Origin of the sequence: Streptococcus infantis, assembly GCF_000960085.1 — a bacterium.
Lineage (GTDB): Bacteria > Bacillota > Bacilli > Lactobacillales > Streptococcaceae > Streptococcus > Streptococcus infantis_C.
In genome coordinates this window covers 173,014-226,881 of the sequence record NZ_JYGT01000008.1, presented here as the reverse complement: position 1 = coordinate 226,881, position 53,868 = coordinate 173,014, and the positions used below count along the sequence as shown (strand labels likewise).

Here is a 53,868-nt window from a genome sequence, read left to right as displayed (position 1 = left end):
CTTCAATTCCTAATTAATCAATGAACTTAATACTAGGTCTCGAAAAGAATTATGCTTCCTCTTTTTGTCTGAGTTCAAAGAGGTCTTCTACTTTCAGATTAAAAACTTGAGCAATTTTAAGAGCCATTTCCAGCGAAGGATTGTAACGGTTATTTTCCAAGTGAAGAATTGTCTCGCGTCGCATGCCGATGAGGTCGGCTAACTCCTGCTGGGTCATGCCTGTGGACTCACGAACAGATTTGAGATTAGTAATAATATTGCTTTCTTTGGACATACTTATCCTCTCCGTTCCAAGATAAGATAGACAACCGCAAAGATGAAAATCAAGGCAGCTATGCTAATAAAGATCTGGCCCATGTAAAGAGTGAGAGACCCCATATACCCAATGATAACTGCTAGAATCATCAGTGCGCCTAGTATAAAAACAAACATTAAGCTTGCTGCCTTTGCTAAATTAGCATAAAAGCGTTCGTCCGGAGTTTCCTTGACATTTTTCAAACAGAAAAAACCAAATACAATCACTTCAATAACGAGGCCAATTCCCAAAATCCATTCTTTAATACCAGAACTTTCGCTTGGGGTCGAAACCCAAATCCCTACTGTATAAATAATGCATGCTGCAAATAAAAGTACCGTGTAAAGTTTAGCAGACAAGTCAAAAATAGTCTTCCCCTTACCTTTCTGAATCTTATGAGGCCGTGGTTTCATATGTAGCCAGCTCCAAATAGCTACAATCTGACCTAACACTGAAATACCAACAATAACTAACTTGGGTCCCCAACTAAGATTAGAACCAAATAAAACAATAAAATCAATAAAGAGAGCTACGGCAATCATTGCAATGAGGCCACGCATTTTTTGACTTTTTTTCATGATAGACTCCTTTTTGTGTTATAAATATATAACACTTAAATTTATGTTATAAATATATCACACTTAAATTTAGAAAGCAAAAATTTATGTGTCAATGTGGCAATTATTTGAAAAATTTTTTTAATTTAAGACCTCGCTAGTCAAACAACTAAAGAATTCTTTGAAGCAATGCATCGGATTTGGTTTGGATAGTTTCGTTAATAGCATTTGATGATAAAGAACTTTTGGAAAATCTAGATACTGTATGAAACTCTACTTTTTTATTAGGCTGTTATAAAGTCTGTCAGAATAAGCTTTGTAGGTGTAGAAGCTAATTTTTACAGAAGTGAAGTAAGCATTCAATACGAATCAATACATAAGAAAAACGCTGATTTCAAGCGTTTTTTCTTTTTTCCAATTTCAATACATTTCACTATATTTCAGTCCAAACTCTACCTTTTTTAGATAAATATATCATCTGGATATTGAAGTTAAGCCCTGCTATCATTTCGATGGCAGGGCTTTTTAATGTTTGGTACACTACCTTCTTATCTATGTTTTGATGGAGCTGAAGTTGACATCTACAAAGTTTAATGTTAGAATACATTCAAAAATATATTTGAATAAGGTGTTTTATGATTCAAAATATTGTTACTTCAATAATCCTGTATTCTGGGACAGCCGTAGACTTACTTATTATCCTAATGTTATTTTTTGCCAAAAGAAAAAGCAGAAAGGACATCATTAACATCTATTTAGGACAATTTCTAGGCTCTGTTAGTCTAATATTGCTAAGTTTACTTTTTGCATTTGTCTTAAATTATATTCCTAGTAAAGAGATTTTAGGTTTGCTCGGTTTGATTCCAATTTTCCTAGGACTCAAAGTTTTGCTTTTAGGAGATTCTGATGGAGAAGCTATTGCAAAAGATGGTTTGCGCAAAGATGATAAAAACCTGATTTTTCTAGTCGCTATGATTACTTTTGCAAGTTGTGGCGCTGACAATATTGGTGTTTTTGTCCCATATTTTATTACCTTAAATTTAGCGAATTTGATAGTGGCTTTACTTACCTTTCTAGTCATGATTTATCTCTTGGTTTTTTCTGCCCAAAAATTGGCACAAGTCCCTTCTGTTGGAGAAACTTTGGAGAAATATAGCAGATGGTTTATTGCCGTTGTTTATTTAGGATTGGGGATGTATATCTTGATTGAAAACAACAGCTTTGACATGCTATGGGCTGTGTTCGGCTAGGAGAAAAAATTATGAAAAAAGATAGTATCTGTCAAGTGGATGTTATAAATCAACAAAATGTTACAACCGCAACGAACTACCTTGAAAAGGAAAAAGTCCAAAAATCACTTCGCATTTTATCAAAATTTACCGATAATAAACAAATAAATATCATCTTTTATCTCCTTGCCGTCGAAGAACTCTGTGTCTGCGATATAGCCTGTTTATTAAATCTCAGTATGGCATCTGCCTCCCACCATCTTCGTAAACTAGCCAATCAAAACATCTTGGACACTAGAAGAGAGGGGAAAATTATATATTATTTTATAAAGGATGAGGAAATCAGAGATTTTTTTAATCAACTAGGATAACAACTATTTTTACTACTTTTCCATGATTATAGGGAGATTATATATGAAATTTTTTGATGAAAATTACTCACAAGAAATACCTACTCGTATCAAATGTTTAAGAAAAAAGTATAATTTAAGGCAAAGCGACCTAGGTAATGCAGGTCAAGTTAGCCAAGTTGAAAAGGAAGAAATCTGAAAGAAAATGTATCTTTGATAGTAGTTATTTATTGTGAAATATGATATATTTATTGATTAGATGGATGAATATTTCTAAAGTTAAATAAAATATGACAGATACATGCTTTTTAGTGTATCTTGTTTGTACTCAAAATATGAAGTGATTAACCAATATTTAAGATTAATAAATATTATACGATGAGATAGAATGCTACAAAATGAAAGGTGATGTAATCTGATGAAGAAAGATAGATTAATTGCATTGACAGATGCGGTTCTAGCAATTATAATGACTATCCTAATCTTAGAATTAGAAAAACCAACGACACCAAGTCTTCAAGCTTTTTGGGATTTACAGCAAAATTTCTTTGCTTATTTTCTTTCCTTTTTCTGGTTAGGATCGTTATGGATGGCACTAAACACACTATGGGAAAAGGTTGAGAAAATTTCCCCACAAATTGTTTGGTGGAATTTGTTTCTTTTATTTTTTGTTTCATTTATGCCCTATGCTACTTGAATCGTTAGTAGTCATTTCATGAACCATACGGCACAGCTCTTTTATGGACTGATCGTTATTGTTTCAACGGTAGCAAACTGGTTTTTACATAAAGTAATTGATAAACCCAATATAGATCAGAAAGAATTACTTGAAGCTACCGCACAATATAGAAAGTTATTGATACCTGACCTAATAATTAAAGGAGTGGGATTGATTCTATCCTTGATTCTCTATCCTCCGATTATGATGTATAGTGTTTTAATTGCGGCATTTTACATCATAACTTTAAAAACACTATCTGAAAAAAGAGTGAATAACTAAAAAACGGTGACCAAAGTTAGGTGCATTATTTTAATGATTACAGACCTAAACTATTCCCCTATTTAGAATCTATTAATTCATATTTTATAAATTAATTAGTAGATATCGTTCTTAAAATCCTTGATATTTCGCTGTTTTTAGTCCAACTGAAATGCATACTTTCCAAACCAGATTTTAAGAAAGCTCGTAAAGCTAGGTAGTTCTCTAAACGTTAAGAACTAGCTATAATACAGCATTTACAACACTTCATGGTTCACACCATGGGGTGTTTTTGACAAAATTCACACCATTTAATTGAAAGTTATTCAAATTAGATGAAAATTTGTTTGCTGAAAAAGTGGGGAAACATTGATTTTAAGTGAATTTTGAAACATATTCGAATGGGAGTTTTTAAAATCATGTTTCGGTTGTAAAAGTGCCAAACTGGACTCTCCATAGGAGGGTGATATCATCTGCTATTAGATTGTCTTCTAGTAGTTTCATTTTGCGTTTTGGGACAGGTTTAGGGCCTTCCATATCAAGATTAGGAAAGATATAGGGCTTGACAGGGTAGTCTTTATAGACAGTATCAAAAGTAGTATTCATAAATTTTTTCTTCTAATTTATCCCTATTAGTCTAATAAATTTCTAAAAAATTTAAAAATTTTTAACTCTGTCAAGTTTTTTTCTTGACACCTCTCGAAAATCTGTTATAATAGAACATGTGCTAAATAGCTTAGCTATTTCACCGAAATAAAAAATAAAAGAAAAGAGATATTAAAAATGGCAGTAAAAATCCGTTTGACTCGTATGGGTTCTAAGAAAAAACCTTTCTACCGTATTAACGTAGCAGATTCACGTTCACCACGTGACGGACGTTTCATCGAAACAGTTGGAACATACAACCCACTTGTTGAAGAAAACCAAGTAACTTTGAAAGAAGACCGTATTTTGGCATGGTTGGCTGATGGAGCTCAACCTTCAGATACAGTTCGCAACATCCTTTCAAAAGAAGGCGTATTGAAGAAATTCCACGATTCTAAATTCTCAAAATAAGTTTAAAGTAGGTTGACAGATGGATACGATTGAAAATCTCATTATTGCAATTGTGAAACCTTTGATTTCACAACCAGATGCCTTAACTATCAAGATTGAAGATACACCAGAATTTTTGGAATATCACTTGGATCTTGACCAGAGCGATGTGGGTCGTGTAATCGGTCGTAAGGGTCGCACTATTTCTGCGATAAGAACGATTGTCTACTCTGTCCCAACTGAAGACAAAAAAGTAAGAATCGTTATTGATGAAAAATAAGAAAAGCGGGACACGGTCTCGCTTTTTTTGCAAGAAAATCCATGAATGTTCTTCATAATTAAAGAATCGTTATCCCTTTCTCCAACTTGTGAAAATCCCTGTAACATGATAAAATAAAGGGAGAAATAGATACAGGAGACAAGATGAACTACTTTAATGTTGGGAAAATCGTCAATACGCAGGGGCTACAGGGTGAGATGCGTGTCTTGTCAGTGACCGATTTTGCTGAAGAACGCTTTAAAAAAGGGGCAGAGCTTGCCTTATTTGATGAAAAAGATCAATTTGTGCGTACAGTGGTCATTGCAAGCCACCGTAAACAAAAAAACTTCGATATCATCAAGTTTAAAGATATGTACCATATCAATGATATCGAAAAATATAAGGGTTACAGTCTGAAGGTTGCTGAGGAGAATCTCAATGACCTCGATGAAGGTGAGTTTTACTACCACGAGATTATCGGTTTAGAAGTCTATGAGGGAGATAACTTGATTGGAACTATCAAGGAAATCCTTCAGCCAGGCGCCAATGATGTCTGGGTAGTCAAACGAAAAGGCAAACGAGACCTACTCTTACCTTATATCCCGCCTGTTGTTCTCAATATAGATATTCCTAATAACCGTGTGGATGTTGAACTCTTAGAAGGGTTAGACGATGAAGATTGATATTTTAACTCTTTTTCCAGAAATGTTCACACCCTTAGAACATTCCATCGTTGGCAAGGCTCGTGAAAAAGGACTCTTAGATATCCACTATCATAATTTTCGTGACTACGCTGAAAAGGCCCGTCATGTGGATGATGAACCTTACGGAGGTGGTCAAGGGATGCTCCTTCGAGCGCAACCGATTTTTGACGCCTTTGATGCGATTGAAAAAAAGAACCCGCGCGTGATTCTCTTAGACCCTGCTGGGAAGCAGTTTGACCAATCTTATGCTGAAGATTTGGCGCAAGAAGAAGAGCTTATCTTTATCTGTGGTCACTACGAAGGCTATGATGAGCGTATTAAGACCTTGGTAACCGATGAGATATCTCTTGGAGATTATGTCTTGACTGGTGGAGAACTAGCAGCGATGACCATGATTGATGCGACGGTGCGCTTGATTCCAGAAGTTATTGGGAAGGAAGCAAGTCACCAAGATGATAGCTTTTCATCAGGACTCTTGGAATATCCTCAGTACACAAGACCTTACGATTATCGTGGAATGCTAGTTCCAGATGTTCTCATGAGTGGACACCATGAAAACATACGTCAATGGCGACTCTATGAGAGTCTCAAGAAAACCTACCAACGTAGACCTGATTTGCTGGAAGAGTATAAACTAACAGCAGAAGAAGAGAAAATGTTAGCAGAAATTAAAGAAAATAACAATTAAAAGGAGAAAACTATGCAAGTAATTAAACGTGATGGACAAGTCGCTGATTTTGATCCAGATAAAATCTACCAAGCTATCCTTAAGGCGGCTCAGACAGTCTATGTTTTGACTGACGATTTGCGCCAAAATCTAGCTCAAGTTACTAAAAAAGTTGTGTTGGATTTGGAAGAAGCAAAAGTAGAACGTGCGACTATCAGTATGATTCAATCAATGGTTGAACACCGCTTACTTGGTGCGGGATACATTACAATCGCAGAACATTATATCTCTTATCGTTTGCAACGTGATTTGGAGAGAAGTGGTTATGGCGACCACATCGCTGTTCACCTTCATTTTGAACAAATTCGCTAAGATAAAAAGAGTGAGATGATAGAAGCATCTCACTCTTTCTTAAATCTTCTTTTTTGGGCCGTTTGGATAGTAGAAGGAACGAAAGTTACTCTTCGAATATCCGACACTCGAATAATACGGCTAACATTTTTTGCGAAATTTTTAACGATAATTTGTTGGCGGTCAGTATCATACTTGATAATATCGCCTGTAAAACTTGACTCAGCAAAAATGATGTGTACAGCTGTTTTTTTAACTAAGGCTTCTTCAAGTCTAGCAATTAGGGGATCGCTTTTTTCAGGAATGGAATCTTCATGTCCATTAATAAAATCATGGACTTTTTGCAAAGCCTGTTTTAAAAAATCTTTCATTCCGGCCTCCCTTCTTTACATCATTATATAAAAATTTTATGAAATCTACAAGATTTTTCGAATAATCAATTGAGAACAAAAAGGAGAAAAACATGGCAGAATTTACATTTGAAATTGAAGAACACTTGCTTACTCTATCTGAAAATGAAAAAGGATGGACCAAAGAAATCAATCGTGTCAGCTTTAATGGTGCACCAGCGAAGTTTGACATTCGTAGCTGGAGTCCTGACCACACCAAGATGGGGAAAGGAATTACCCTCTCAAATGAAGAATTTCAAATCATGGTGGATGCTTTTAAGAATCAATAAACTTTCATACAAGATTAATTAAAAAGAGGCTAGGGAAATTCCCGGCCTCTTTTATTTGCTTGAAAAATAAGCTTGTGTACGAAGACGTTGGAGTAGTGGTCGGCTGATGAAGCTAATGGCTACAATTTTGGCAAGATCAGGTATGATAAAGGGAATAACACCTACAGCCAGTGCTTTATCAAAAGGCATTCCAGCTAAGAAGTGGAGACTGAGAATACCACCGACAAAAACAAGTGAATCTCCCAAGAGATTAGCTAGGAAAATACGTACAACACCACTATTTGTGTGAGTTAGGTAGGAAGCAATCCCTGCATAGACTAGGTCAAACCAAAGATAACCCGCGCTTGGACCAACCAGAACATGAAAACCAGCTCCACCACTAGCAAAGACTGGTAGTCCAATAGCACCTAGTAAGAGGTAAAGTCCAACAGAGAGAACAGCTTCCCTTGGTCTAAAAACAGTAGCAATGAGACCAATAGCAAAGTTTTGCAGAGTAAATGGAACAGGTCCAATTGGAATGCTAATATGGGCTAATACTGCAATCAGAGCGGCCCCAATAGCAGGAATAGCATAGATGTGTGCTTTTTTCATAATAGTTAACCTCTTTTATAATTTATAGTAACTATTATACTGGAAGAGATATAAATGTCAACCTATTTTAAAAACAAAGGTTACAAACTTGTAACGGCCGATTGAGATAAAAAAAGAGACCAAGGGGTCTCTCTTTTCTTTTAACGCATCGTAACAAACTCTTCTGAACCAGTTGGATGGATAGCGACGGTAGCATCAAAGTCAGCTTTTGTAGCTCCCATTTTGATAGCAACTGCAAAACCTTGAATCATTTCGTCAACACCGTAGCCGATACCATGAAGACCAACTACCTTTTCATCGTCACCTGCTGTAACTAGCTTGAAGCGAGCTTCTTGACGGTGACTAGTCACTGATGAATACATAGAAGCAAATTTTGAAGTATAGACTTTGATGTTTTCTTGTCCATACTCTTTGATAGCTTCTTCCTCAGTCAGACCGACAGTTCCGATAGCTGGATGTGAAAAGACAACAGTTGGAATGGTTGTATAATCCATTTTAGCATTGGTTTTGCCATTGAATAGTCTTTCTGAGAGAGTACGACCAGCTTTGATAGCGACAGGTGTTAGTTCTTTTTCGCCTGTAACATCTCCAAGAGCATAGATACCGTCAACGACGGTGTTTTGGTATTCATCAACTTTGATGAAACCACGTTCATTGAGGGTAACACCTGCTTTTTCAAGTTGAAGTCCTTCAACGTTTGGACGGCGACCAGTTGCCCAGATAACTTGACTGGCAGTATGAGTGCTGCCATCTTCGAAATGAATGGTAATACCTTGTTCAGTTTCTTCAAGTTTAGCAGGGACTTTGTGAGTGTGGAGGTTTAGTCCTGTATTTTCCATTTCTTGAACCAAGCTCTCAACAATATAGCTATCAAATCCACGTAGCGGACGTTCACGACGTACGAAAAGATCAGTCTTTACACCAAGTGTATGGAGTACACCAGCTAATTCTACAGCAATGTAACCAGCACCTAGAATAGCTACCGATTCAGGTAACTCTTCCCAGGCGAAGATATCATCTGAGCTACCACCTAGTTCAGCACCAGGAATAGCAGGGATATGAGGATGAGCTCCAGTCGCAATTACAATATGCTTAGCACGGATCAATTCGCCATTAACGCTGACTGTATGAGCATCAACGAACTCAGCACGTCCTTCAATCAAATCAACCCCGTTGCGCTTGAAGCTTCCATCGTAAGACGAGCGAGCACGGTCAATATAAGCTTCACGATTCTTACGAAGTGTTGTGTAATCAAATTCGTTGTCAGTGCTTGTGAAACCATAGTCAGGTCCATATTTGTGGATACTCTCTGCAATTTGTGCTCCATACCACATGATTTTCTTAGGAACGCACCCTATATTGACACAAGTTCCTCCTAATTTCTTTTCCTCAATAACTGCGGCTTTAGCACCATGTTCGCCAGCACGATTCATGGTAGCAATACCTCCGCTACCTCCACCGATGGCGATAATATCATATTCTCTCATTGAAAGCTCCTTTAGTTGTTTTCTAGTCATATTCTATCTTTTTTTGAAAGTCAATGCAAAAATCTGCTACGCTTAAATTTCTTAAGAAAATGCTTGCAAAAATAAAAAAGAAGTTGTATTATATAACTAACACAACAATAAAAGATTTAGCAAATGTTTTTGGATAGTTAGAAATAAATTGTCCATTTTTAAGATATGTGCTATAATCTTAATATATGCAATTAAAAAGGAGTATTGATATGAAAAGAAAGTCAAAAGCCAAGAAATGGCCTTTATTTACAGCTATCGGTGTTGCATCAGTTCTTGTAGTGGGAGCGGCTGCCGTTCTTCTATTAAGACAACCAAATCAAGCTGCAACAAAAGATGAAACTGCAAAGATTACTCTTGCAAAAGAGGGTTCAGTAGCTTCATCAGTTCTCTTATCCGGTACTGTGACGGCTCAGAATGAACAATATGTTTATTATGATGCTAGTAAGGGTGACTTGGATGAGGTCTTGGTTTCTGTAGGAGATAAGGTCAGCGAGGGGCAGGCACTAGTCAAGTATAGTAGTACAGAAGCCCAGGCTGCCTATGATGCTGCAAGCCGTGCTGTAGCTAAAGCTGACCGTCATATCAATGAATTAAACGATTCACGTAATACCGCCGCAGCAACACCAAGTATTCCTCAAGCAGGTCTAGAAGGAGCAACTGGACAAGCACCAGCTCAGTCATCCGGTTCTGCCACAGCTGCTATTGATTCTCAAATCAGCGATGCACGTGATGTGCGTGCAGATGCAGAAGCGCAACTCGAAAAAGCTCAAGCCCAATTGAATTCTGCTACTGTATTGAGTACTGTAGAGGGAACAGTTGTTGAAGTGAATCGTAATGTTTCAAAATCTCCAACAGGAAATAGTCAAGTTTTGGTTCATATCGTAAGTAACGATAACTTGCAGGTCAAGGGAGAGCTTTCTGAGTACAATCTTGCAAACCTTTCTGTTGGCCAAGAAGTCACCTTTACTTCTAAGGTCTATCCAGATAAAACTTGGAATGGTAAGATTAGCTATATTTCAAATTATCCAAAAAATAATAGTGAAGCAAGTAGTAGCTTAGCTGGTTCCAACACTGGTTCTAAATACCCATATACAGTCGATGTAACTAGCGAAATTGGTGATTTGAAACAGGGCTTTACAGTCAGTGTCGAAGTGAAAAGCACTAGCAAAGCATTGCTTGTACCGATTACCAGCATTGTGATGGAAGAAGATAAAAACTACGTTTGGATTCTTGACGAAAATCAAAAGGCCAAAAAAGTTGAAGTTGGATTGGGCAATGCAGATGCAGAAAACCAAGAAATTACATCTGGTCTGACAGATGGAGCAAAAGTCATCAGTAATCCGACAGCTTCCTTGCAAGAAGGAAAAGAGGTGAAGACTGATGAAGCAACTAATTAGCCTCAAAAATATCTGCCGTAGCTATCGTAATGGTGACCAAGAACTTCAAGTTCTTAAAAACATTAACCTAGAAGTTCATGAGGGAGAATTCGTGGCTATCATGGGACCATCTGGTTCTGGTAAGTCTACCCTCATGAATACCATTGGTATGCTAGATACACCTACAAGTGGTCAGTATTTTCTAGACGGAAAAGAAGTAGCTGGTTTGGGAGAAAAACAATTAGCAAAGGTTCGAAATCAAGAAATCGGCTTTGTCTTTCAACAATTCTTTCTCTTGTCCAAGCTCAATGCTCTTCAAAACGTAGAATTGCCCTTGATTTATGCTGGAGTTTCAGCTTCAAAACGTCGCAAATTAGCGGAAGAGTATCTGGAAAAGGTTGAACTGACCGAGCGTAGCCATCATTTACCTTCGGAGTTGTCAGGTGGTCAGAAGCAAAGGGTTGCCATTGCGCGTGCTCTAGTCAACAATCCTTCAATCATTCTAGCAGACGAACCGACTGGGGCACTTGATACCAAAACAGGAAATCAAATCATGCAACTCTTGGTTGAATTAAATAAAGAAGGAAAAACCATTATCATGGTTACGCATGAGCCTGAAATTGCTGCCTATGCGAAACGTCAAATCGTCATCCGAGATGGTGTCATTTCGTCTGATAGTGGCTTAGTAGAAAAGGAGGAAAACTAAGATGCAGAATCTGAAATTTGCCTTTTCATCCATTATGGCCCACAAGATGCGGTCCTTCTTGACCATGATCGGGATTATCATCGGTGTATCCTCCGTTGTCGTGATTATGGCCTTAGGGGACTCCATGTCTCGTCAGGTCAATAAAAATATGACCAAGTCCCAGAAAGATATCCATGTCTTTTTCTCACCTACAAAGAGTAAGGACGGTTCCTTTACACAAAGACAATCTGCATTGACCTTGTCTGGTGGTCAAGAAGAAAATTTTGTTGAACCACCAAAACCTCAAGAAGCATGGGTCAAGGAAGCTGCTAAGCTCAAGGGAGTGGATAGCTACTATGTGACCAACTCAGCCAATGTGACCTTGACATATAAGGATAAAAAGGTCGAACACGCTAACATGACGGGTGGGAATATCACCTATATGGATGCGGTCGAAAATGAAATCATTGCAGGTCGTGGCCTTAGAGCGCAAGATTATAAGGATTTCGCAAGTGTGATTATCCTAGATGAAGAACTAGCCGATAGCCTTTTTGGTTCCGCACAGGATGCCCTCAATCAGATTATTGAAGTAAACGAAATTAGTTACCGTGTTATCGGTGTTTATGCAAGTAAAGAAGCTAAGGCTGCAAAAGCCTTTGGAGTCGGAGGACTACCAATTACGACCAATATTTCTCTTGCAGCTAATTTTAACACAGATGAGATTTCAAATATTGTCTTCCGTGTCAATGATACTAGCTTAACCCAGACTTTGGGACCAGAGTTGGCAAGAAGAATGACAGAGATTGCAGGTCTTCAACAAGGGGAATATCAAGTTGCAGATGCGTCTGCTGCCTTCCAAGAAGTTCAACAACTCTTTGGCTTCATAACAACGATTATTAGTGCCATTGCGGGGATTTCCCTTTTTGTTGGTGGTACTGGTGTTATGAACATCATGCTTGTTTCGGTGACAGAGCGTACTCGCGAGATTGGTCTACGAAAAGCACTGGGAGCTACACGGGCTAATATTCTGGTTCAATTTTTGATTGAATCCATGATTTTAACCTTGTTAGGAGGGTTCATCGGTCTTGTGCTGGCTGCAGGAGTGACCATGCTTGCGGGTGTCCTTCTTCAAAACATGATTGCAGGAATCGAAGTTGGCGTATCCATTCCAATTGCTCTCTTTAGTTTAGCTGTCTCAGCTGGCATCGGTATGATATTTGGTGTTCTACCAGCCAATAAAGCTTCTAAACTAGATCCTATTGAAGCCCTTCGATATGAATAAAATAAACAACAGGAAAAACAAGATGGACACTTGTCTATCTTGTTTTTTGTATGGATTTCCATTTCGAAAATCACTAAAAATATGATATAATGAAGTGTTAGAAAAACAGGTTTCATTAGCCTGGAAAGGAAATATTATGTCTGAAAAGAATTTTTATATTACAACACCGATTTACTATCCATCTGGTAAACTTCATATCGGTTCTGCCTACACAACTATCGCATGTGATGTCCTAGCTCGCTACAAACGACTCATGGACTACGATGTCTTTTATCTGACAGGTCTTGATGAGCATGGTCAGAAGATTCAACAAAAAGCTGAAGAAGCTGGTATCACGCCTCAAGCCTATGTTGACGGCATGGCAGTTGGAGTCAAAGAACTCTGGAAATTGCTTGATATCTCATACGATAAATTTATCCGTACAACTGATGACTACCATGAAAAAGTAGTAGCTCAAGTCTTTGAACGCTTGCTTGCTCAAGATGATATTTACTTGGGTGAATACTCTGGTTGGTATTCAGTCTCAGACGAGGAATTCTTTACAGAAAGTCAGCTTGCGGAAGTTTTCCGTGATGAAGCTGGAAATGTAACGGGAGGTATCGCTCCATCAGGTCACGAGGTGGAATGGGTTTCAGAAGAGTCTTACTTCCTTCGCCTCAGCAAGTACCAAGATCGTTTGGTCGAATTTTTCAAATCACATCCTGACTTCATCACTCCAGATGGTCGTCTCAATGAAATGTTGAAAAACTTTATCGAGCCAGGTTTGGAAGATTTAGCGGTATCACGTACAACCTTTACATGGGGGGTGCCAGTCCCATCAAATCCAAAACACGTTGTCTATGTTTGGATTGATGCCCTTCTCAACTATGCGACTGCTCTTGGTTATGGTCAAGAGGATCATGCTAACTACGATAAATTCTGGAATGGAACAGTCTTCCATATGGTCGGAAAAGACATCCTTCGTTTCCACTCAATCTACTGGCCAATCCTTCTCATGATGTTGGATATGAAATTGCCTGATCGCTTGATTGCCCATGGTTGGTTTGTCATGAAAGACGGCAAGATGTCTAAGTCTAAAGGGAATGTTGTTTACCCTGAAATGTTAGTAGAACGTTATGGACTAGATCCACTTCGTTACTACCTCATGCGTAGCCTTCCAGTCGGTTCAGACGGAACCTTCACTCCAGAAGACTATGTAGGACGTATCAACTATGAATTGGCAAATGACCTTGGTAACCTCCTCAACCGTACGGTTTCTATGATTAACAAGTACTTTGATGGTCAAATCCCTGCCTACGTAGAAGGTGTGACAGACTTTGACAATGCACTTGCTCAAGTTGCAGAACAATCAATCGCTGACTACCACACCTATATGGAAGCAGTTGACTATCCACGTGCGCTTGAAGCAGTTTGGACTCTTATCTCACGTACCAACAAGTATATCGATGAGACAGCTCCTTGGGTACTGGCTAAGGACGAAGCGCACCGTGACCAATTGGCAAGTGTGATGAGCCACTTGGCAGCTAGCCTTCGTGTCGTAGCTCACTTGATTGAGCCATTTATGATGGAAACCAGTCGTGCAGTCTTGACTCAACTTGGACTCGCAGAAGTTTCTAGCCTTGAAAACTTGAGCTTGGCTGATTTACCTGCAGGTGTAACGGTAGTTGCCAAAGGAACACCTATTTTCCCACGTCTCGATATGGAAGAAGAAATCGCCTATATCAAAGAACAAATGGAAGGTAACAAGCCAGCCGTCGAAAAAGAATGGAATCCAGATGAAGTTGAACTCAAACTGAACAAGGAAGAAATTAAGTTTGAAGACTTTGACAAGGTTGAAATCCGTGTTGCTGAAGTCAAAGAAGTTTCTAAAGTGGAAGGTTCTGATAAGTTGCTTCAATTCCGCTTGGATGCTGGTGATGGTGAAGATCGTCAAATCCTCTCAGGAATTGCAAAATACTATCCAAACGAACAAGAATTGGTCGGCAAGAAAGTTCAAATCGTTGCTAACCTTAAACCACGTAAAATGATGAAAAAATATGTCAGCCAAGGGATGATTCTCTCAGCTGAACATGATGGCAAATTAACCCTTCTCACAGTTGATCCAGCTGTACCAAACGGAAGTGTGATTGGATAAGATTTAAAAGGACCAGTTTGAACTGGTTCTTTTCTTTTGTGAGGTGTCTGTTGATAAAAGAGTCATTCTGTTTTATAATGAAGAAAACGGAGGAAAAAACCATGAAATACATCCCATTTGGACAAGAGAAAAGAGAACTATCAGAAATTGTCCTCGGCATGATGCGAATCAGTGACAAATCGGTTAAAGAAGTGGAGGAGCTGGTTGAAACAGCCTTATCTGTCGGAATCAATGCTTTTGACCTAGCAGATATCTACGGTGGAGGTCGTTGCGAGGAATTACTAGGTCAGGTGTTAAAACATCGTCCAGATTTGCGAGAAAAGATGTGGATCCAGTCCAAGTGTGGTATTCGCATAGAAGAATTTACCTATTTTGATTTTTCAAAAGATTATATTTTGGACTCAGTAGATGGAATTCTACAGAGATTGCAGGTTGACTATTTAGATAGCTTGCTTCTCCATCGTCCGGACGCCCTAATGGAAGCAGACCAAGTGGCAGAGGCCTTTGAAATCCTGCACAAGTCTGGTAAAGTTCGAGACTTTGGTGTGTCCAATCAAAATCCTATGATGATAGAGTTGCTGAAGAAAGAAGTCAAACAGCCATTAACGATCAATCAGTTACAACTAAGTGCAGCTTTTACGCCTGGTTTTGACGCTGGTTTCCATGTCAATATGGAAGGTGACAAGGCAGCTGTGCGTGATGGTAGCATCTTTGAATACTGTAAACTAAATGACATGGTCATTCAGGCTTGGTCAGTCTTGCAGTTTGGCTATTTTAAGGGTAATTTTGTTGGCAAAGAGCAATTTCAAGATCTAAATGAGGTTCTAAATCGATTAGCTTTAAAATACGGTGTGAGCCCATCAGCCATTGCTATCGCTTGGGTGTTACGCTATCCAGCAAAGATGCAGGCAGTAGTAGGAACAACCAAACCCAAACACTTGCTAGAAGCAAGCCAAGCAAGTAACCTGACTCTAACACGAAAAGAATGGTATGAAATTTACCTAGCAGCAGGGAATGATTTACCTTAGAAATTAAAACGAAATCCACTCAAGAGCGAGATTCTACTTGCTCTTTTTGTTTGAAAAAAAATTTATATAATTGTTTGAAAATACAAACTATAAATGATAAAATGGTATAAAATAACAATATAATAAATATTTCGATAAAATAGGAGAATATAGAATGAAAAGAATAGTTTTGACTTCTGTTGTTTTTCTCTCGTTGCTGACATCAGTTGGTTGCTCGAAACATAAGGAAGATGCAAAAGTAACTGAACCTGTAACGACTGAACAGACCACGCAGGATAATACAAAATTGTACAAGGAAGCTGGTTTACTTACTTTTAGAAACGAAAAGCAGCTGGAACTTGGAGAACTTGATTCCAAATCTCGTGCAACCTATGCTCATATTCAATTCAAAGATAGTGATGAACCTAAAGAAAAGAGAGAAGCTAAATTAACCTTTGATCCAGTTGGATGGCATAACTATAAATTTTACTATGGTGATGGTACAAAAGAAGCTTGGCTGATGAATCGTGGTCATTTAGTTGGTTATCAATTTAGTGGACTTAATGATGAAGGTCGCAATTTAGTCCCTATGACAGCCTGGTTAAATACAGGTGCCTTTACTGGAACGGATGACAAAAATCAAAGTAGCATGCTCTATTATGAAAATGGACTTGATTCATGGCTTGCAAATCATCCAAACTATTACCTTGACTATAAGGTGACAGCAGTCTATAAGGATAATGAATTGATTCCGAGACAAATTATCTTACAGTACGTAGGAATTGATCAGGATGGTAAGTTACTTGAGATTAAATTAGGTAGCAGTAAGGAAAAAATTGATAAGTATTCCGTAACCCATGTTACCTTAGATAATGTTTCAGAAAATGCTGAAATAAATTATGCGGATGGTACTGCAAAAAATACGGTCAAATCAGCTGAAGAACGTGCTGCTGAAGTTAAAGCAGCCGAGGAAAAGGCTAAGAAAGAGGCTGAAGAAAAAGAAGCACAAGAAAAAGCAAAAAAAGAGGCTGAAGAGAAGGCTAAAGAAGAACAGACACAGCAGGAAACTGAAGCACCAGCACCTGCGGAGGAGTCACAAAGCAGTAATTCAGGTGGTTACTTTAGAGATAGAAAAGGAAGATGGCATCGACCAAATGGGAAGTATGCTTCTAAAAAGGAAATCAAAGAAGCTGGATTGCAATGGTGATGGTTTTTCAAGCTATATAAATCAGAATAATCACAGTCAAAAAGCCGTTGGAAAACGGTTTTTTGTTATAATTAAATTAAGATTCATAGATAACAAAGGAGAAAAACATGACATTTGAAGAAATTTTGCCTGGACTAAAGGCTAAGAAAAAATATGTACGTACTGGTTGGGGTGGAGCTGAGAACTATGTCCAGCTCTTTGATACCATTGAACAAAATGGTATCGCCCTTGAAGTGACACCCTATTTCCTCATCAACGTAACTGGTGAAGGGGAAGGTTTTTCTATGTGGAGCCCAACTCCTTGTGATGTCCTAGCGGCAGACTGGGTGGAAGTCCATGACTAGACGTGTATTGATTACGGGAGTAAGTTCAGGGATTGGTCTGGCACAAGCTCGTCTATTTTTAGAAAAAGGTTATCAGGTTTTCGGAGTGGATCAGGGTGAAAAGCCTGCCTTACAAGGCGACTTTCACTTTCTACAACGTGATTTAACGCTTGACTTGGAACCAATTTTTGACTGGTGCCCTCAAGTTGATATTCTGTGTAATACTGCCGGAATTTTGGATGACTACAAACCTTTACTAGAACAATCAGCCCAAGAAATTCAAGAGATTTTTGAAATCAACTATGTGACTCCAGTTGAGCTGACTCGACATTATTTGACACAAATGCTGGAGAATAAGAAGGGAATCATCATTAATATGTGTTCCATTGCTTCAAGTTTAGCTGGTGGAGGAGGCCACGCCTATACCTCGTCCAAACATGCCTTGGCAGGCTTTACCAAGCAGTTGGCTTTAGACTATGCTGAAGCTGGTATTCAAGTCTTTGGCATCGCGCCGGGAGCTGTCAAAACAGGCATGACCGCAGCGGACTTTGAACCAGGTGGCTTAGCAGACTGGGTAGCCAGTGAGACGCCCATCAAGCGCTGGATAGAGCCAGAAGAAGTGGCGGAAGTCAGCCTCTTTTTGGCCTGTGGGAAGGCGTCTGCCATGCAAGGACAGATCCTGACTATTGATGGTGGGTGGTCTTTGAAGTAGCATAGTTGGTATTCTGTGAATATGTGGAGGTAAACTATGAAAAGAGATGAGTTTGGATTTGTCTTGCCCAATCTCTACTATCAGTTTTTAACGGAGTGGGAAGAGATTGACCCCTATGAAATTGGAGATTCAGGCATCTGTTTGTATGCTAAGGAGGATCTTCAAGAGCGTAATGAGACTTATCAGATTGAGGAAGTAGAGCCAGATTACTTTATGATTGGACAGGAAGGAGATTTGGCTTACTTTATTAAGAAAAATGCAGATGATTGCATTTATGAAAATGACTTGGGTGCCTTAGGCTCTTTAGAAATGAAAAAAGTTGCTAAGAACGTCTATGAATTTATTGACAAGGTCTTGGAAGAAGAATTGTAGAAACTTGAAGGGAGTAATCATGTTTAGGATGCTTGATGAAGATTCACCGATTTCAAAAGAAGATCTTTTACAATTTGAGGAGATTCTTGGAAAGAAATTGCCAAAAACTATGATGGACTTTTATGTCAAGTACAATGGTGGCCAGCCCCAAGTAAGGGGCGTCCACGATGACCGTCACCTCTTTCCTTTTAATTCCTTTGATTCACTGGAGGAGATGAGGAAGTTTCTTACCTGGTTTGACGATGAGGTGGTTCCTGCGGGATTTAAGGCGGCAGACCTTCTTCATTTCGCCTATGATCCTGGTTCTGGCAACTATGCTCTTTCTCTAAGGGCAGAGGATTATGGCAAGGTTTATTTCTATGTCTTAGAAGAAACAGCTGAGATCTACGGTCAATGGGCTTCTTTTGAGGAATTTTTGAACTCTTTTGTTGAAGAGTGAGATTAAAAAGGAGAAGGGATGCGAAAATACCAAGAACTTTCACTAGAGCAGATAATTGAGCAGGTGCGCGTAGATCAATTAGTATCAGATGATTTTTGCCTCTATGGCAAGGAGGATGGAGAACTGGCACTAGCTAGGCTCTATTGGGTATCTGATTATCCGGATGTCGTGGAAGACTGTGATGTCTACCCGACGGATGTAGCAGAGCAAGATCTGCAACTAGTCTACTATGGAGAGCAGTTGATTGATGTTCTTGCAGCCGCACTTGAGGAAAAACCGAATGCAAGTCACCAAGACTTGGTCGATGCTTTAAATTATTATCAGCAGCATGATAGCTTTATGCCATTTGATGATTAGCTAGTCAGATTTGAGAACTAGCATCCGAAAGGAGGAAAGATAGTGATGAGAGAATATAAATTTGATATCCATAACGAGATATATGTGGCAATTCCAGAGGAAAAGGAAAAGGTCTGCCTTGCTTTAAGTGATTCTTTAGAGGTTATCAATGAGGAGTTGACTCCGTCTTATAAAGTAAAACTCGATAATCAACTGGATCAATCATCAGTATGGTATCCAAAAGCTTTGGAAAAAATTCAGGAGGAATTTCCAGAACTAGCGCACGCCAGACTCCTATCCATTTTTATTTTGTCTGAACAAAGGGATATAGACCTAATTTTTGGTTTGGAATTTGGACTAAGAGAGGACTCGGAGCATGGTAGAGGACTTAAATTCTCCCTCAATAGTTTTGAAATTTTAGAATATGGTATAGGCGAAGTCGCTTATTACTAGGTGTAGTCGATAACAAGAGAAGCACTAGAAGATGGAGCAGGATATGGTTGAGAAAGAATGGCGTTTTTATTCATCAGAGGATGATAGGGAGTGGGTGATTTTATCAGAACGTGACAGAGCTGAAACAAAAGAGGATATCCACTCTGTTAATCAGAAAGAATCCGTCATGCGAATGTATCGAAGACCGGGGGACTTTATCTCAGTGTCTTTGCTGTCTGCTTCTTATGAGATAGACGATGTAACAGGGAAACTTGGACAAGAGCGAGATTTCTATTTAAAAATTGAATGCCTGCAAGATGGATGGGCCAGTATTAGTTCTCAAGTCTATAAAAAAGAGGAAGCAGTAACCTTAGCAAGCCTCTTTATGGGACTCAGAAAAGATGCGGCTATCAAGCTTTGGAAGTTAAAAAAATTGGGTGAAAAGAATCTAGGAGATCGGATAGAAAAATGACAGTTACTATTGATGAATTAGTGAAGGAGCTTGGTTTTTGTGTGGTGCCTACAGAGGAGAAACCATTTAGTCTGGATGATGTCCGTTTCAACCTTTTGGCATATTTAGAGGATTATTCTAAAATGGGATTTTCTTTTTTCAAAGTAGCTACTGATCTAGTAAAACTAAGGAAAGAGCAAGAGAGTTATAGGCTTTTTGGCCAGTGTTTTTTAGGTGCTTTTGTGATTGGAGAAGAGGAACAAGTCTTCTTACTTTGCAATCGAGAAGGAAGAGAAGTTTTTCAAGAATCAAGGGTTTATGTCAATTCTTCCTTACATACTTTTGTTTCCTCTTATTCGCTCTTTCTATCAGGCATCTTTCTTTTGAAAGCAAAGTTTTATGAGATTGAGCAAGATGAAGTCGAAGAGATTGCAGCAAATTTGAAGAACCAAGTACTTGCCTTGGAAAAGCCCCTTGAACAAGAATTGCCCTTCTGGGAGCACATGGCCTATTTGATAGAAGACGATGGAATCGTTCTAAGAGATGATCTCTTTCATATCTTAAATAAAGAACAGTAGGAATAGAACTAAATTAATTATGGAGAAAAAATTGCCCCAGATAAAGATTCGTGAGTGGAATGAAAAGCCAAGAACAAAACTTCGATTTATTAAAATTGGTGATATTTTTTGCTATCAATTTTCGGAGGAAATGTTTGTATTTGGTCAAATCCTTGGAAAAGTGAATGTTGGTCATGTCATTCAATTTTTCGATATCTTTCAAGCAAATCCTACTATAACAGTTGAGGAGCTAAGTCGTGCTCAATTTATAGGTAAGCCCATCATTATAGATTCCTACACCTTGTTTGATCGAAGTCCAGTATGGTCTTGGCAGATAATTGGTCACCAAGTGGATTTTGATCCAAGCCCTTTTAAGAATTTAGCCTTTAAATGGGGAGACCCAAATGGTCCTCAATTTGGGAAGGTCAGGCTAGATGGTAGGCGTGAACCTAAGATTTTTTCTAGGGAAGAAGTTGAGGACCTAGACTGGGAAGTCTGTGTCGGAAGTATAGTTTATAACAGAATTTTGGAAGAAGAATTGGACAAGCAAATGAAATAAAGGAGTTTGAGATGGACTATGTAGATGAGTTAATTTCAGGACGTACGCCTTTGGTAAAAAAAGTAGCGAAAAAAATTTTAAAGGGTAAATTAAAAGGATATGGACCATTTTTGCATCAAGCCTTGGAAGGCGAGATGGAAAAACCTAAATCGTGGGAATCACAAATGTATTTGCTCTACGCTATGGCCGCAACGGATTGCACAGAGGAAATTCTCTATCTTAAGTCATTGCTGCTGAGAGATATTCCAACCCCTGTAACCTACCGCTCTCTAGCAGTAGCGATTGCTTATCTAGAAAATTTAGAAACAGAGAATTTGTCTTTTGTTTATGAGTCCTTGGAATCGAATAATTTATTGCAAGCTGCAGGTGCTTGTGCAGCACTCTATCTGAGAAAGATTGTTCTGAAAGATGACGATTTTGAGAAAATCATGACCTTTATCACCAAGGATGTTTATTTGGAAAATATAAGAGGAACAATCGCTCCGTTTATGTTCATTTTGGCTACATCTTATCTATATCCAGAACAGAATCGCCAGAAAATTGTAGACTTTTCTCGTCAATTTAATGAAGTACATATAAATACGATCATTGAGGATGTATCCAAAGGAAAGGACGGCAGGAGGATTAGGCTATTCTAAGACCTACTTAAAGAGAGAAGCTGTCACTTCCTTAAAAAGCGAAACAATAACTTTTAAAAATAAGACTTATATTCATTTTTAAAAAGGAGTTCATACTGTGAAATGGTTTGAAAAAGTAGTGGGGAAGGAAAAGATTATTCATTTGTTTGATGGTGATTTGGACTTGAATAATGTATTTCTTGATACTGTATTATGTTACGATTACAAATTAGATCTTGTCCTTTATGTATATGATTTACCAACTAACTTCCCTGAAAAGTGGCAGAAAAGTTCATTCAATGCCATAAAAATAAATTTAGAGTTTTTTAATTTAGATGAAATCCATTTTTATTCCAAGGGGATTCATAAGGTGAAGGGACAACTGGAGCTGCTCTTTTTAGAGAATAAGGTTGAATTCAATTTTATAAACCAAAATGATGTGATGTTATCAGGATCTTCTGACCTTGTTAGAATTGCTGAGATTGGTCCTGTGAAGATTGATACTTAAAGATGAATTTCTAGCTTATTTGCGGTGATTCAGGATGATCAAACAAACCTCCATTGCTAGGAGGGACACCGCGACTATGGGAAAAGTGAAGGAAGAGCACAAACATTAGACCTTGACCTAAGGCTAGATCTTTCTACAAGAAAAAAACTACGAGACCACGAATATGAAGTTACAGTATTTTGAATTAGATAAGCCCTATGTGGAAAATCAACAGAGGATTGAGGAGCTGATGGACTCAGCTACGCTAACTTACGAGGAAGCTAGAATTAAGGACTATCGACAGAATTGGAAAGACCTTAGAAGAGCGTTCGTATATGAATCCAAATGTATGACCTCTATGGTAGAACGGCTTTTCAAACCAGTTATAACCCAGGATTGTTGGAAAATCATCGTAGAATGTGTAGATACGATTAGCAATCCAGCTATCATGAACCTCCTTGGCGTCTATACTGTTCAGGTCTTATTTGATTTTTCTAGCTATGAAAGTTTGAGTCCATTGGATCAGAAAAAAAAGCTCTTAGAGGCCTTTCTAAAAGGGGTAAAGCGCGTGTTTCAGGAGCTCTCTATTCCATGCTCCTTGATAGAGGATGTAGTCAATGAAATAGAGAAAAACGATTACGAAAATAGCTGGGAGTGGAAAAGGAAGAAGATCCAATCCACGACCTATTCCATTCAAGTGGAGCATCAGCTGGATAAGGTGGATTTGTTTTGGGAGATAGAGCACAAGGACAAGAGCATCCGTCAGTTGATTCAATCCTGCCCTGCTCACGAGATGGACTATGGGGCTAAGCTAGGTAAACTGGAAACAAAAGGGAACTTCCTTTATCTGTTGGATAAAGAGAATGAGGTTGTGAGCAAAATTTCTGTTTCAGAATGGTGGAGCAAGAACAATGAGTGAGTTAAAAAAGAGATTATCTTTATTAAAAGTAGAAAAACGAATCAATCAGTTGAAGGGGATTAAGGATGTCCATTTTCTGACCGATAAACCTAAAGAAATTGATTGGTATGCTGGGGAGTTGAATCCTATAGACTCTCCACTTCCGTGCCTTTATGAGTTTCCTGTTGCCCACACTACTCAAGATTTAAGTAGGTCAATTCAAAGTCTTGTTGGCAATGGCAGTCGGTTTATCCTAGTTTTTTGGGAGTTTTCACCAGTTTACGTCTTGTTTCAAATGGAGTCTTTGGATGACTTTTTGCCCTCTTATTCTACTGAATTTTCTACCAGAGACCTGACACTTTTCTTTCAAGACCAGGAAAAAGTACTGGATCTCCATTTAGCGGAGGATAAAGTAGAAGTGAGAGTCTTGGAGAATAAATCTAAGAGCCCGTAGATTCTATAAATTGAAAATGAATATAGAATTAGTCGATGAAAGAGGCAAAAAGGAAAGAATGCCATTCTTGGAGAGACAAATGGTAAAGGAAGATTCTAATGTGTGAAAAAGAATATTATTATTATGGCAATAGTGAGTTTATGACAGGCCTAGGAGTTATTTATACAGAGTTTACTGGTCAGCGTGCAAGTCGACAAATTAACGTTTTGAATGGGAACTCTTATGCTTCCTCTTGCCTACAGGATTATGTTCCAGAAGTAGGATTTCTACTCTATGATGGTCGAAAAGATGAGTTGGATTTATCAGACTCCATCAAGATTAGTCAAGAAGAATTTGAACGAATTTGGGCTCAGGCTGTCGCTAGCGGTCAGAATGATACGTAATTATCAGTTGAAAATAGCCAAATATAATTCCAAAAATGTGAGAGGAGTCTAATAATGATGTTCAAGTTGTTGAAGGAATTTGTAGAAGTCTATCATAGAAACAAGGGCTTAGGAGAGCTTGTATTTACTAGTGACTGTCTCCATGTCGAAAAGCCAGATTTGTCTGGTCAATTGAAAGAGTTCTACCAACATTTGAGCTTTGAGGAAGAAACTTATTTTAGAGGAGCTCCCTATGATTTTGCTCTAATTCCTCTCCCTCTATGTGAAGCTGCATCAGAAGGATGGCAGGATACTAGCTGGAAAGAGAGTTATGTGGTTTTTGCTCACATGATGGGGGATGAGCCAATTTTTTGTGATCTAACTAGCGAGCTTAGTCCTGTATTTGGCAAGATTCCTGGTAATTCCAAGCTCTATTTCTTAAGCCCCTCTTTATCTACTTTCTTGTCTACTTATAGTCAGATGAAAAAGCTAGAAATCACCAAGTTTGAGAATGACATCTACATTGATGAGGACTTGTCGGACTATAAAGAAGGTTTTTTAACAGGAATCATGGCTATTATCGAGGAGCAACTTCCTGAAGCCTATCGAAAAGACTTTATTGAATTTATGCTTGGCTAAAGCCAAAGATGAAGAGATGAGAAGCAAATGAAAATGAAGAATTTTTTAAAATGTTGTGAGGATCTGGTCATACAAGAAAGTGGGGCCTCAGCTTTTGAACTAGAAAAACTCAAAGCCAGACAGTTTCCTCAAGCTCACCTGGATTTGCTCTCCATGACCAATGGCTTGGAGTTTTATGGTGGCTATTATCGCTTGTTTGGGACGGATTCTACTCAAGCTATTACGCTAGATTCCTGGAATTCGGATGAGGTATGGAAAGACGTCTGGAGAGATTATGTATCAGACTACTATTTTTTTGGTATGTCTGCTATTGGAGATCAATTCGCTTATAGATTGAAGGATGGGAACATTCAAAGTAATCAAGTTTATTATTTAGATGGGATTACTATGGATGTTATCGAGATCTACGACAGTTTTGAAGCGTTTTTTGAGAGGGAATTTGTTCTGAAATCCCAAGGTGGGATGGAATCTATTTTTGTTTCTGCTAGGGAACGATTTGGAAATCTAGACCTCTCCAGAAGCTGTATTTATTCCCCTTCCTTAATGATAGTGAATGATTCAAGTGTTGAAAATCTCATGCTTTTACCGACAAAGGATGTCATGACCATCAATGGGGATTTGTTTGTTCAATTGTTTGATTCAGAGGAGTCTATTACGAAACTAGAGCAATATCTAGACGCTTCGGGTAGAGCCAGAGTCAAGGTTATCTTTGATCGAGATTGAGCAAGCAGGATAAAGTTTATATAGAAAAGAGTACTCTTGAGATTCATGATTTTAGTTTTTGAGACAAGCGATGATTTAGTCTTCTAGTCAGGGTGTCATTGGAAAATGATTTAGGTTGAAAATAGAAAACGAAGCATGATATTCATAAAAAGAGGTGAATAATGACCAGTTTAGATAAATATTTAGAGATCATTAAAAAAGGATTTTCCGAAAGAGAGAATCTAATGGCAATGGAGCCTCTGCGTACTATTGAAGAGATTGCACCATTATTGGATGAAACATTGACTTATAAAGAATTTATCGATATCAATCGCTTATTAAGACAAAAGTACATTGTCGAAAACCCAGAGGATATGCTGAAAGATGTAGATTTTAACCAGCTTTCTTTACCTAGCAATACGAGGGTGATTTACTTGATGGGAAGTAAATCTGATGTGCTAGACTTTTCAAAATATGAACAAGTAGAAAAGATTTTATTAGTTGGGGCTAGAAAAGTAAGAAAGATCATCTTACCCCAGAATGATTGTGTGAAAGCTCTAGGGATATCTTCTATGACAAATTTGGAAACGATAGAGAACATTTCTTTTCATAAAGGTATGCGTTATCTGCACTTTGATTATGGTGTAAAGTTGCCAAACTTTTCTTTTATTAGGGATTTAAATCAGTTGCTCTATCTTTCATTTACGGCAAATAAAAAATTACCAGAATTGGATTTTATCCATCCATCTAGTGAGCTCCGTTTTTTAGATTTTGTCGATACGTCTATTTTTAACTACGCATCAACAGTTAGCTACCTGAAGTGTCTGAAACATCTTCGATTTTTAACAACGGGAAGAACGAATCAAAAGCAAAGGGATCTTCTTAGAAGCGAGTTACCACATGTTTGCATGCGAGAGGGTTAAAAACGACTTCAATACAGGTTTTTATAACCTATGTTTTCAGAATAAACGAACCTTTAGTCCTATTGTTTAAGCAGGAGGATATATGAGCCATACGAATCTAGCAAAAGAAACCTTACTCCAGTTTATGCAGGCTATGTATTCTTGGGAGAGAAAAGCCACTAGGAGCCTAAGAAACCAAGCCGATAAAGAGATGTTGAAGGATGAATTAGCTACTATTTTTAATCAGTTTTGTAGATTTAAAACAACACTCAGAGCAAGGGAAGTAACTTTGTCTGTCCGATTTCCATTTGAGTATAAATTAGAAACGCATCCCATCGTCGATGAAGAGTATGACGGGAATCAAACTTATTTGTATATTAAGGAGAATCGATCTGGTTTAGAAACTCTCTATCGTTTTCGAATGGTACTTCAAAAGGGGAAATGGTGGATTGATAAGAAAGAATGGCTTGATGATGGGAAGTGGATCAATTCTTCCTTGTGATATACTGGATAGTATAGGAAGTTGGAAAGAGAAGCACTTCAAAATACAGTAGTAGTTGGATTAGGCAATGACAAGTGTAAGTAATGAAATGTTAGAGGTCAATATGAATAAAACACTTTCAAATCAAAAAAGAAAATTAACAACTATCAAAAATCAAATACTGAAGGCGAAAGATTTTCACTTAGAGCCAGAAAACCTATCTAATACTGAAGCCATTTTAACAGCTCTAAAATCTGATAAGAGAAGTGTTAAAGCTAACTACGAAGAAAATGTTGAGATGAGATCTTATCTGTATAATCATGTAGATATGATTGATTCTATAAGTCCGTATCCTCTAGTCTCTAATTTTATAGAAAATAGGACATCTGAAACCTATCAATCTTTGCTAAATGGCTGTTTTTGTTCTGTAATGGCAGATATGGCTTCTGCTAAATACTTGGCTAAAGGGGGCTCAAACTTTGATACAGATATTTGTTTAAATATCTTATTTGCCCTTGCCTATCTAGATGATACTTATGTAGAGTTTTTAATTGATAAATTAGCCTATTTTAAAGAAGCCCAAGTTGAGAAAGGGAAAAAAATTATTTTCTTTTCAGCAAAGAGTTTATTGCCTTTAGTCGTTTTTCTTTATGGAAATGGGAAGGGTGATCGGCTTGCTAACCTACTGGAGAATGCTAGTGATGCCAAATATCAACCCTTGGACTCCAATCCTTATCAAAATGTGAATGATGCCTATAAACAGGTTATGGAAACTATTTTTTCAGAGGATGATGATGTTTTTAGAGAAACAATTTTATCCATGTGTGATTATCATTTAGCGAACACCAGAGATAGTCATTTAGTAGACTTCAATAACTTACTATGGCAATATTTCCCAATCGAAATCTTAGTTTTATTAAAAGAACGTCAGAAAAAAGGTCTCTCAATAGATGGAATTAGGCATCCCTTGCTTGATGACTTTCTGCCCTATTTCATGGATGACTTTCAGATATCCGAGCAAAATAAGATGATTCTAGGAACGATCTTAGACTAGTTGTTTAGAATAGATGGAGACCGTCAATAACCCATGCAATCGCAAGGAATTATAGGAATCACCTATATCCATTTAGATTCCTAGTAAAGTGCAATGAGGAACTCTCCACATTCTGTTAGAAATAGAGGTAAAGAAATGAAAGAGGCCAAAGAACTCTTCCTAGAAAATGGCTTTTCGCGACTAAAGCGAACTAATAACTATTATAAAGTCGATCATGATTTTTACACAGTCATCTATTTTCAACGAAAATCAGATGGGACTGCCTATTTCGTAAATGTTGGCCTTCATCCTCTCTTTCTGGAGTCGAGACTGTTAGAAGAAGTGGATTGTGCTTTACGGACTCGATTAGGTTCTATCGAACATAGAAATGGCATGGACCAAGCTGAATTGGAAAAAGCTGTCCAAGAGGCCATTGATTTTACTGCTCAGTATTCATCCTATCCTACCGTATTTTCAAGCATAGATCCCGAGAAGGATCTTGAGAAGGATTGGTTGTTAAAACAATTCTCTATCACCAAAGTGAACTTATGCAGATTGTATGTTGAGTATTATGATTCAATCAATTCTAAGAAGTTGGCTTTAGATTTTGCAAACTATGGCTTATCCATTACACCTAAGATTGCCTCTATTCCTAAAAACTTCTTTAAAACCTATATTCGTTCGGGAGAAATAGTCAAAACGACTTATTAGGGCGGAGTGAAAGTGCGGATGTACTGGTCAATATCCTGACGAAAGAAACCGGTAGGAAAAAATAGATGTATCTTAATGAACTAATCTAAGACCTTGATAATAATCTTGAGCTGGCATTCTATGTCAGTCTTGTACCAAAAAGGAAATAAGAGATGAAGAACTATTTACTGGACGAAAGGATATTTCAGTATCCTGAATCGTTTAAAAAATTGATTGAACTCAATTTAGTTGATTTTGATTGTTGGTATCTGTTGGATTCAGAATGGGCCTTATCTCTGTACAAGGGATTGCAGGAAAGATACCCAAGCAGAAAGTTGATTCCATTTGCTAAAAGAGGAGATTGTGATGATACAGCTTGTTTTGAAATAGGAAAGGGCAATAAGGTTCAACTCATTCATGATTTTGCTGCCGAAGGATGGGAGCAACGAAAAGAATTTAACGATTTTTGGGAATGGGTAGAATATGCGGTAAAATGCATGATAGAGTATAACAAAGAGGATGGGATTGAGTAATGGGAAGGTCCTATTTTAGGGACGAAGGAACTAAAATACAAGGTAAGGAGAACAAATGGAAACGATCACCCAATTATTAAATGAGATTGAAAAAAGTCTCCAACAGCTAGATCATTCTTGTGTAGAACATCTAAATCCGGGACTTACTTCTCAAAAGATTCAAGAATTATTTGAGGAAATTCCATTACAGCTGAACCAGGACTTGCATGCCCTTTATACATGGAGAAATGGATCAAAAGATAGTGACGGAATCACACTCGGTGAGCTGGCATTTTTTCCTGGTTTTTATTTGATGTCTCTGGAAGAAAGTATCCAGACCTACTTGGAACTAAGAGCAAGGGATGTTTGGAACAAATTTTGGTTCCCAATTTTTGCCAGTGGAGGGGGAGATTTTTATGCCATGAACTTGGCTCCAGAATCTCAGGGTCAAATACATGGTGTTTACGTGTATGAAGAGGAACCTCAGGTCGAATACCGGTCATTGAAATCCATGCTCACAACCTTTAAAGTATGTTATGAACAAGGTGTTATTTTTAGGAATAAACAAGGCTACTTGGATATGGATTATAGGAAGCATGCTGAGATAGCACATGACATAAATCCAGAGGTGAAGATATGGCAGGAATTCTTAAAGGAGACGGAAGAGGAATGATCAAGGAGAGAAAAATGGCAGTAGTTACTGTATTAAAAAAGATCATTAAACTCTATGAGGAAACAACGTTTATTCCCCAATCGGTGAGTTTTTCAAACGAAAAATTAAGGATCCAGTCTTTCAATTTGACAGGAGAATTGCTTGCTTACTATCAACATATAGAGTTCGATAAGGATTTATTTTTTGCCAATCAAAATTTTAATATCGTTTTGTTGCCATTAGATTCTCCTGCAAGGATAGTCGAATGTTGGGCCTTACAAGATGTTCTTCAATTTAGTGAAGGGCAATACCAGATATTTGCTACTACAGATACAGACGATATTCTTTTCTGCGATATGAAAGATGACAGTTCTCCAGTTTACGCGGGCAGTCCTGGAGATCCTAATTTCTACAAACTCAGCGCAAGTTTGACGGAGTTTTTGGAGTTCTATTTCGCTTTTTCAAATTTTTGGAAACAAAGAGAAGATGTCCCTCTGGAGGAATATATTGCAGGGACAGGTGACTTGATAGAGCGCTACCTTTCCCCAGACGTCCAAGAGACAGCGAAAGAATATCTATTTCGGTAAGATTGACCTGAGAAAAGCCTTTCTTAGTAACACAAAGTGAGTTGGATAGGAGAAAAGAAATGAAAGTGAAAGAACTAATCGAAGAGATTGAAAATGATGCTGAGTTCTTCTCGTATTTAAACCAGGTTCCCAAAAAGAATAAGAAAACTCAAGCTAGCTATCTCGAATCGCTAAATCATCTGGCCTATTTACTTTATCTGGATGGTCAAGAGGAAATGGCTAAGAAATTATTAGATAGGATCATACAAGTTCCATTTGAAGGGAATTATAACACGTGGACCTTTGTTGCTAGCTCTCTGGTTTTATTGGCCTATCTGGAAAGAGAGGCAGAAAATCAGGTATTCGTCTATAAAAAACTCCTTTTGTTTCCGTTAGAACAAGGGGAGGAATCCACTCAAAACATAAGAAGGAGAGTTCATCAGAGATTTTTGAATGGTGATAGCTTGGAGCAAAAGCTTGCAAAAATCGAGCAAGCTTCAAGTCCTGAATCAGAAATGGAACGTCGCCTGTTATATTTGACAGATTTGTTGAAAATTAACCTCTTTATTGCTGAGTCAACTTGTGAAGAGATAGATATACAGGAAAAAATCGAAGAGAACATAGAGATACTGAAGAAGTATATCAAGGAGCATGAAATCTATAGCCTCTTTCCTTTTAAGGGATAAGGTGAGCTAGCAATCTTTGACTTTTAGAAAGAATGGAATATGGAAATCAAAAATCACTTTGGTGTCTATGGCATTTGCTATGAGAAAGGAAAATTACTCTGCATTGAGAAAACGAGAGGGCCTTATCAGCGTCGTTTTGATCTACCGGGTGGTAGTCAGGAAGCAGGTGAAGGGTTGACTGAAACCCTCAAGAGAGAGGTTCTGGAGGAGACAGGCTATACGCTTAGCTGTTATTTAAATCCTAGGATGTATGATGTGCTGGTTCAAGAAGAAGGGCAAGATTTCGCTGTGCATCATATCATGGCCTTTTATGATATCGTACTCGATTTCGAGAGCTCTCAACAATCTCTTCCTCAGGAGGTTCTTGATGGAAGAAATGATTCAGCAAATGCAATTTGGGTCCCTATTGAGCAGATTACCCTAGAAAATGCCTCACCCTTAGTATTGAAGGTGGAGGCAGAGTTACGAGGATTTCCAGAATTAGAACGGACAAGCTATAGAAATTGGAAGGTGAAATAGAGGGATAATGGAACTATTTAAAACATGGAAGAAATATATGGTTCTCTATGGACTTAAATCTCAAATCGGTACTGTTTATCGAAACAGTGATAGGACAACGAGCTTTTATGATATTGGGAATTTTCTATACCTAGCAGGGGAGTTGGATTCCAGATTTTGGGAAGATTTTGTTAGGCAATATGGTTTAGATTATAAGATTATTATTTCAGAAGACACTAAGTGGCAAGATTTTCTGCATCGGCAAGGTGGGTTAATTTCTTTTACTCGCTATTCTTTTAAGGATAAGGCAAATTTTCAAGTTGAACTTCTAAATGATCTAGTTACTCATATAGAGGAAGGTTACAATATTGTGCCTATTGATAATCGTATTTATAACTGCCTTTCTGAGGAAGAATGGTCACAAGATTTACAGGGGGATTTTGAGTCCTACCAGGATTTTGCTTTAAAAGGTGGATTTGGCTTTGTGATTCTTAAAAATAATGAAGTGATTGCTGGGATTTCCTCAGGGTTAGTTTACCACGGAGCAGTTGAAGTGGAAGTTGCAACTAGACCAGACAAACAAGGAAATGGATTTGCTAAAAAACTTGGTGCTGCAATGATTCTAGAGAGTTTAAATAGAGATATGTTTCTACTTTGGGATGCTCATAACGAGGCTTCCAAAAAAGTAGCAGAATTTTTAGGATATGAGTTAGTTGAACCTTATGAAGCTTTTGAACTAAAGGAAAGTGTCGTATAATGATATCTGATATTGTATCTTTTAAGACGAGGTGAATGAACATGCAAAATCAACTAGCTCTTAGTGGCGAAAAAATTGTTGAAAAAGTTTATCCCCATTTATTGCACCACGTCGGCTTGATTCGTGGGGAATACTTGTTGAGAGAACTTAACAAAAACATACTATTACCAAATTGTCAGCAATTTGTGAAAGATTATCTAGACACTATTTGTCATTTGTACTCAGATGAAGAAGTCTGGTATCGCTTTTCAGAGTTAACAAATGCAGAAGCAAATAGTCTAGACGGGACTAAAGAGTATTTTGACGAACGTCACCCCTTATTTGGATACAGAGGTATCAGGCGTTTGTTGGCGTGTCCAGATGAATTTCAGGCTGAGACAAATGTTGTTACAGAAGTTTTTCAAACCAATCCCAATCTGTCTATTATTTTTCCTTTTGTCAATGATGCCGAACAATTAAAACAAGCTATTACAGTATTGCGTCAGTATGGTTTTACCGGGAAAGTCGGCACGATGATTGAATTACCATCAGCTTATTTCGACTTGGACAGGATACTGGAAACTGGTATTTCAAAGATTGTAGTTGGAATGAATGATTTAACTTCTTTTATTTTTGCGACTGTGAGAAACAGTCAATGGCATGATATGGAAAGTCCAATTATGTTAGATATGTTGAGACAGATGCAGGATAAAGCAAGGAAGAACAAGATTGATTTTGCTGTAGCAGGCTATCTGAATACTTCTTTCATACAAAAAATGAATCAGATGGGTATCGAATGTATTCTCCATTACAGCTCTATTCCAGAGATTTTTGATTTAGAAATTGACCATCCAGACCATCTTAAACATATAAAAAAAGAAAGTAAAAAATTACAAAGGAGAACCCATGACACCGCAAGAAATGTGGAATGCCTACAAGCAAATTAACCCCTCTATCGGAGATGAGATAGATGCCTGGGCTTTTGGAGTAGAGGCAGATCTCTTGGCTGACTTGGTTCTAAGAGGCGAAAAAACAGCAACAGCCTCAGCTTACGACCTCTACGCAGTAGAGGACGAACCCCTTCCCCAAGAAGGGACCTTTGATGTCATTTTAGACAGTCAAGATCAAGCTGTTTGCATCGTCGAAATTACCAAGGTTTCCGTTCAGCCTTTCCATCAGGTTTCAGCCGACCATGCCTACAAGGAAGGTGAAGGAGACAAATCACTGGCCTACTGGCGTCAGGTTCATGAAGACTTTTTCAAAGACTGGTTAGGAGAAGCAGGTTTGGCTTTTACACCTGACAGCAAGATTGTTTTGGAAGAATTTCGCAAGGTCTACCCTCTGTAGACTACTAGAAGGAAGAAAGTTTTGGAAATCACCGTCCAAAGCTTTTTTCTGACTTAAAATATGATAAAATAGGTATGTTTGAACTAGAGCATTTGCTCAGAAATTTAGAATAGGAGAAAATGATGCAAGCAGTAGAACATTATATTGAAAAATTTGTTCCTGAACATTATGATTTATTTTTAGACTTGAGTCGTGAGACTAAGACGTTTTCAGGAAAAGTGACCATTACTGGTCAAGCTAAAAGCGACCGTGTTTCCCTTCACCAAAAAGACTTGGAGATTGCTTCTGTTGAAGTAGCAGGCCAAGCTCGTCCATTTACAGTAGATAACGAAAACGAAGCCCTTCATATCGAACTTGCGCAAGCAGGTTCAGTTGAATTGGTTATCGCTTTTTCAGGTAAAATCACAGATAACATGACAGGAATCTACCCATCATACTATACAGTTGATGGTGTTAAGAAGGAAGTTTTGTCAACTCAGTTTGAAAGTCACTTTGCTCGTGAAGCCTTCCCATGTGTGGATGAGCCAGAAGCTAAAGCAACCTTCGACCTAGCTCTTCGCTTTGACCAAGCAGAAGGCGAATTGGCCTTGTCAAACATGCCAGAGATTGACGTTGAAAACCGCAAGGAAACTGGCATCTGGAAGTTTGAAACAACTCCACGTATGTCTTCTTACTTGCTAGCTTTCGTAGCTGGTGATTTGCAAGGAGTAACTGCTACAACTAAAAATGGTACCTTGGTAGGTGTATACTCAACCAAAGCCCATCCACTTTCAAACCTTGATTTCTCATTAGACATCGCTGTTCGTTCTATCGAATTTTACGAAGACTACTACGGAGTCAAGTACCCAATCCCTCAATCTCTTCACATCGCCCTTCCTGACTTCTCAGCTGGTGCTATGGAAAACTGGGGTCTCGTAACCTACCGTGAAGTTTACTTGGTTGTAGATGAGAATTCTACCTTTGCCAGCCGTCAACAAGTAGCCCTCGTCATTGCCCACGAGCTTGCTCACCAATGGTTCGGTAACCTTGTAACTATGAAATGGTGGGATGACCTCTGGCTCAACGAAAGCTTCGCCAACATGATGGAATACGTCTGTGTGGATGCCATTGAGCCAAGCTGGAATATCTTTGAAGATTTCCAAACAAGTGGAGTGCCAGCCGCACTTAAACGTGATGCAACTGATGGTGTTCAGTCTGTTCACGTCGAAGTCAAACACCCAGATGAAATCAATACACTCTTTGACTCTGCAATCGTTTATGCTAAAGGAAGCCGTCTCATGCACATGCTTCGTCGTTGGTTAGGAGATGCTGATTTTGCGAAAGGATTGCATGCCTACTTTGAAAAACACCAATATGGAAATACTATTGGTCGTGACCTATGGAATGCTCTTGGTCAAGCTTCAGGGCGTGATGTAGCAGCCTTTATGGATTCTTGGTTGGAACAACCTGGTTATCCAGTCTTGACTGTAAAAGTTGAAAATGATGTCTTGAAGATTTCACAAAAACAATTCTTCATCGGTGAGCACGAAGACAAGAACCGTCTCTGGGTAGTGCCACTCAACAGCAACTGGAAAGGTTTACCAGATACTCTTGAAACTGAAAGTATTGAAATTCCTGGCTACGCTGCTTTGCTTGCTGAAAATAAGACAGCTCTTCGACTCAATACCGAAAACACAGCACACTACATTACAGATTATCAAGGTGAGTTGCTGGATGCTATCCTTTCAGAATTAGTAGAACTTGATAATACAAGCAAACTTCAAATCGTCCAAGAACGTCGTTTGTTGGCTGAAGCTGGTCACATTTCATTTGCGGACTTGCTTCCAGTTGTGGATCAATTGGCACAAGAAGAATCTTATCTAGTTGTTGCTGCGGTTTCTCAAGTTATTTCAGCTCTTGAGCGCTTTATTGATGAAGGAACTGAAACTGAGAAAGCCTTTAAAGCACTTGTTGCTAAGCTCGCTCGTTACAACTATGATCGCCTTGGATTTGAAGCAAAAGACGGAGAAGCAGATGAGGACGAATTGGTTCGTCAATTGACAATCTCAATGATGATTCGCTCAAACGATGAGGAAGCCAGCCAAGTTGCTAGTCAAATCTTTGCAGCTCATAAGGACAATCTTGCAGGTCTTCCAGCAGCTATTCGCTCTCAAGTTCTCATCAATGAAATGAAACACCATGAGACTAAAGACTTGGTAGCTCTTTATCTTGATCTATATACTCATGCTACAGATGCAGTCTTTAAACGTCAGTTAGCTGCAGCCCTATCATACAGCACAGATGCTGAAAATATCCAAACACTTCTTGCAACTTGGAAAGATAAATTTATCGTCAAACCACAAGACCTTGCATTGTGGTACCTCCACTTCCTTGGACACAAGGCTACTCAAGAAAACGTCTGGTCATGGGCGCGTGAAAATTGGGATTGGATTAAAGGTGCTCTGGGTGGAGATATGAGCTTTGATCGATTTGTTATCTACCCTTCTAACGTCTTTAAGACGGAAGAACGCTTGGCAGAATACAAAGCCTTCTTTGAACCACAAGTTTCTGACCTAGCACTTAGCCGTAATATCCGCATGGGTATCAAGGATATCGCAGCTCGCGTTGAATTGATTAAGAGAGAAAAAGCAGCAGTTGAAGCAGCAGTTGCACAATATAGCAAAGCTTAAAATCATTCAAGTTTAAATAGATGAAAAAAACTCAACTTTCTCTTAGAAAAACAAGGAAAGTTGAGTTTTTTTTAAGATATTTTTGTTATAATAAATCTAATAAGGAGGAATTTTTGATGATTAAAATTCTATTAGTGGAAGATGACCTAGGCCTGTCGAATTCAGTCTTTGATTTCTTGGATGATTTTGCAGATGTCATGCAGGTATTCGATGGAGAAGAAGGTCTTTATGAGGCTGAAAGTGGCGTTTATGATTTGATTCTATTGGACTTGATGTTGCCAGAAAAAAATGGATTCCAAGTCTTAAAAGAATTGCGTGAAAAAGGCATTTCGACTCCTGTTCTTATCATGACAGCCAAGGAAAGTCTCGATGACAAAGGACACGGATTTGAGCTTGGAGCAGACGATTATCTAACAAAACCTTTCTATTTGGAAGAGCTCAAGATGCGTATCCAGGCTCTTCTCAAACGTTCAGGGAAATTTAACGAAAATACCTTAACGTATGGTGATTTGACAGTCAATCTATCTACTAATGAAGTTAAGGTTCAAGATGCCTCTGTTGAGCTGCTTGGTAAAGAATTTGAACTATTGGTCTATTTCCTCCAAAACCAAAATGTCATCTTACCAAAAACCCAAATCTTTGACCGTTTATGGGGATTTGACAGTGACACAACCATCTCCGTAGTAGAAGTCTATGTATCAAAAGTTCGTAAGAAATTAAAGGGGACAGCCTTTGCTGAGAATCTCCAAACCTTACGCAGTGTTGGGTATATTTTAAAACATGTTTAATAAAATAAAAAAGAATTGGTATGCAGAAGATTTCAGCTACTTTATCCGTAATTTTGGAGTATTCACGCTGATTTTCTCTGCCATGACCTTGATTATCCTGCAGGTTATGCACTCCAGTCTATACACGTCTGTAGATGAGAAACTTCTAGCACTGAGCAATAATCCTCAGGATATTATTCAATTGGCGGTCAATCGTGCAACTGAAGACGTTAAAGATTTAGATAGTGGTAATGTCGCTCCAGCTTCTGATAAAAAACCAAATGTGAGTTCCAATACGGAAGTGATTTTGCTGGATTCGAATCTCAATCAATTAGTGACTGGCAATCGCTTTTTGGGATTAGATAGAATCACCTTCAATAAAAAGGATTTAAACCATATTCGCCAACTTCATGTTGTCAATAGCTACGGTCAGGATGAGATTTACCGTGTTGTCTTGACGGAAATAAATATTGATTCTGTTTCGACCAATATTAAGTATGCTGCTGTCCTGATTAACACGAGCCAACTAGAGCAGATCAGTCAAAATCACGAGCAGTTAATTGTGGTGGTCATGGCAAGTTTTTGGATTCTATCGATCATAGCCAGTCTCTATCTTGCTCGTGTCAGTGTTAAACCCTTGCTTGAAAGTATGCAAAAGCAGAAGAGCTTTGTGGAAAATGCCAGTCATGAATTGCGTACTCCCTTAGCAGTTCTTCAGAATCGCCTGGAAACTCTTTTTAGAAAACCAGAAGCGACCATTATGGAATCAAGTGAGAGCATCGCTTCCAGTTTGGAAGAAGTTCGAAATATGAAGTTTCTAACGACAAATCTTCTCAATCTAGCACGTAGAGATGATGGTATTAAGCCAGAGCTTGGCGAAGTAGAACCTGCTTTCTTTAATACGACCTTTACCAACTATGAAATGATTGCATCCGAGAATAATCGTGTTTTTTGTTTCTCGAATCGTGTTCATCGCACTATCATCACAGATAAACTTCTCCTCAAGCAATTGATGACCATTCTGTTTGACAATGCTGTCAAGTATACAGAAGAAGAAGGAGATATTTATTTTGAGATTTCAACGACAGAACGCAGTCTCTATCTAAAGGTAGCAGATAATGGAATTGGTATTTCTGCAGCCGATAAAAAGAAAATCTTTGATCGATTTTATCGCGTTGATAAGGCACGTACACGGCAAAAGGGTGGTTTCGGTTTAGGCTTGTCTTTGGCTAAGCAAATCGTAGATGCCCTTAAAGGAAGCATCAGTGTAAAGGATAACAAACCTAACGGAACAATTTTTGAAGTCAAGATAGCGATCTCAACACCATCTAAACGAAAGAATAAATAAAAAAACCTTCGATTCATCGAAGGTTTTTATTTGAATTTTTTCTTGATAAAAGTACGCTGAAATTGCAATGCTACAAGACTAAGACCGATAGCCAAAGCAAATGATAAGACAGTGTTTACTTTTAGTGATAAGAACAAAAAGCTAAAAATCGCTAAAAAGACGCAGAAGCAAGCGATGTTTACAAAAAATAGAACTTCCTTTACACTAGCAACAGAAGCATTTTCTGGAACATAATCTTGAAACTGAGCAGTTTTTACACTTTCTTGTTCAAACTCATACGGGTGTAATTTTCTAGCGGGCATATTTCTCTCCTTAACAGTACATTACTATTTTATCACTTTTTAAAGAGAGAATTATTACAGAATGGTTACAAATTGCATAAAATCTGTTATCAGGGCCAATTTCGGTTTTCTTGACATGCTGATGGGAAAATGATAGGATGAGTAAACCGTTTAAACTTTATTATTTTTCTCTTATTTCAACGAGGGGAAATTTGATGGTTAAAACGAATAAAAATCATACACAGATGCAAATAAATTCAATTTCGAAGTAAGGACAGGATTCTTTTAAATTGATTCTAGTTGTTCATGACGAGATGGTTTTCTATCTTTAGTGCTATGGTAGAGGGGGGGGCTGTATTCCCCGGCAACAGAATAGTTAAAGGAGATTGGCATGTATCTTGCTATCAAAGAAATTTTACAGAATAAACTACGTTACAGTTTAATTCTAACTACCATTTTTCTCATTGCTTTTATGGTCTTTTTTATGACCAGTTTGGCTCTCGGGCTTGTTCGAAATAATAGGGCTGCTATCGATAATTGGCAAGCAACAGGAGTTGTTCTATCCGATTATGCAAACGATAATTTGACTGCATCCTTTATACCTGAAAAAGACTACAAGGATAAGGTTTCTGAGGATGCTGTTCCCCTAAGCTATATGTTTGCTGTAACAAACTTGGTTAATAGTAGTGACAAGATTAATGTCTCTATTTTCGGTCAAGAGTGGGACAGTTTTATCTCTCCAACCTTGATTGAAGGGCGTTACCCAGAAAATGACCAAGAAGTGGTAGTGGATCAGTCTTTTGAAAATTATGGCATCAAACTTGGAGACGCAATTCAACTCAACGGGAGTGAAACAAGTTTTAAGATTGTAGGTTTGACCAAAGGAAATAAATTTTTCACAGAACCTGTTGTCTTTACGAGCTTAACAACGTATTGGAATTTACAAGGAACAACAAAAGCTAATCAATCTATTTCTGCATTGGTATTGAAAAATGATGTAGAAGTGACTGGTGATGGCTTGAAGCAGATTTCTATTCAAAAAATGATTTCAAAAATTCCTGGCTATACACCTCAGGTCAATGTATTCTCAGGAATGATTCTGGCTATGATTGTCATTACAGGTCTGATTGTTGGGATTTTTATTTATATCATTACCATTCAAAAATTAGGTCTTTATGGCATTATGCGAGCACAAGGAATTCAGATAAAATCTATCGTATGGTCCCTTTTCTGTCAAATCTTTCTCTTATCTGGTTTGGGAATAAGCATGGCTTTATTAGCCATTGGGGCTGTCATTTTAGTCTTACCTGCAACCTTCTTTTTCTACCCTAGTTGGCTGGCATACTTTGTGTTAAGCCTGGTCATCTGCTTGATGGCTCTTCTAGGAGGCGTCATTTCGCTTCCTCGTCTGCTAAAAGTAGATCCAATTACGGCCATAGCAGAATGATAAGGAGAATGAAATGACGATATTAATTGAAATGATTCAAGTGACAAAAATATATGGCGAAGGTAATATGAAAGTTACAGCTCTCCATGAGACCAATTTTCAGCTAAATGCTGGTGAGTTTGTAGCGATTGTGGGGCCTTCTGGGTCAGGTAAAACAACCTTTTTAACGACTCTAGGCCAACTTCAAGAAGCTTCAAGTGGCAAGATTCTGGTAAAGGGAAATGAGACTGGAAACCTAACCGAGAAAGAAAAAACGGATTTGCGCTTTAGTGAATTTGGCTTTATCCTCCAGGCTTCAAATCTGATTCCCTTTTTAACAGTCAAGGAGCAATTAGATTTAATTGACCGTTTGGATAAAAAGAAATCTATAAAAAGTGACCGACAAGAGTTATTTAGTTTGTTGGATTTGGAGAAGGTTCAAAACCACTATCCAAAAGCTCTCTCAGGTGGAGAACGCCAACGAGCCGCAATTGCTAGAGCCCTATACAATAATCCGAGTATTGTACTTGCAGATGAGCCAACAGCCAGCTTGGATACACAACGTGCTTACCAGGTTACAGATATGCTGGCTTCAATTGCCCATGAGCAAGGCAGGGGAGTTGTCATGATTACTCATGATACTCGCTTGCTGGATAAGGTTGACCGTGTTTATGTTATGGATGATGGACGACTTGTTGAAAAGACACAAGTATAATACGAAAAAGTGAACTGCCATTGATGCAGTTCACTTTTTTGAAATTTCGCATCATAAGACTCACTTTTCTATATAGCTGATTTTTTGGAAATGTGGTATAATTTTGTCTATGGAAAAGATTATCATTACAGCAACTGCTGAAAGTATTGAACAAGTGAAACAGCTAATCGAGGCTGGTGTCGACCGTATTTATGTTGGTGAAAAAGATTTTGGACTTCGTTTGCCGACCACCTTTAGTCATGAAGAATTGCGTGAAATTGCAAAAATCGTTCACGATGCAGGGAAGGAATTAATCGTTGCGGTCAATGCCCTCATGCACCAAGACATGATGGACCGTATCAAGCCATTCTTGGACTTTCTAGAGGAAATCAAGACGGACTATATTACTGTTGGAGATGCAGGGGTATTTTATGTGGTCAACCGTGATGGTTATTCTTTTAAAACCATCTATGACGCATCAACCATGGTAACTAGCAGTCGTCAGATTAATTTCTGGGGACAAAAAGCAGGAGCGTCAGAAGCTGTTTTGGCGCGTGAAATCCCGTCTGCTGAACTTTTCAAAATGCCTGAAATTTTAGAAATTCCAGCAGAAGTTTTGGTTTATGGTGCTAGTGTTATCCACCATTCTAAGCGTCCGCTCTTGCAAAACTACTATAACTTCACACAGATTGATGATGAAAAATCTCGTCAACGTGACTTGTTCTTGGCTGAGCCAAGTGCCCCAGAGAGCCATTATTCTATTTTTGAAGACAATCATGGGACTCATATCTTTGCTAACAATGACCTTGATTTGATGACCAAGTTAACAGAATTAGTTGAGCATGGATTCACTCATTGGAAACTTGAAGGTCTCTACACTCCAGGCCAAAATTTTGTAGAAATTGCAAAACTCTTTATCCAAGCGCGCAATTTAATTCAAGAAGGTAACTTTACACATGACCAAGCCTTCTTGCTCGATGAAGAAGTTCGCAAACTTCACCCTAAAAATCGTTTCTTGGATACTGGATTTTACGACTATGACCCTGACATGGTTAAATAAGAATCAAAAACTCGAAATAAAATGTTCGGGTTTTTCTGATATTTGGATGAATTTGAAGCGTATTCATGATATAATAGAAGTAGCTCTATTTGGAGGTATATAAGTGGAAAATCTGAAAAAAATGGCGGGTATCAAGGCTGCTGAGTTCGTCAAAAATGGTATGGTTGTCGGGCTTGGAACGGGATCAACTGCCTACTATTTCGTAGAAGAAATAGGTCGTCGTATCAAGGAGGAAGGTTTACAGATTACAGCTGTAACGACTTCTAGTGTGACCAGCAAACAGGCAGAAGAACTCAATATTCCCCTTAAATCAATCGACCAAGTGGATTTTGTAGATCTAACCGTGGATGGTGCTGATGAAGTAGACAGTCAGTTTAATGGTATCAAAGGTGGTGGCGGTGCCCTTCTCATGGAGAAGGTAGTAGCAACGCCCTCAAAAGAATACATTTGGGTGGTCGATGAAAGCAAACTGGTAGAGAAACTGGGTGCTTTTAAATTGCCTGTAGAGGTAGTTCAATACGGTGCCGAACAGGTCTTTCGTCGATTTGAGCGAGCTGGCTATAAACCGAGCTTCCGTGAAAAGGATGGCCAACGTTTTGTGACGGATATGCAGAACTTTATTATTGATCTCGCCTTGGAAGTCATTGAAGATCCAATTGCTCTTGGGCAAGAATTGGACCATATCGTTGGTGTCGTTGAGCACGGCTTGTTCAACCAGATGGTTGATAAGGTCATCGTTGCTGACCAAAATGGCGTTCAGATTTTAACTTCAACAAAAGCAAAATAATTAAAACAATAAGGAGACACACTATGCCAAAATTTAATCGTATTCACTTGGTAGTATTAGATTCTGTAGGAATCGGTGCAGCACCAGATGCTAATAACTTTGTCAATGCAGGAGTGCCAGACGGAGCTGCAGACACACTTGGGCACATTTCAAAAGCTGTAGGTTTGGATGTACCAAACATGGCAAAACTTGGTCTTGGAAATATTCCTCGCGAAACACCATTGAAGACTGTTCCAGCTGAAAGCAACCCTACTGGTTATGCGACTAAGCTAGAGGAAGTATCACTTGGGAAAGATACCATGACTGGTCACTGGGAAATCATGGGGCTTAATATCACTGAACCTTTTGATACTTTCTGGAATGGATTCCCAGAAGAAATTATTACAAAGATTGAAGAGTTCTCAGGCCGTAAGGTTATCCGTGAAGCTAACAAACCTTATTCTGGTACAGCTGTTATTGATGATTTCGGACCACGCCAAATGGAAACTGGCGAGTTGATTATCTATACATCAGCTGACCCAGTTCTTCAAATCGCAGCCCACGAAGACATTATTCCTTTGGATGAACTCTACCGTATCTGTGAATACGCTCGTTCGATTACTCTTGAGCGCCCAGCTCTTCTAGGACGTATCATTGCTCGTCCTTATGTTGGAGAGCCAGGAAACTTTACTCGTACGGCTAACCGTCGTGACTTGGCTGTTTCACCATTTTCGCCAACTGTTTTGGACAAATTGAATGAAGCAGGTATCGATACATATGCAGTTGGTAAGATTAACGATATCTTCAACGGTGCAGGTATCAACCACGATATGGGCCACAACAAATCAAACAGCCACGGTATTGACAACTTGATCAGGGCTATGAAATCAGAAGACTTTAAACATGGCTTCTCATTTACAAACTTAGTAGACTTCGATGCCCTTTATGGACACCGTCGTGATCCACACGGCTATCGTGATTGTTTGCATGAGTTTGATGAGCGCTTGCCAGAAATCATTGCAGCAATGAGAGAAGACGATCTTCTTTTGATTACTGCTGACCATGGTAACGACCCAACCTATGCTGGTACAGACCATACTCGTGAATACATCCCACTTTTGGCATACAGTCCAGCCTTCAAAGGAAATGGTTTACTTCCAGTTGGACACTTCGCTGATATCTCAGCAACAATTGCGGATAACTTTGGCGTTGAAACTGCCATGATTGGTGAAAGTTTCTTAGATAAATTAGTTTAAGATGATTCGCTACGCTCTACTTGTTAGAGGCATTAATGTCGGTGGAAAGAATAAGGTGGTCATGGCCCAGCTTCGTCAAGAATTGACAAGGTTGGGATTAGAAAATGTTGAAACCTACATCAATAGTGGCAATATTTTCTTTGACACAAATATGGCTAGGATTCAGTTAGTTGAGAGTCTGCAGGGCTTCTTTGAAGAATATTATCCATTTATCAAAAGTTTTTCCTTGGTGTCTCAAGAAGACTATGAAGAGGAGATTAGAACTCTTCCTGATTGGTGGAATCATGAGATGGCTCGAAAGGATGTACTCTTTTATACAGAAGGATTACATGTAGAAACAGTTGTAGAGAAAGTGAAAACTCTACAACTTCTAGATGAAGTTCTTCATTTCGGAAAGCATGGAATCTTCTGGGGTAAATTGTCAGAAGAAACCTACGCTAAAACAGCCTATCACAAGCAACTGCTGAAGCTGCCTTTCTATCGCAAGATTACTATTCGTAACGCGAATACCTTTGACAAAATCGGTCAATTGCTAAAAAATTATGAAGGAGACAGATAATGATATTATTAGCAAAAATCAATGAAACAGCTGCTTTCTTGAAAGAAAAGGGAGTAGAGGCGCCAGAGTTCGGTTTAATCCTTGGTTCAGGACTTGGTGAATTAGCTGAAGAAATCGAAAATCCAGTCGTAGTAGACTACTCTGAAATTCCAAACTGGGGTCGTTCAACAGTTGTAGGCCATGCTGGTAAATTGGTCTACGGAGAGCTTGCAGGACGTAAAGTTTTAGCCCTTCAAGGTCGTTTCCATTTCTACGAAGGAAATCCATTAGAAGTGGTGACTTTCCCAGTTCGTGTCATGAAAGTTTTGGGCTGTGAAGGTGTGATTGTTACCAATGCTGCTGGCGGTATCGGCTTTGGTCCTGGTACCTTGATGGCTATCAGTGACCACATCAATATGACAGGACAAAATCCTCTAATCGGTGAAAACTTGGATGACTTCGGTCCACGTTTCCCAGATATGTCAAAAGCCTACACTCCAGAATACCGTGAGACTGCTCATCAAGTGGCTGACAAACTTGGTATTAAATTGGATGATGGGGTTTATATCGGTGTGACTGGTCCAACTTATGAAACTCCAGCTGAAATCCGTGCGTATAAGACACTTGGTGCAGATGCTGTCGGAATGTCAACTGTTCCAGAAGTCATCGTCGCAGCACACTCTGGGTTGAAGGTTCTTGGTATTTCATGTATTACCAACTTTGCGGCTGGTTTCCAAGAAGAGCTCAACCATGAAGAAGTGGTAGAAGTGACAGAACGTGTCAAAGGCGATTTCAAAGGATTGCTAGAAGCGATTCTTGCTGAATTGTAATGTTATGAGAGTTCACTTTATTTTACATGAAACCTTTGAAGTGCCGGGCGCTTATCTAAAATGGGCGCAGGAGCGTGGCCATCAAGTGACCACGACCAAAGTCTATGAGAATGAAGCCCTACCTGAGACAGTGGATGAGATAGACTTCTTAATTGTGATGGGAGGACCTCAATCTCCTGATGAAGACAGAGAAAACTTCCCCTACTATGACCCTAAGTCTGAGCTCGCTTTTATGAAAGAAGCGATAGCCGCAAATATCTATATTGTTGGGGCCTGTCTTGGAGCCCAGCTTCTGTCTGTTGCCTATGGTGCAAAGTATGAGCACAGTCCGGAACGTGAGATTGGGGTTTATCCAATAACGCTAACTGAAGCTGGATTAAAAGACAATCATGTCAAAGTTCTTGGACCGACTCTAAATACAGGACACTGGCATGGCGATATGCCAGGATTGACAGAAGATGCTGTTGTTCTTGCGACCAGTCAAGGGTGTCCACGTCAGATTATTCGTTTCAGTCCTAAACACTATGCTTTCCAAGCCCACTTGGAATTTGATCCAGAAGCAGTTGATCTCTTGATTGCTGCTGAAGGTGAAGAAGTTTTAGATGAACAAAGGTCAAAATTGAACTTTGTTCAAAACCCTCAAGACATTCGTGCTTACGATTATCGAGAAATGAATACCAAACTTTACGCATTTTTGGATTCATTAACAAAATAAAAAAGAAAGGTAGAGCGTGTGTTCAGATTTGAACACGAGCGGAAAGCTCTCCTAATTACTCAATAAAAAAAGAAAGGATGGGTTAACCGTATTCGCTGAACTGAATAATGGTTACTCTCCTCTAAATCATCAAAATTAAGAAAGAAAGGAATTGAACCCACCCTAAAAGCAGTGGTAAAAAAATAGTTGGTCTAGCGAGCATCGCTCACTGCGCCTAACTCTTATTTTCCATTCGCTTTTTGACGGGTTTGGTATCTTATATTATGTCTATCCATATTGCTGCTAAGCAAGGTGAAATTGCTGATAAAATTCTTCTTCCTGGAGATCCTCTTCGTGCGAAATTTATCGCTGAGAACTTCATTGAAGATGCTGTATGCTTCAATGAAGTCCGTAACATGTTTGGTTACACAGGGACTTACAAAGGTCAGCGTGTATCTGTCATGGGTACTGGAATGGGAATGCCATCGATCTCTATCTATGCGCGTGAGCTTATTGTTGACTACGGTGTGAAGAAATTGATCCGTGTGGGGACTGCTGGTTCTTTGAATGAGAATGTGCATGTTCGTGAATTGGTCTTGGCACAAGCAGCTGCAACCAACTCAAACATCATCCGAAACGACTGGCCTCAATACGATTTCCCACAAATCGCTAGCTTTGATTTGCTAGATAAAGCTTACCACATTGCCAAAGACCTCGGTATGACGACCCATGTCGGAAATGTCTTGTCTTCTGATGTCTTCTATTCAAACTACTTTGAAAAGAACATTGAACTTGGTAAATGGGGTGTAAAAGCTGTGGAAATGGAAGCGGCAGCACTATACTACCTTGCTGCTCAACACCATGTGGATGCCCTTGCCATTATGACCATTTCTGATAGCTTGGTCAATCCAGATGAGGACACAACTGCTGAAGAACGTCAAAATACTTTCACAGATATGATGAAGGTTGGTTTAGAGACCTTGATTGCAGAATAAGAAAAAAGGTTTCCTTTAAAGGGAAACCTCTTTTTTATGAAGAAAACGGTCAAGTTCTTTTTGATTGTTAATAATCGTGATTTTATCCGCATAGTCAAGGCAGATTTTTTGATAATGTGCCTTGTGAGAGGGACTACGACCGTCCCAAAGAATCCATCGGATAAATTCCCAGTTAAATTGTTCAGGACAACCGTCTGCCATACTCTCTCTAACTTTTCCTCTATATTTAAGATAACGCATAAAGGCTCTATACAAGCAGTTCCAAGCTGAAAAGTTTAGAAAGATAATCTGGTCAGCCTGCTTCATTCTTTCCTCATAGCAACACCAAGAGTAGTTACCATCAATGACCCAATCCTCATGTTCAGTAAGGAAAGTCTCCATTTCATTTAACATCCAATCGTGGTCGCTATCATTCCATCCAGGTTGAAATTGTAGGGTATCCATGTGGAGTTTTGGGATGGAGTAGTAGTTGGAAAGTTTTTCAGTCAGGGTAGATTTGCCTGAACCAGAATATCCGATAATTGCTATTTTCATGATATGCTCCCAAAATATGGCACAAAAAAAGCTCCGAAGAGCTCATTTCGTATGCGGTTCTTGATTAACCAAGTTTAGCTGCAAGACGTGCTTTATCACGGTTAGCTTTATTCTTGTGGATCAAACCTTTAGTTTCTGCTTTATCGATGGCTGAGCTAGCAGCACGGTAAAGTTCTTCAGATGGGTTTGCTTCAAAAGCTTTGATAGCAGTACGCATAGCTGATTTTTGAGCTGAGTTCTTTTCGTTTTGTTTAACGTTCAATTCAGCGCGTTTGATAGCTGATTTAATGTTTGCCAATGTTCTTACCTCCATATTTAATAACTATACCATTATATCTGAAAACTATTATTTTGACAAGGGGAAATCACTTTTTTAAATAAATTTCATCAATTTCATGATTTTTAGATTTATGAAGAATGACTTCTGCCCGATTTCTAGTCGGTTCAATATAGTTTTGTAGATTGGTTAAATTAATACTAGTCCAAACCTGATGAGCAAAATCTTTGACTTCGCTGATTGGTTGTTGGGTGAAGCGATAGTAATAGTTGCTTGGATCATCTTGTGCAAAACTGAGAAGTTTTAAGAAACGGTCCAAATACCAACTCTCGATATCCTCAACTGCAGCATCTACGTAGATTGAAAAATCAAAGAAGTCTGTAATGTAAAGACGGCTGTTATGAGGGGTTTGAAAGACGTTGATACCCTCTACGATGACAAAATCCGCTGCTTGAACTCTTTGTGTTTTATCAGGTACGATATCATAGATTTCGTGAGAATAAACAGGAATGTCAACATCTTGCCCGTTTTTAAGTTGGTCAAGAAAATTAAGTAGAGCTTCCATATCATAGCTCTCAGGGAAACCTTTTCTATTTAGAATGTTGCGCTCATTTAAGATGCTATTAGGATAGAGAAAACCATCAGTCGTAACTAATTCAACACTTGCTTCTGGAAAAATACGAGAAAGCAGAATTTGTAAGAGTCGACTAGTAGTTGACTTTCCGACTGCTACACTACCTGAAATCCCGATAATAAAAGGCTGATTTTTACTCTCTCTTTGGAGAAAAATTCCTTTTGAAAAGGCTAGATCTTCCTTGGAACGTTTGTAGATTTGAATAAGGTGAGCCAGCGGTAGATAAATATCTGTTACATCTTGGAGACTGATCTGGTCATTGAAACTCTTAATCGAATCTAATTCCTCCTCGGTTAAAGGAGGTGTTGTCTTACGATGTAATGATTGCCAAGTTCCTCGGCTGATTTTTTCATAATGTAAAAATTCGTTGGTCATAAAATTTCCTCGTTTGATATCTCAGTATACCATAATTTACAGAGAAAGACATCTGAATCATTTGAGAAAAAGCGCTTTCTTTGTTAAAATATAAGTAGTATAGCAATCAAAAGAGGTGATGTTATGAGACTAGTAGTGAGTGATAAATTTATAAAACTGGCTAGCTTACTGGTTGTGATTCTGTGGTTATCTCCGACTTTGATTGAGTTTACTGTGACTTTAGGAAGTCAAACCTATAGTTGGTCTGCCTTTGTCTTGTTATTCTTGCTACCAATTATTGGTTTTATTTACTTGATTCTCGCCATTTTAACAAGAAAATGGTGGCTTTTCTTCTTTGGTCTAGCCTGTATTTTTTCCTTTGCTATCACTATGGCATTGGGTTCTTACTTGCTTGGCCCCTAAGGGATTAGGTAACTTATACTATTTTTTAATAAATCAATGGCAAACAAAAGCCTTTGTTGTCATGTAAACGATTTACAATTAACTTATTTATGTGGTAAAATGAAACTATGAGTAAAATGTATTATGCAGAAAATCCAGATGCGGCCCATGATGTTCATGAACTTAGAGTTGAGCTACTTGGGCAAAAGATGATATTTTTGACAGATGCTGGTGTCTTTAGTAAAAAAATGATTGATTTCGGAAGTCAGTTGTTGTTAAGATGTCTCGATGTCGAAAAAGGTGAAAAAATTCTGGATGTTGGTTGTGGCTACGGTCCTATTGGCTTGTCTTTAGTCAAGGCTTATGGTGTCCAAGCGACCATGGTTGATATCAATAATCGTGCTCTGGATTTGGCGCAACAAAATGCAGTAAAGAACAAGGTTCAAGCGACTATTTTTCAGTCCAATATTTATGAGCAAGTAGAAGGACAATTTGATCATGTCATTTCGAATCCGCCTATTCGTGCAGGGAAGCAAGTCGTCCATGAAATTATCGAGAAGAGTATTAACTATCTCGTAGATAGTGGTGATTTGACCATCGTTATTCAAAAAAAACAAGGAGCTCCAAGTGCCAAAAACAAGATGGAAGAAGTTTTTGGCAATTGCGAAGTTGTAAAGAAAGATAAGGGATATTATATCCTTAGAAGTGTGAAAGAATGAGAGCAGTAGACCTAATCCAGAAAAAAAGAGATGGGCAAGAACTTAGCTCAAGCGAAATTCAATGGCTGATTGAAGGTTATGTCGCGGGAACTGTTCCTGACTACCAGATGTCAGCTTTTGCCATGGCTGTTTATTTTAAAGGCATGACCACTAGAGAGATTTCTGACTTGACCATGAATATGGTGAAGACAGGTCAAGAATTTGATTTATCAGCTATTAAGGGTATAAAGGTTGATAAACACTCTACTGGTGGAGTGGGAGATAAAGTTACTTTGATTTTAGCTCCCTTAGTAGCTAGTTTTGGTGTTCCAGTAGCTAAGATGAGTGGTAGAGGTCTAGGACATACTGGCGGTACGATTGATAAACTAGAATCTATCAAAGGATTCCAAGTCGAACGCAGTCAGGATTACTTTATCAAACAAGTTCAGAATATTGGAGTTTCAGTTATCGGTCAATCAGACCAACTAGTCAAAGCGGATAAGTTGCTCTATGCACTACGAGATGTCACTGCGACAGTTGATACGATTCCTTTGATTGCTAGTTCTGTCATGAGTAAAAAAATCGCTGCTGGAGCCGATGCTTTTTTGCTGGATGTTACAGTTGGTGAGGGTGCCTTTATGAAGACAGTTGCTGAGGCACGTGAATTGGCTCAAACCATGGTAAACCTTGGTAAGGCTGTTGGCCGTAAGACAGTAGCAGTCATTACGGATATGAGTCAACCTTTAGGACGTGCCATTGGGAACCGCTTGGAAATTCTAGAAGCACTAGAAATTCTTCAGGGTAAAGGACGCGAGGATATTAGCCACTTTATCTGTGAGTTAGCTCAGATTATGCTTTCTCTGGCAAATGTTGAAAAAACAGTCGAGGAAGTAAGGCAACATCTTGAAAATGGTCAGGCACTTAAGAAGTTTGAAGAGATGGTCATCGCTCAAGGTGGGGATTTAGACGATCTTTATCGACCGGTAAAAGTGGACCATATAGTAGAAATTCCTGCCCAGGAAGACGGTATTATTGAAGCTCTTCCAGCTATGGAGTTCGGCCTTTTTGCCATGAGATTAGGTGCTGGTCGTGCTGTTAAAACTGATGCTCTTGACTATGAGACTGGGATTGTTTTTGAGAAGAAAATTGGTGATTCAGTCAAAAAGGGTGAAATTGTCGCAAAAGTATATGCTAATGGCAAAATTTCTCCTGAACTAGTTACAGATTTTCAAAAATATGTTAAAATTAAAATAAGTGACGAAGTGATAAAAACACGAGAAATTATAGAAATTATCTCCTGATTTAAGGAAAATCCGAAATGAAATTAAATAAATACATTGATCATACGCTTTTAAAGCAAGATGCGACAGAACAACAAATCGATCGTTTGTTGTCTGAAGCTAGAGACTATGATTTTGCCAGTGTCTGTGTAAATCCTTGCTGGGTTTCTCACTCAAAGGCAGGACTTGAAGATACAGATGTGAAGGTTTGTACAGTTGTCGGCTTTCCTCTTGGTGCAACTACGTCAGCTGTTAAAGCATTTGAAACTAAAGAAGCTATTCAGAATGGTGCAGATGAAATTGATATGGTTATCAATGTTGGTGCACTCAAATCAGGCTATGCGGACTTGGTTGAATCAGATATTCGAGCAGTTGTTGAAGCGAGTGGAGACAAACTTGTTAAGGTCATTATTGAGGCTTGTTTGTTAACAGAGGAGGAAAAAATTCTGGCTTGCCAACTGGCTCAGAAAGCAGGAGCGGACTTTGTCAAAACCTCTACCGGCTTCTCAACTGGTGGCGCAACACTACCAGATGTAAAATTAATGCGTCAGACAGTTGGACCTGATATGGGTGTTAAGGCAGCTGGTGGCGCTCGTTCTTATGCAGATGCAGTTGCCTTTGTTGAAGCGGGGGCTACACGAATCGGAACATCTTCTGGTGTCGCAATCCTCAAAGGAGAATTGGCTGATGGCGACTACTGAGTTGATTGATTTAGCGATTGAGACTAGTAAAGAGGCTTATGTCCCCTACTCACATTTTCCGATTGGCGCTGTTTTGGTAGCCAAGGACGGAAGTATCTATACAGGGGTTAACATTGAAAATGCTAGCTATCCCTTGACCAACTGTGGCGAAAGGACTGCTATCTTCAAGGCAGTTTCTGAAGGACAACGAGAGTTTTCAGAATTGATTGTCTATGGGGAAACTGAGAAACCTATTTCGCCTTGCGGTGCTTGTCGCCAAGTCATGGTCGAATTTTTTAAACCAGATCTAAAGGTGACTCTAGTCGCCAAAGATAAAACGACGGTCGAGATGACGGTCGGGGAATTACTTCCATATTCGTTTACAGACTTGCATTAGTCTGCGTCACTCCTTGAGTGACAAGGTCCTTGTGACCAATCTATCCATACTTGCAACTTAGTTGCGCATCTTATTTAGGAGGTTCAGTAATGAACAAGAAACAATGGCTAGGCCTTGGTCTAGTTGCAGTAGCAGCATTTGGACTTGCTGCATGTGGTAATCGCTCTTCTCGTAACGCAGCTTCATCTTCTGATTTGAAGACAAAAGCAGCTATCGTTACAGATACTGGTGGTGTTGATGATAAATCATTCAACCAATCAGCTTGGGAAGGGCTTCAAGCTTGGGGTAAAGAGCACAATCTTTCAAAAGATAATGGCTTTACTTACTTCCAATCAACAAGTGAAGCTGACTACGCTAACAACTTGAACCAAGCAGCTGGAAGCTACAACTTGATTTTTGGTGTTGGTTTTGCCCTTCACAACGCTGTTGAAGAAGCAGCAAAAGAACACGCAGATAAAAACTATGTTTTGATTGACGATGTCATTAAAGATCAAAAGAACGTTGCCAGCGTAACATTTGCTGACAACGAAGCAGCTTACCTTGCTGGTGTAGCAGCTGCTAAAACTACAAAAACTAAACAAGTTGGTTTTGTAGGTGGTATGGAATCTGAAGTTATTTCTCGTTTCGCAGCTGGTTTCAAAGCTGGTGTTGAGTCAGTTGACCCATCTATCAAAGTACAAGTAGACTACGCTGGTTCATTTGGTGATGCCGCTAAAGGTAAAACAATCGCTGCAGCTCAATACGCTGCAGGAGCAGACGTAATCTATCAAGCAGCTGGTGGTACTGGTGCAGGTGTCTTCTCAGAAGCTAAATCTTTGAATGAAAGCAAAAACGAAGGCGATAAAGTTTGGGTTATCGGTGTAGACCGTGACCAAGTTGAAGAAGGTAAATATACTTCTAAAGACGGTAAAGAAGCTAACTTCGTGCTTGCTTCTACATTGAAACAAGTTGGAACAACAGTTCAAGATATCTCAAACAAGGCTGAAAAAGGTGAATTCCCTGGTGGTCAAGTTATCGTTTACTCGTTGAAGGATAAAGGTGTTGACTTGGCAGTAACTAACCTTTCTGAAGAAGGTAAAAAAGCTGTTGAAGATGCAAAAGCTAAAATCCTTGATGGTAGCATCAAAGTTCCTGAAAAATAATTGATGGAAGTCATTTCTTAGGAAGCGGCCTTGGGCCGCTTCTTTAAGAATTGGGGCAAATTAATTTTGTCTCAATAGAGCTTGTTAAGATTTCATTTTAACAAGTTTTATTGAAATAAAATAAAACTCTGAAAGGAAGAGCACATGGCACACGAAAATGTCATTGAGATGCGTGAAATTACCAAGGTTTTTGGCGAGTTTGTCGCTAACGACAAGATCAACCTAGAACTTCGCAAAGGTGAGATTCATGCACTTTTAGGAGAAAATGGAGCTGGGAAGTCTACGCTTATGAATATGCTAGCGGGGCTACTTGAACCAACTAGTGGTGAAATTGTGGTTAACGGTCAAGCTGTGAAACTAGACTCTCCGTCAAAAGCAGCTAGCCTAGGAATTGGAATGGTTCACCAGCACTTTATGTTGGTAGAAGCTTTCACTGTTGCTGAAAATATCATTTTGGGAAGTGAATTGACCAAAAACGGTGTGCTAGATATTGCTCGCGCAACTCGAGAAATCAATGAATTGTCTGAACGCTATGGTTTGGCGGTAGATCCCTCTGCTAAGGTAGCGGATATCTCTGTCGGAGCTCAACAACGTGTTGAGATTTTGAAGACTCTCTATCGTGGAGCAGACATTCTTATCTTTGACGAACCGACTGCTGTTTTAACACCATCAGAAATTGATGAATTGATGGCTATCATGAAGAACTTGGTCAAAGAAGGTAAATCAATTATCTTGATTACCCATAAGTTGGATGAGATTCGTGCTGTATCTGACCGTGTTACAGTTATCCGTCGTGGTA

Annotated in this window: 75 protein-coding genes (1 of these 75 only partly in view); 64 read left to right on the top strand and 11 right to left on the bottom strand. The window is 38.8% G+C overall.

Translation table 11 applies throughout. The features are described 5' to 3' along the window. Positions 1-49 precede the first annotated feature (49 nt). The 3 genes from TZ94_RS06240 to TZ94_RS10025 all read right to left on the bottom strand — a co-directional run bounded on the left by TZ94_RS06240 (position 50) and on the right by TZ94_RS10025 (position 1,459). Positions 50-274, bottom strand: coding sequence for a helix-turn-helix transcriptional regulator (locus tag TZ94_RS06240; protein WP_045613392.1), 225 nt, complete (start codon positions 272-274; stop codon positions 50-52). A 2-nt stretch (positions 275-276) separates the two neighbouring features. Beyond that, the gene (locus TZ94_RS06235) at positions 277-873 is read right to left on the bottom strand and encodes a membrane protein (RefSeq protein WP_045615219.1); all 597 of its coding nucleotides are present in this window, start codon (positions 871-873) and stop codon (positions 277-279) included. Positions 874-1,285: 412 nt separating this feature from the next. Beyond that, on the bottom strand, positions 1,286-1,459 hold the full coding sequence (locus TZ94_RS10025; protein ID WP_071788258.1) for a FanG protein: 174 nt from the start codon (positions 1,457-1,459) through the stop codon (positions 1,286-1,288). 28 nt (positions 1,460-1,487) lie between these two features. On the opposite strand from TZ94_RS10025, the gene TZ94_RS06230 reads away from it, so the two are divergent. The 5 genes from TZ94_RS06230 (at position 1,488) to TZ94_RS06215 (ending at position 3,431) form a co-directional block, all read left to right on the top strand. Beyond that, positions 1,488-2,102, top strand: coding sequence for a CadD family cadmium resistance transporter (locus TZ94_RS06230; RefSeq protein ID WP_045615217.1), 615 nt, complete (start codon positions 1,488-1,490; stop codon positions 2,100-2,102). An 11-nt stretch (positions 2,103-2,113) separates the two neighbouring features. After that, positions 2,114-2,452: a Cd(II)/Zn(II)-sensing metalloregulatory transcriptional regulator CadX gene (gene cadX, locus TZ94_RS06225; protein WP_000711078.1), complete on the top strand. Its 339-nt coding sequence runs from the start codon at positions 2,114-2,116 to the stop codon at positions 2,450-2,452. A gap of 43 nt (positions 2,453-2,495) precedes the next feature. Then, positions 2,496-2,630: a hypothetical protein gene (locus tag TZ94_RS10115; RefSeq protein WP_277813642.1), complete on the top strand. Its 135-nt coding sequence runs from the start codon at positions 2,496-2,498 to the stop codon at positions 2,628-2,630. A 219-nt stretch (positions 2,631-2,849) separates the two neighbouring features. Beyond that, a complete protein-coding gene (locus TZ94_RS06220) occupies positions 2,850-3,128 on the top strand; it encodes a TMEM175 family protein (protein WP_045615216.1) in 279 nt (92 codons plus the stop codon). A gap of 18 nt (positions 3,129-3,146) precedes the next feature. After that, the gene (locus TZ94_RS06215) at positions 3,147-3,431 is read left to right on the top strand and encodes a hypothetical protein (RefSeq protein ID WP_014334291.1); all 285 of its coding nucleotides are present in this window, start codon (positions 3,147-3,149) and stop codon (positions 3,429-3,431) included. A gap of 396 nt (positions 3,432-3,827) precedes the next feature. Here the strand turns inward: TZ94_RS06215 and TZ94_RS10020 are convergent, their stop codons facing one another. Further along, entirely contained in the window at positions 3,828-4,016 is a 189-nt protein-coding gene (locus TZ94_RS10020; protein ID WP_045615213.1) for a hypothetical protein, read from the bottom strand. A gap of 177 nt (positions 4,017-4,193) precedes the next feature. On the opposite strand from TZ94_RS10020, the gene rpsP reads away from it, so the two are divergent. The 5 genes from rpsP (at position 4,194) to TZ94_RS09665 (ending at position 6,447) form a co-directional block, all read left to right on the top strand. Beyond that, positions 4,194-4,466, top strand: coding sequence for a 30S ribosomal protein S16 (rpsP, locus tag TZ94_RS06205; protein WP_004253064.1), 273 nt, complete (start codon positions 4,194-4,196; stop codon positions 4,464-4,466). Positions 4,467-4,485: 19 nt separating this feature from the next. Next, positions 4,486-4,725, top strand: coding sequence for an RNA-binding protein KphA (kphA, locus tag TZ94_RS06200; protein WP_000379617.1), 240 nt, complete (start codon positions 4,486-4,488; stop codon positions 4,723-4,725). A gap of 143 nt (positions 4,726-4,868) precedes the next feature. Beyond that, entirely contained in the window at positions 4,869-5,387 is a 519-nt protein-coding gene (gene rimM / locus TZ94_RS06195; protein WP_016465641.1) for a ribosome maturation factor RimM, read from the top strand. After that, positions 5,377-6,096 (top strand): tRNA (guanosine(37)-N1)-methyltransferase TrmD, encoded by a 720-nt coding sequence (trmD, locus tag TZ94_RS06190; RefSeq protein ID WP_045615211.1) that lies wholly within the window; start codon positions 5,377-5,379, stop codon positions 6,094-6,096. The genes rimM and trmD overlap by 11 nt, the downstream gene beginning before the upstream one ends. Positions 6,097-6,108: 12 nt before the next feature. Further along, on the top strand, positions 6,109-6,447 hold the full coding sequence (locus tag TZ94_RS09665; protein WP_004253071.1) for an ATP cone domain-containing protein: 339 nt from the start codon (positions 6,109-6,111) through the stop codon (positions 6,445-6,447). A 29-nt stretch (positions 6,448-6,476) separates the two neighbouring features. Here TZ94_RS09665 and TZ94_RS06180 read toward each other — a convergent pair whose 3' ends face one another. Next, a complete protein-coding gene (locus TZ94_RS06180) occupies positions 6,477-6,797 on the bottom strand; it encodes a hypothetical protein (RefSeq protein ID WP_045615210.1) in 321 nt (106 codons plus the stop codon). 92 nt (positions 6,798-6,889) lie between these two features. Between TZ94_RS06180 and TZ94_RS06175 the strand changes: the two genes are divergently transcribed. Continuing rightward, positions 6,890-7,105, top strand: coding sequence for a YdbC family protein (locus TZ94_RS06175; protein ID WP_004253080.1), 216 nt, complete (start codon positions 6,890-6,892; stop codon positions 7,103-7,105). Between the two features lie 51 nt (positions 7,106-7,156). On the opposite strand, the gene TZ94_RS06170 is transcribed toward TZ94_RS06175, so the two are convergent. Further along, positions 7,157-7,696, bottom strand: a complete 540-nt coding sequence (locus TZ94_RS06170) for a biotin transporter BioY (protein WP_045615208.1) — start codon at positions 7,694-7,696, stop codon at positions 7,157-7,159. 140 nt (positions 7,697-7,836) lie between these two features. Next, positions 7,837-9,183, bottom strand: coding sequence for a glutathione-disulfide reductase (gene gor, locus TZ94_RS06165; protein WP_045615206.1), 1,347 nt, complete (start codon positions 9,181-9,183; stop codon positions 7,837-7,839). Between the two features lie 239 nt (positions 9,184-9,422). Between gor and TZ94_RS06160 the strand changes: the two genes are divergently transcribed. The 37 genes from TZ94_RS06160 to TZ94_RS05980 all read left to right on the top strand — a co-directional run bounded on the left by TZ94_RS06160 (position 9,423) and on the right by TZ94_RS05980 (position 38,131). Further along, the gene (locus TZ94_RS06160; protein WP_045615205.1) at positions 9,423-10,610 is read left to right on the top strand and encodes an efflux RND transporter periplasmic adaptor subunit; all 1,188 of its coding nucleotides are present in this window, start codon (positions 9,423-9,425) and stop codon (positions 10,608-10,610) included. Further along, on the top strand, positions 10,594-11,295 hold the full coding sequence (locus TZ94_RS06155) for an ABC transporter ATP-binding protein (RefSeq protein WP_045615203.1): 702 nt from the start codon (positions 10,594-10,596) through the stop codon (positions 11,293-11,295). The genes TZ94_RS06160 and TZ94_RS06155 overlap by 17 nt, the downstream gene beginning before the upstream one ends. Before the next feature lies 1 nt (position 11,296). Continuing rightward, a complete protein-coding gene (locus TZ94_RS06150) occupies positions 11,297-12,556 on the top strand; it encodes an ABC transporter permease (RefSeq protein ID WP_045615200.1) in 1,260 nt (419 codons plus the stop codon). Between the two features lie 136 nt (positions 12,557-12,692). Next, on the top strand, positions 12,693-14,690 hold the full coding sequence (gene metG / locus TZ94_RS06145) for a methionine--tRNA ligase (protein WP_045615198.1): 1,998 nt from the start codon (positions 12,693-12,695) through the stop codon (positions 14,688-14,690). A gap of 101 nt (positions 14,691-14,791) precedes the next feature. Then, on the top strand, positions 14,792-15,718 hold the full coding sequence (locus TZ94_RS06140) for an aldo/keto reductase (RefSeq protein ID WP_045615227.1): 927 nt from the start codon (positions 14,792-14,794) through the stop codon (positions 15,716-15,718). Between the two features lie 154 nt (positions 15,719-15,872). After that, entirely contained in the window at positions 15,873-16,904 is a 1,032-nt protein-coding gene (locus tag TZ94_RS06135; protein WP_045615196.1) for a DNA/RNA non-specific endonuclease, read from the top strand. A 107-nt stretch (positions 16,905-17,011) separates the two neighbouring features. After that, complete coding sequence (locus TZ94_RS06130) at positions 17,012-17,248, top strand: DUF2829 domain-containing protein (protein ID WP_045615194.1); 237 nt, start codon at positions 17,012-17,014, stop codon at positions 17,246-17,248. Then, a complete protein-coding gene (locus TZ94_RS06125) occupies positions 17,241-17,939 on the top strand; it encodes a 3-oxoacyl-ACP reductase (RefSeq protein WP_045615193.1) in 699 nt (232 codons plus the stop codon). The genes TZ94_RS06130 and TZ94_RS06125 overlap by 8 nt, the downstream gene beginning before the upstream one ends. Positions 17,940-17,975: 36 nt before the next feature. Next, positions 17,976-18,311 (top strand): hypothetical protein, encoded by a 336-nt coding sequence (locus TZ94_RS06120; protein WP_045615191.1) that lies wholly within the window; start codon positions 17,976-17,978, stop codon positions 18,309-18,311. A 19-nt stretch (positions 18,312-18,330) separates the two neighbouring features. Then, on the top strand, positions 18,331-18,750 hold the full coding sequence (locus tag TZ94_RS06115) for an SMI1/KNR4 family protein (protein ID WP_045615189.1): 420 nt from the start codon (positions 18,331-18,333) through the stop codon (positions 18,748-18,750). 18 nt (positions 18,751-18,768) lie between these two features. Further along, positions 18,769-19,107 (top strand): DUF7716 domain-containing protein, encoded by a 339-nt coding sequence (locus TZ94_RS06110; protein WP_045615187.1) that lies wholly within the window; start codon positions 18,769-18,771, stop codon positions 19,105-19,107. Between the two features lie 45 nt (positions 19,108-19,152). Then, complete coding sequence (locus tag TZ94_RS06105) at positions 19,153-19,539, top strand: hypothetical protein (protein WP_045615185.1); 387 nt, start codon at positions 19,153-19,155, stop codon at positions 19,537-19,539. A gap of 43 nt (positions 19,540-19,582) precedes the next feature. Then, entirely contained in the window at positions 19,583-19,990 is a 408-nt protein-coding gene (locus TZ94_RS06100) for a hypothetical protein (RefSeq protein ID WP_045615184.1), read from the top strand. Beyond that, complete coding sequence (locus TZ94_RS06095; RefSeq protein ID WP_045615183.1) at positions 19,987-20,547, top strand: immunity protein; 561 nt, start codon at positions 19,987-19,989, stop codon at positions 20,545-20,547. The genes TZ94_RS06100 and TZ94_RS06095 overlap by 4 nt, the downstream gene beginning before the upstream one ends. Before the next feature lie 19 nt (positions 20,548-20,566). Continuing rightward, positions 20,567-21,085: an Imm26 family immunity protein gene (locus TZ94_RS06090; RefSeq protein WP_241767283.1), complete on the top strand. Its 519-nt coding sequence runs from the start codon at positions 20,567-20,569 to the stop codon at positions 21,083-21,085. An 11-nt stretch (positions 21,086-21,096) separates the two neighbouring features. Next, a complete protein-coding gene (locus TZ94_RS06085; RefSeq protein WP_045615182.1) occupies positions 21,097-21,723 on the top strand; it encodes a hypothetical protein in 627 nt (208 codons plus the stop codon). Between the two features lie 97 nt (positions 21,724-21,820). Continuing rightward, positions 21,821-22,210, top strand: a complete 390-nt coding sequence (locus TZ94_RS06080) for an Imm50 family immunity protein (RefSeq protein WP_045615181.1) — start codon at positions 21,821-21,823, stop codon at positions 22,208-22,210. A 163-nt stretch (positions 22,211-22,373) separates the two neighbouring features. After that, the gene (locus TZ94_RS06075; RefSeq protein WP_045615179.1) at positions 22,374-23,108 is read left to right on the top strand and encodes a hypothetical protein; all 735 of its coding nucleotides are present in this window, start codon (positions 22,374-22,376) and stop codon (positions 23,106-23,108) included. Then, positions 23,101-23,541: a hypothetical protein gene (locus TZ94_RS06070; protein ID WP_045615177.1), complete on the top strand. Its 441-nt coding sequence runs from the start codon at positions 23,101-23,103 to the stop codon at positions 23,539-23,541. Before TZ94_RS06075 ends, TZ94_RS06070 begins: the two co-directional genes overlap by 8 nt. 98 nt (positions 23,542-23,639) lie before the next feature. Next, the gene (locus tag TZ94_RS06065) at positions 23,640-23,924 is read left to right on the top strand and encodes a hypothetical protein (protein ID WP_045615175.1); all 285 of its coding nucleotides are present in this window, start codon (positions 23,640-23,642) and stop codon (positions 23,922-23,924) included. A 54-nt stretch (positions 23,925-23,978) separates the two neighbouring features. Continuing rightward, positions 23,979-24,542, top strand: a complete 564-nt coding sequence (locus tag TZ94_RS06060) for a hypothetical protein (RefSeq protein ID WP_045615172.1) — start codon at positions 23,979-23,981, stop codon at positions 24,540-24,542. 33 nt (positions 24,543-24,575) lie between these two features. Beyond that, positions 24,576-25,265: an SMI1/KNR4 family protein gene (locus TZ94_RS06055; protein ID WP_241767282.1), complete on the top strand. Its 690-nt coding sequence runs from the start codon at positions 24,576-24,578 to the stop codon at positions 25,263-25,265. 161 nt (positions 25,266-25,426) lie between these two features. Then, entirely contained in the window at positions 25,427-26,167 is a 741-nt protein-coding gene (locus TZ94_RS06050) for a hypothetical protein (RefSeq protein WP_045615168.1), read from the top strand. 82 nt (positions 26,168-26,249) lie between these two features. Further along, on the top strand, positions 26,250-26,648 hold the full coding sequence (locus TZ94_RS06045) for an NTF2 fold immunity protein (protein ID WP_045615167.1): 399 nt from the start codon (positions 26,250-26,252) through the stop codon (positions 26,646-26,648). Positions 26,649-26,751: 103 nt separating this feature from the next. Further along, positions 26,752-27,681 (top strand): hypothetical protein, encoded by a 930-nt coding sequence (locus tag TZ94_RS06040; RefSeq protein ID WP_045615166.1) that lies wholly within the window; start codon positions 26,752-26,754, stop codon positions 27,679-27,681. 135 nt (positions 27,682-27,816) lie between these two features. Beyond that, positions 27,817-28,371: a DUF4304 domain-containing protein gene (locus TZ94_RS06035; RefSeq protein ID WP_045615164.1), complete on the top strand. Its 555-nt coding sequence runs from the start codon at positions 27,817-27,819 to the stop codon at positions 28,369-28,371. A gap of 152 nt (positions 28,372-28,523) precedes the next feature. Continuing rightward, on the top strand, positions 28,524-28,883 hold the full coding sequence (locus TZ94_RS06030; RefSeq protein WP_045615162.1) for a hypothetical protein: 360 nt from the start codon (positions 28,524-28,526) through the stop codon (positions 28,881-28,883). A 55-nt stretch (positions 28,884-28,938) separates the two neighbouring features. Then, complete coding sequence (locus tag TZ94_RS06025) at positions 28,939-29,535, top strand: SMI1/KNR4 family protein (protein WP_045615161.1); 597 nt, start codon at positions 28,939-28,941, stop codon at positions 29,533-29,535. Then, positions 29,499-30,101, top strand: coding sequence for a hypothetical protein (locus TZ94_RS06020; protein ID WP_241767281.1), 603 nt, complete (start codon positions 29,499-29,501; stop codon positions 30,099-30,101). The genes TZ94_RS06025 and TZ94_RS06020 overlap by 37 nt, the downstream gene beginning before the upstream one ends. Before the next feature lie 59 nt (positions 30,102-30,160). After that, positions 30,161-30,766 (top strand): DUF6707 family protein, encoded by a 606-nt coding sequence (locus tag TZ94_RS06015; protein ID WP_045615159.1) that lies wholly within the window; start codon positions 30,161-30,163, stop codon positions 30,764-30,766. Positions 30,767-30,805: 39 nt separating this feature from the next. Beyond that, complete coding sequence (locus TZ94_RS06010; RefSeq protein WP_045615158.1) at positions 30,806-31,285, top strand: NUDIX hydrolase; 480 nt, start codon at positions 30,806-30,808, stop codon at positions 31,283-31,285. 7 nt (positions 31,286-31,292) lie between these two features. After that, positions 31,293-32,021: a GNAT family N-acetyltransferase gene (locus TZ94_RS06005; RefSeq protein ID WP_045615157.1), complete on the top strand. Its 729-nt coding sequence runs from the start codon at positions 31,293-31,295 to the stop codon at positions 32,019-32,021. Positions 32,022-32,062: 41 nt separating this feature from the next. Then, positions 32,063-32,947: a putative PEP-binding protein gene (locus TZ94_RS06000; protein ID WP_045615156.1), complete on the top strand. Its 885-nt coding sequence runs from the start codon at positions 32,063-32,065 to the stop codon at positions 32,945-32,947. Then, on the top strand, positions 32,907-33,347 hold the full coding sequence (locus tag TZ94_RS05995; protein ID WP_045615155.1) for an ASCH domain-containing protein: 441 nt from the start codon (positions 32,907-32,909) through the stop codon (positions 33,345-33,347). The genes TZ94_RS06000 and TZ94_RS05995 overlap by 41 nt, the downstream gene beginning before the upstream one ends. A 122-nt stretch (positions 33,348-33,469) precedes the next feature. Then, positions 33,470-36,016: a M1 family metallopeptidase gene (locus TZ94_RS05990; protein WP_045615153.1), complete on the top strand. Its 2,547-nt coding sequence runs from the start codon at positions 33,470-33,472 to the stop codon at positions 36,014-36,016. A 116-nt stretch (positions 36,017-36,132) separates the two neighbouring features. Next, positions 36,133-36,804: a two-component system response regulator CiaR gene (ciaR, locus tag TZ94_RS05985; protein ID WP_045615151.1), complete on the top strand. Its 672-nt coding sequence runs from the start codon at positions 36,133-36,135 to the stop codon at positions 36,802-36,804. Next, positions 36,797-38,131 carry a sensor histidine kinase gene (locus TZ94_RS05980; protein WP_045615149.1) on the top strand — a complete coding sequence of 445 codons (1,335 nt, stop codon included), beginning with the start codon at positions 36,797-36,799 and terminating at the stop codon, positions 38,129-38,131. The genes ciaR and TZ94_RS05980 overlap by 8 nt, the downstream gene beginning before the upstream one ends. Positions 38,132-38,157: 26 nt before the next feature. On the opposite strand, the gene TZ94_RS05975 is transcribed toward TZ94_RS05980, so the two are convergent. Then, positions 38,158-38,433, bottom strand: a complete 276-nt coding sequence (locus tag TZ94_RS05975) for a DUF3270 family protein (protein ID WP_045615148.1) — start codon at positions 38,431-38,433, stop codon at positions 38,158-38,160. A gap of 370 nt (positions 38,434-38,803) precedes the next feature. On the opposite strand from TZ94_RS05975, the gene TZ94_RS05970 reads away from it, so the two are divergent. The 9 genes from TZ94_RS05970 (at position 38,804) to deoD (ending at position 46,671) form a co-directional block, all read left to right on the top strand. Then, positions 38,804-39,859 (top strand): ABC transporter permease, encoded by a 1,056-nt coding sequence (locus TZ94_RS05970; protein ID WP_045615142.1) that lies wholly within the window; start codon positions 38,804-38,806, stop codon positions 39,857-39,859. Between the two features lie 13 nt (positions 39,860-39,872). Further along, positions 39,873-40,553 (top strand): ABC transporter ATP-binding protein, encoded by a 681-nt coding sequence (locus TZ94_RS05965; protein ID WP_045615140.1) that lies wholly within the window; start codon positions 39,873-39,875, stop codon positions 40,551-40,553. Positions 40,554-40,662: 109 nt separating this feature from the next. Next, entirely contained in the window at positions 40,663-41,592 is a 930-nt protein-coding gene (locus TZ94_RS05960; RefSeq protein WP_045615139.1) for a peptidase U32 family protein, read from the top strand. A 103-nt stretch (positions 41,593-41,695) separates the two neighbouring features. After that, positions 41,696-42,379, top strand: coding sequence for a ribose-5-phosphate isomerase RpiA (gene rpiA, locus TZ94_RS05955; RefSeq protein WP_045615137.1), 684 nt, complete (start codon positions 41,696-41,698; stop codon positions 42,377-42,379). 23 nt (positions 42,380-42,402) lie between these two features. Continuing rightward, complete coding sequence (locus TZ94_RS05950; RefSeq protein ID WP_045615135.1) at positions 42,403-43,614, top strand: phosphopentomutase; 1,212 nt, start codon at positions 42,403-42,405, stop codon at positions 43,612-43,614. 1 nt (position 43,615) lies between these two features. Beyond that, a complete protein-coding gene (locus TZ94_RS05945) occupies positions 43,616-44,173 on the top strand; it encodes a DUF1697 domain-containing protein (RefSeq protein ID WP_045615133.1) in 558 nt (185 codons plus the stop codon). Continuing rightward, positions 44,173-44,982 (top strand): purine-nucleoside phosphorylase, encoded by an 810-nt coding sequence (locus tag TZ94_RS05940; RefSeq protein ID WP_045615131.1) that lies wholly within the window; start codon positions 44,173-44,175, stop codon positions 44,980-44,982. Before TZ94_RS05945 ends, TZ94_RS05940 begins: the two co-directional genes overlap by 1 nt. A gap of 4 nt (positions 44,983-44,986) precedes the next feature. After that, positions 44,987-45,697, top strand: coding sequence for a type 1 glutamine amidotransferase (locus TZ94_RS05935; RefSeq protein WP_045615129.1), 711 nt, complete (start codon positions 44,987-44,989; stop codon positions 45,695-45,697). 263 nt (positions 45,698-45,960) lie between these two features. Then, a complete protein-coding gene (deoD, locus tag TZ94_RS05930; RefSeq protein WP_045615128.1) occupies positions 45,961-46,671 on the top strand; it encodes a purine-nucleoside phosphorylase in 711 nt (236 codons plus the stop codon). A gap of 15 nt (positions 46,672-46,686) precedes the next feature. On the opposite strand, the gene TZ94_RS05925 is transcribed toward deoD, so the two are convergent. The 3 genes from TZ94_RS05925 to coaA all read right to left on the bottom strand — a co-directional run bounded on the left by TZ94_RS05925 (position 46,687) and on the right by coaA (position 48,491). After that, on the bottom strand, positions 46,687-47,205 hold the full coding sequence (locus TZ94_RS05925) for a DNA topology modulation protein (RefSeq protein ID WP_045615126.1): 519 nt from the start codon (positions 47,203-47,205) through the stop codon (positions 46,687-46,689). Positions 47,206-47,269: 64 nt separating this feature from the next. Then, positions 47,270-47,518, bottom strand: a complete 249-nt coding sequence (gene rpsT, locus TZ94_RS05920) for a 30S ribosomal protein S20 (RefSeq protein ID WP_029689886.1) — start codon at positions 47,516-47,518, stop codon at positions 47,270-47,272. A gap of 52 nt (positions 47,519-47,570) precedes the next feature. Further along, on the bottom strand, positions 47,571-48,491 hold the full coding sequence (gene coaA / locus TZ94_RS05915; protein ID WP_045615125.1) for a type I pantothenate kinase: 921 nt from the start codon (positions 48,489-48,491) through the stop codon (positions 47,571-47,573). A gap of 123 nt (positions 48,492-48,614) precedes the next feature. On the opposite strand from coaA, the gene TZ94_RS05910 reads away from it, so the two are divergent. From TZ94_RS05910 to TZ94_RS05880, 7 genes are all read left to right on the top strand, one after another. After that, a complete protein-coding gene (locus TZ94_RS05910; RefSeq protein WP_045615124.1) occupies positions 48,615-48,893 on the top strand; it encodes a hypothetical protein in 279 nt (92 codons plus the stop codon). A 107-nt stretch (positions 48,894-49,000) separates the two neighbouring features. After that, positions 49,001-49,591: a class I SAM-dependent methyltransferase gene (locus tag TZ94_RS05905; protein ID WP_142321353.1), complete on the top strand. Its 591-nt coding sequence runs from the start codon at positions 49,001-49,003 to the stop codon at positions 49,589-49,591. Next, positions 49,588-50,871, top strand: coding sequence for a pyrimidine-nucleoside phosphorylase (locus TZ94_RS05900; protein ID WP_045615121.1), 1,284 nt, complete (start codon positions 49,588-49,590; stop codon positions 50,869-50,871). Before TZ94_RS05905 ends, TZ94_RS05900 begins: the two co-directional genes overlap by 4 nt. A 17-nt stretch (positions 50,872-50,888) precedes the next feature. Next, positions 50,889-51,551, top strand: a complete 663-nt coding sequence (gene deoC, locus TZ94_RS05895) for a deoxyribose-phosphate aldolase (RefSeq protein WP_045615120.1) — start codon at positions 50,889-50,891, stop codon at positions 51,549-51,551. Continuing rightward, positions 51,538-51,927: a cytidine deaminase gene (locus tag TZ94_RS05890; protein ID WP_045615119.1), complete on the top strand. Its 390-nt coding sequence runs from the start codon at positions 51,538-51,540 to the stop codon at positions 51,925-51,927. Before deoC ends, TZ94_RS05890 begins: the two co-directional genes overlap by 14 nt. Positions 51,928-52,016: 89 nt before the next feature. Continuing rightward, positions 52,017-53,069, top strand: a complete 1,053-nt coding sequence (locus TZ94_RS05885) for a BMP family lipoprotein (RefSeq protein WP_045615118.1) — start codon at positions 52,017-52,019, stop codon at positions 53,067-53,069. Between the two features lie 144 nt (positions 53,070-53,213). Continuing rightward, positions 53,214-53,868, top strand: the 5' end (the start) of a protein-coding gene (locus tag TZ94_RS05880; protein WP_045615117.1) for an ABC transporter ATP-binding protein. Its footprint extends 881 nt past the window's final position; the window shows 655 of its 1,536 coding nt (coding positions 1-655); it begins with the start codon at positions 53,214-53,216; its stop codon lies beyond the right edge, outside the window.

Excerpts from the sequence above, each read along its gene's own strand:
- TZ94_RS06240 (WP_045613392.1), bottom strand. The coding sequence starts at position 274 with ATGTCCAAAGAAAGCAATATTATTACTAATCTCAAATCTGTTCGTGAG.
- TZ94_RS06235 (WP_045615219.1), bottom strand. The coding sequence starts at position 873 with ATGAAAAAAAGTCAAAAAATGCGTGGCCTCATTGCAATGATTGCCGTA.
- TZ94_RS10025 (WP_071788258.1), bottom strand. The coding sequence starts at position 1,459 with ATGTATTCTAACATTAAACTTTGTAGATGTCAACTTCAGCTCCATCAA.
- TZ94_RS06230 (WP_045615217.1), top strand. The coding sequence starts at position 1,488 with ATGATTCAAAATATTGTTACTTCAATAATCCTGTATTCTGGGACAGCC.
- cadX (WP_000711078.1), top strand. The coding sequence starts at position 2,114 with ATGAAAAAAGATAGTATCTGTCAAGTGGATGTTATAAATCAACAAAAT.
- TZ94_RS10115 (WP_277813642.1), top strand. The coding sequence starts at position 2,496 with ATGAAATTTTTTGATGAAAATTACTCACAAGAAATACCTACTCGTATC.
- TZ94_RS06220 (WP_045615216.1), top strand. The coding sequence starts at position 2,850 with ATGAAGAAAGATAGATTAATTGCATTGACAGATGCGGTTCTAGCAATT.
- TZ94_RS06215 (WP_014334291.1), top strand. The coding sequence starts at position 3,147 with ATGAACCATACGGCACAGCTCTTTTATGGACTGATCGTTATTGTTTCA.
- TZ94_RS10020 (WP_045615213.1), bottom strand. The coding sequence starts at position 4,016 with ATGAATACTACTTTTGATACTGTCTATAAAGACTACCCTGTCAAGCCC.
- rpsP (WP_004253064.1), top strand. The coding sequence starts at position 4,194 with ATGGCAGTAAAAATCCGTTTGACTCGTATGGGTTCTAAGAAAAAACCT.
- kphA (WP_000379617.1), top strand. The coding sequence starts at position 4,486 with ATGGATACGATTGAAAATCTCATTATTGCAATTGTGAAACCTTTGATT.
- rimM (WP_016465641.1), top strand. The coding sequence starts at position 4,869 with ATGAACTACTTTAATGTTGGGAAAATCGTCAATACGCAGGGGCTACAG.
- trmD (WP_045615211.1), top strand. The coding sequence starts at position 5,377 with ATGAAGATTGATATTTTAACTCTTTTTCCAGAAATGTTCACACCCTTA.
- TZ94_RS09665 (WP_004253071.1), top strand. The coding sequence starts at position 6,109 with ATGCAAGTAATTAAACGTGATGGACAAGTCGCTGATTTTGATCCAGAT.
- TZ94_RS06180 (WP_045615210.1), bottom strand. The coding sequence starts at position 6,797 with ATGAAAGATTTTTTAAAACAGGCTTTGCAAAAAGTCCATGATTTTATT.
- TZ94_RS06175 (WP_004253080.1), top strand. The coding sequence starts at position 6,890 with ATGGCAGAATTTACATTTGAAATTGAAGAACACTTGCTTACTCTATCT.
- TZ94_RS06170 (WP_045615208.1), bottom strand. The coding sequence starts at position 7,696 with ATGAAAAAAGCACACATCTATGCTATTCCTGCTATTGGGGCCGCTCTG.
- gor (WP_045615206.1), bottom strand. The coding sequence starts at position 9,183 with ATGAGAGAATATGATATTATCGCCATCGGTGGAGGTAGCGGAGGTATT.
- TZ94_RS06160 (WP_045615205.1), top strand. The coding sequence starts at position 9,423 with ATGAAAAGAAAGTCAAAAGCCAAGAAATGGCCTTTATTTACAGCTATC.
- TZ94_RS06155 (WP_045615203.1), top strand. The coding sequence starts at position 10,594 with ATGAAGCAACTAATTAGCCTCAAAAATATCTGCCGTAGCTATCGTAAT.
- TZ94_RS06150 (WP_045615200.1), top strand. The coding sequence starts at position 11,297 with ATGCAGAATCTGAAATTTGCCTTTTCATCCATTATGGCCCACAAGATG.
- metG (WP_045615198.1), top strand. The coding sequence starts at position 12,693 with ATGTCTGAAAAGAATTTTTATATTACAACACCGATTTACTATCCATCT.
- TZ94_RS06140 (WP_045615227.1), top strand. The coding sequence starts at position 14,792 with ATGAAATACATCCCATTTGGACAAGAGAAAAGAGAACTATCAGAAATT.
- TZ94_RS06135 (WP_045615196.1), top strand. The coding sequence starts at position 15,873 with ATGAAAAGAATAGTTTTGACTTCTGTTGTTTTTCTCTCGTTGCTGACA.
- TZ94_RS06130 (WP_045615194.1), top strand. The coding sequence starts at position 17,012 with ATGACATTTGAAGAAATTTTGCCTGGACTAAAGGCTAAGAAAAAATAT.
- TZ94_RS06125 (WP_045615193.1), top strand. The coding sequence starts at position 17,241 with ATGACTAGACGTGTATTGATTACGGGAGTAAGTTCAGGGATTGGTCTG.
- TZ94_RS06120 (WP_045615191.1), top strand. The coding sequence starts at position 17,976 with ATGAAAAGAGATGAGTTTGGATTTGTCTTGCCCAATCTCTACTATCAG.
- TZ94_RS06115 (WP_045615189.1), top strand. The coding sequence starts at position 18,331 with ATGTTTAGGATGCTTGATGAAGATTCACCGATTTCAAAAGAAGATCTT.
- TZ94_RS06110 (WP_045615187.1), top strand. The coding sequence starts at position 18,769 with ATGCGAAAATACCAAGAACTTTCACTAGAGCAGATAATTGAGCAGGTG.
- TZ94_RS06105 (WP_045615185.1), top strand. The coding sequence starts at position 19,153 with ATGAGAGAATATAAATTTGATATCCATAACGAGATATATGTGGCAATT.
- TZ94_RS06100 (WP_045615184.1), top strand. The coding sequence starts at position 19,583 with ATGGTTGAGAAAGAATGGCGTTTTTATTCATCAGAGGATGATAGGGAG.
- TZ94_RS06095 (WP_045615183.1), top strand. The coding sequence starts at position 19,987 with ATGACAGTTACTATTGATGAATTAGTGAAGGAGCTTGGTTTTTGTGTG.
- TZ94_RS06090 (WP_241767283.1), top strand. The coding sequence starts at position 20,567 with ATGGAGAAAAAATTGCCCCAGATAAAGATTCGTGAGTGGAATGAAAAG.
- TZ94_RS06085 (WP_045615182.1), top strand. The coding sequence starts at position 21,097 with ATGGACTATGTAGATGAGTTAATTTCAGGACGTACGCCTTTGGTAAAA.
- TZ94_RS06075 (WP_045615179.1), top strand. The coding sequence starts at position 22,374 with ATGAAGTTACAGTATTTTGAATTAGATAAGCCCTATGTGGAAAATCAA.
- TZ94_RS06070 (WP_045615177.1), top strand. The coding sequence starts at position 23,101 with ATGAGTGAGTTAAAAAAGAGATTATCTTTATTAAAAGTAGAAAAACGA.
- TZ94_RS06065 (WP_045615175.1), top strand. The coding sequence starts at position 23,640 with ATGTGTGAAAAAGAATATTATTATTATGGCAATAGTGAGTTTATGACA.
- TZ94_RS06060 (WP_045615172.1), top strand. The coding sequence starts at position 23,979 with ATGATGTTCAAGTTGTTGAAGGAATTTGTAGAAGTCTATCATAGAAAC.
- TZ94_RS06055 (WP_241767282.1), top strand. The coding sequence starts at position 24,576 with ATGAAGAATTTTTTAAAATGTTGTGAGGATCTGGTCATACAAGAAAGT.
- TZ94_RS06050 (WP_045615168.1), top strand. The coding sequence starts at position 25,427 with ATGACCAGTTTAGATAAATATTTAGAGATCATTAAAAAAGGATTTTCC.
- TZ94_RS06045 (WP_045615167.1), top strand. The coding sequence starts at position 26,250 with ATGAGCCATACGAATCTAGCAAAAGAAACCTTACTCCAGTTTATGCAG.
- TZ94_RS06040 (WP_045615166.1), top strand. The coding sequence starts at position 26,752 with ATGAATAAAACACTTTCAAATCAAAAAAGAAAATTAACAACTATCAAA.
- TZ94_RS06035 (WP_045615164.1), top strand. The coding sequence starts at position 27,817 with ATGAAAGAGGCCAAAGAACTCTTCCTAGAAAATGGCTTTTCGCGACTA.
- TZ94_RS06030 (WP_045615162.1), top strand. The coding sequence starts at position 28,524 with ATGAAGAACTATTTACTGGACGAAAGGATATTTCAGTATCCTGAATCG.
- TZ94_RS06025 (WP_045615161.1), top strand. The coding sequence starts at position 28,939 with ATGGAAACGATCACCCAATTATTAAATGAGATTGAAAAAAGTCTCCAA.
- TZ94_RS06020 (WP_241767281.1), top strand. The coding sequence starts at position 29,499 with ATGGCAGGAATTCTTAAAGGAGACGGAAGAGGAATGATCAAGGAGAGA.
- TZ94_RS06015 (WP_045615159.1), top strand. The coding sequence starts at position 30,161 with ATGAAAGTGAAAGAACTAATCGAAGAGATTGAAAATGATGCTGAGTTC.
- TZ94_RS06010 (WP_045615158.1), top strand. The coding sequence starts at position 30,806 with ATGGAAATCAAAAATCACTTTGGTGTCTATGGCATTTGCTATGAGAAA.
- TZ94_RS06005 (WP_045615157.1), top strand. The coding sequence starts at position 31,293 with ATGGAACTATTTAAAACATGGAAGAAATATATGGTTCTCTATGGACTT.
- TZ94_RS06000 (WP_045615156.1), top strand. The coding sequence starts at position 32,063 with ATGCAAAATCAACTAGCTCTTAGTGGCGAAAAAATTGTTGAAAAAGTT.
- TZ94_RS05995 (WP_045615155.1), top strand. The coding sequence starts at position 32,907 with ATGACACCGCAAGAAATGTGGAATGCCTACAAGCAAATTAACCCCTCT.
- TZ94_RS05990 (WP_045615153.1), top strand. The coding sequence starts at position 33,470 with ATGCAAGCAGTAGAACATTATATTGAAAAATTTGTTCCTGAACATTAT.
- ciaR (WP_045615151.1), top strand. The coding sequence starts at position 36,133 with ATGATTAAAATTCTATTAGTGGAAGATGACCTAGGCCTGTCGAATTCA.
- TZ94_RS05980 (WP_045615149.1), top strand. The coding sequence starts at position 36,797 with ATGTTTAATAAAATAAAAAAGAATTGGTATGCAGAAGATTTCAGCTAC.
- TZ94_RS05975 (WP_045615148.1), bottom strand. The coding sequence starts at position 38,433 with ATGCCCGCTAGAAAATTACACCCGTATGAGTTTGAACAAGAAAGTGTA.
- TZ94_RS05970 (WP_045615142.1), top strand. The coding sequence starts at position 38,804 with ATGTATCTTGCTATCAAAGAAATTTTACAGAATAAACTACGTTACAGT.
- TZ94_RS05965 (WP_045615140.1), top strand. The coding sequence starts at position 39,873 with ATGACGATATTAATTGAAATGATTCAAGTGACAAAAATATATGGCGAA.
- TZ94_RS05960 (WP_045615139.1), top strand. The coding sequence starts at position 40,663 with ATGGAAAAGATTATCATTACAGCAACTGCTGAAAGTATTGAACAAGTG.
- TZ94_RS05950 (WP_045615135.1), top strand. The coding sequence starts at position 42,403 with ATGCCAAAATTTAATCGTATTCACTTGGTAGTATTAGATTCTGTAGGA.
- TZ94_RS05945 (WP_045615133.1), top strand. The coding sequence starts at position 43,616 with ATGATTCGCTACGCTCTACTTGTTAGAGGCATTAATGTCGGTGGAAAG.
- TZ94_RS05940 (WP_045615131.1), top strand. The coding sequence starts at position 44,173 with ATGATATTATTAGCAAAAATCAATGAAACAGCTGCTTTCTTGAAAGAA.
- TZ94_RS05935 (WP_045615129.1), top strand. The coding sequence starts at position 44,987 with ATGAGAGTTCACTTTATTTTACATGAAACCTTTGAAGTGCCGGGCGCT.
- deoD (WP_045615128.1), top strand. The coding sequence starts at position 45,961 with ATGTCTATCCATATTGCTGCTAAGCAAGGTGAAATTGCTGATAAAATT.
- TZ94_RS05925 (WP_045615126.1), bottom strand. The coding sequence starts at position 47,205 with ATGAAAATAGCAATTATCGGATATTCTGGTTCAGGCAAATCTACCCTG.
- rpsT (WP_029689886.1), bottom strand. The coding sequence starts at position 47,518 with ATGGAGGTAAGAACATTGGCAAACATTAAATCAGCTATCAAACGCGCT.
- coaA (WP_045615125.1), bottom strand. The coding sequence starts at position 48,491 with ATGACCAACGAATTTTTACATTATGAAAAAATCAGCCGAGGAACTTGG.
- TZ94_RS05910 (WP_045615124.1), top strand. The coding sequence starts at position 48,615 with ATGAGACTAGTAGTGAGTGATAAATTTATAAAACTGGCTAGCTTACTG.
- TZ94_RS05905 (WP_142321353.1), top strand. The coding sequence starts at position 49,001 with ATGAGTAAAATGTATTATGCAGAAAATCCAGATGCGGCCCATGATGTT.
- TZ94_RS05900 (WP_045615121.1), top strand. The coding sequence starts at position 49,588 with ATGAGAGCAGTAGACCTAATCCAGAAAAAAAGAGATGGGCAAGAACTT.
- deoC (WP_045615120.1), top strand. The coding sequence starts at position 50,889 with ATGAAATTAAATAAATACATTGATCATACGCTTTTAAAGCAAGATGCG.
- TZ94_RS05890 (WP_045615119.1), top strand. The coding sequence starts at position 51,538 with ATGGCGACTACTGAGTTGATTGATTTAGCGATTGAGACTAGTAAAGAG.
- TZ94_RS05885 (WP_045615118.1), top strand. The coding sequence starts at position 52,017 with ATGAACAAGAAACAATGGCTAGGCCTTGGTCTAGTTGCAGTAGCAGCA.